General features: G+C 66.5%; 50 protein-coding genes, 1 tRNA gene and 1 pseudogene (1 of these 52 running past the window's edge). 34 read left to right on the top strand and 18 right to left on the bottom strand.

The features are described from left to right. Positions 1 to 211: 211 nt before the first annotated feature. On the bottom strand, positions 212 to 2599 hold the full coding sequence (locus ACEPA4_RS15580) for a TonB-dependent siderophore receptor (protein ID WP_065178907.1): 2388 nt from the start codon (positions 2597 to 2599) through the stop codon (positions 212 to 214). Between the two features lie 334 nt (positions 2600 to 2933). Here ACEPA4_RS15580 and ACEPA4_RS15575 point away from each other — a divergent pair, with 334 nt between their 5' ends. Beyond that, positions 2934 to 4799, top strand: coding sequence for an ABC-F family ATP-binding cassette domain-containing protein (locus tag ACEPA4_RS15575; protein WP_005418533.1), 1866 nt, complete (start codon positions 2934 to 2936; stop codon positions 4797 to 4799). Positions 4800 to 4877: 78 nt separating this feature from the next. On the opposite strand, the gene ampR is transcribed toward ACEPA4_RS15575, so the two are convergent. Beyond that, positions 4878 to 5744, bottom strand: a complete 867-nt coding sequence (ampR, locus tag ACEPA4_RS15570; protein WP_053501019.1) for a LysR family transcriptional regulator AmpR — start codon at positions 5742 to 5744, stop codon at positions 4878 to 4880. A 174-nt stretch (positions 5745 to 5918) separates the two neighbouring features. Between ampR and blaL2 the strand changes: the two genes are divergently transcribed. From blaL2 to ACEPA4_RS15550, 4 genes are all read left to right on the top strand, one after another. Next, complete coding sequence (gene blaL2, locus ACEPA4_RS15565; RefSeq protein WP_262090278.1) at positions 5919 to 6833, top strand: L2 family extended-spectrum class A beta-lactamase; 915 nt, start codon at positions 5919 to 5921, stop codon at positions 6831 to 6833. Positions 6834 to 6917: 84 nt separating this feature from the next. Continuing rightward, entirely contained in the window at positions 6918 to 8147 is a 1230-nt protein-coding gene (locus ACEPA4_RS15560; RefSeq protein WP_065178906.1) for a cation:proton antiporter, read from the top strand. A gap of 104 nt (positions 8148 to 8251) precedes the next feature. Continuing rightward, positions 8252 to 9808 (top strand): glycosyltransferase family 39 protein, encoded by a 1557-nt coding sequence (locus tag ACEPA4_RS15555; protein WP_262090279.1) that lies wholly within the window; start codon positions 8252 to 8254, stop codon positions 9806 to 9808. A gap of 59 nt (positions 9809 to 9867) precedes the next feature. Then, a complete protein-coding gene (locus tag ACEPA4_RS15550; RefSeq protein ID WP_262090280.1) occupies positions 9868 to 10509 on the top strand; it encodes a hypothetical protein in 642 nt (213 codons plus the stop codon). Positions 10510 to 10641: 132 nt separating this feature from the next. Here the strand turns inward: ACEPA4_RS15550 and ACEPA4_RS15545 are convergent, their stop codons facing one another. Beyond that, a complete protein-coding gene (locus ACEPA4_RS15545; RefSeq protein WP_069139338.1) occupies positions 10642 to 11388 on the bottom strand; it encodes a DUF3011 domain-containing protein in 747 nt (248 codons plus the stop codon). Between the two features lie 158 nt (positions 11389 to 11546). Between ACEPA4_RS15545 and aspS the strand changes: the two genes are divergently transcribed. The 18 genes from aspS to queC all read left to right on the top strand — a co-directional run bounded on the left by aspS (position 11547) and on the right by queC (position 27461). Further along, entirely contained in the window at positions 11547 to 13298 is a 1752-nt protein-coding gene (gene aspS, locus ACEPA4_RS15540) for an aspartate--tRNA ligase (protein WP_065196678.1), read from the top strand. Positions 13299 to 13314: 16 nt separating this feature from the next. Continuing rightward, positions 13315 to 13632, top strand: coding sequence for a DNA primase (locus tag ACEPA4_RS15535; protein WP_065178902.1), 318 nt, complete (start codon positions 13315 to 13317; stop codon positions 13630 to 13632). A gap of 31 nt (positions 13633 to 13663) precedes the next feature. Continuing rightward, entirely contained in the window at positions 13664 to 14185 is a 522-nt protein-coding gene (locus ACEPA4_RS15530) for a GNAT family N-acetyltransferase (protein WP_049415346.1), read from the top strand. A gap of 75 nt (positions 14186 to 14260) precedes the next feature. Continuing rightward, complete coding sequence (locus ACEPA4_RS15525) at positions 14261 to 14893, top strand: triacylglycerol lipase (protein WP_032954421.1); 633 nt, start codon at positions 14261 to 14263, stop codon at positions 14891 to 14893. 175 nt (positions 14894 to 15068) lie between these two features. Beyond that, positions 15069 to 15800, top strand: a complete 732-nt coding sequence (locus ACEPA4_RS15520; RefSeq protein WP_005418519.1) for a YebC/PmpR family DNA-binding transcriptional regulator — start codon at positions 15069 to 15071, stop codon at positions 15798 to 15800. Between the two features lie 105 nt (positions 15801 to 15905). Next, positions 15906 to 16427, top strand: coding sequence for a crossover junction endodeoxyribonuclease RuvC (gene ruvC, locus ACEPA4_RS15515; RefSeq protein ID WP_005418518.1), 522 nt, complete (start codon positions 15906 to 15908; stop codon positions 16425 to 16427). 13 nt (positions 16428 to 16440) lie between these two features. Continuing rightward, a complete protein-coding gene (gene ruvA / locus ACEPA4_RS15510; RefSeq protein WP_005418517.1) occupies positions 16441 to 17034 on the top strand; it encodes a Holliday junction branch migration protein RuvA in 594 nt (197 codons plus the stop codon). A 49-nt stretch (positions 17035 to 17083) separates the two neighbouring features. Beyond that, positions 17084 to 19003, top strand: coding sequence for a potassium transporter Kup (locus ACEPA4_RS15505; protein WP_032954420.1), 1920 nt, complete (start codon positions 17084 to 17086; stop codon positions 19001 to 19003). A 126-nt stretch (positions 19004 to 19129) separates the two neighbouring features. Next, a complete protein-coding gene (gene ruvB, locus ACEPA4_RS15500) occupies positions 19130 to 20170 on the top strand; it encodes a Holliday junction branch migration DNA helicase RuvB (protein ID WP_005418515.1) in 1041 nt (346 codons plus the stop codon). Next, complete coding sequence (gene ybgC, locus ACEPA4_RS15495; protein ID WP_005418514.1) at positions 20160 to 20591, top strand: tol-pal system-associated acyl-CoA thioesterase; 432 nt, start codon at positions 20160 to 20162, stop codon at positions 20589 to 20591. Before ruvB ends, ybgC begins: the two co-directional genes overlap by 11 nt. Before the next feature lie 10 nt (positions 20592 to 20601). After that, on the top strand, positions 20602 to 21381 hold the full coding sequence (tolQ, locus tag ACEPA4_RS15490; RefSeq protein ID WP_005410752.1) for a protein TolQ: 780 nt from the start codon (positions 20602 to 20604) through the stop codon (positions 21379 to 21381). Between the two features lie 24 nt (positions 21382 to 21405). After that, positions 21406 to 21834: a protein TolR gene (gene tolR, locus ACEPA4_RS15485; RefSeq protein ID WP_005410751.1), complete on the top strand. Its 429-nt coding sequence runs from the start codon at positions 21406 to 21408 to the stop codon at positions 21832 to 21834. Next, positions 21824 to 22879: a cell envelope integrity protein TolA gene (gene tolA, locus ACEPA4_RS15480; RefSeq protein ID WP_005418512.1), complete on the top strand. Its 1056-nt coding sequence runs from the start codon at positions 21824 to 21826 to the stop codon at positions 22877 to 22879. The genes tolR and tolA overlap by 11 nt, the downstream gene beginning before the upstream one ends. A gap of 282 nt (positions 22880 to 23161) precedes the next feature. Beyond that, positions 23162 to 24481 (top strand): Tol-Pal system beta propeller repeat protein TolB, encoded by a 1320-nt coding sequence (gene tolB, locus ACEPA4_RS15475; RefSeq protein ID WP_005418511.1) that lies wholly within the window; start codon positions 23162 to 23164, stop codon positions 24479 to 24481. Between the two features lie 64 nt (positions 24482 to 24545). Continuing rightward, positions 24546 to 25064, top strand: a complete 519-nt coding sequence (gene pal, locus ACEPA4_RS15470; RefSeq protein WP_005418510.1) for a peptidoglycan-associated lipoprotein Pal — start codon at positions 24546 to 24548, stop codon at positions 25062 to 25064. A 3-nt stretch (positions 25065 to 25067) separates the two neighbouring features. Next, entirely contained in the window at positions 25068 to 25886 is an 819-nt protein-coding gene (gene ybgF / locus ACEPA4_RS15465) for a tol-pal system protein YbgF (RefSeq protein ID WP_005418509.1), read from the top strand. Between the two features lie 130 nt (positions 25887 to 26016). Beyond that, entirely contained in the window at positions 26017 to 26718 is a 702-nt protein-coding gene (gene queE, locus ACEPA4_RS15460) for a 7-carboxy-7-deazaguanine synthase QueE (protein WP_065178898.1), read from the top strand. Between the two features lie 77 nt (positions 26719 to 26795). Next, positions 26796 to 27461: a 7-cyano-7-deazaguanine synthase QueC gene (gene queC / locus ACEPA4_RS15455; RefSeq protein WP_014038216.1), complete on the top strand. Its 666-nt coding sequence runs from the start codon at positions 26796 to 26798 to the stop codon at positions 27459 to 27461. 91 nt (positions 27462 to 27552) lie between these two features. Here the strand turns inward: queC and ACEPA4_RS15450 are convergent, their stop codons facing one another. After that, positions 27553 to 28509 (bottom strand): DUF2268 domain-containing putative Zn-dependent protease, encoded by a 957-nt coding sequence (locus ACEPA4_RS15450; protein WP_139727531.1) that lies wholly within the window; start codon positions 28507 to 28509, stop codon positions 27553 to 27555. A 178-nt stretch (positions 28510 to 28687) separates the two neighbouring features. Between ACEPA4_RS15450 and ACEPA4_RS15445 the strand changes: the two genes are divergently transcribed. The 3 genes and pseudogenes from ACEPA4_RS15445 (at position 28688) to ACEPA4_RS15435 (ending at position 30341) form a co-directional block, all read left to right on the top strand. Next, a tRNA-Lys gene (locus ACEPA4_RS15445) sits at positions 28688 to 28763 on the top strand. A 212-nt stretch (positions 28764 to 28975) separates the two neighbouring features. Further along, positions 28976 to 30077 (top strand): annotated as a pseudogene (locus tag ACEPA4_RS15440) (IS3 family transposase). Between the two features lie 123 nt (positions 30078 to 30200). Next, positions 30201 to 30341 carry a DUF4431 domain-containing protein gene (locus ACEPA4_RS15435; protein ID WP_139727529.1) on the top strand — a complete coding sequence of 47 codons (141 nt, stop codon included), beginning with the start codon at positions 30201 to 30203 and terminating at the stop codon, positions 30339 to 30341. A gap of 689 nt (positions 30342 to 31030) precedes the next feature. Here ACEPA4_RS15435 and ACEPA4_RS15430 read toward each other — a convergent pair. The 3 genes from ACEPA4_RS15430 to ACEPA4_RS15420 form a co-directional block, all read right to left on the bottom strand. Further along, positions 31031 to 31666 (bottom strand): hypothetical protein, encoded by a 636-nt coding sequence (locus tag ACEPA4_RS15430; protein WP_097049977.1) that lies wholly within the window; start codon positions 31664 to 31666, stop codon positions 31031 to 31033. Positions 31667 to 31829: 163 nt separating this feature from the next. Then, positions 31830 to 32426 carry a hypothetical protein gene (locus tag ACEPA4_RS15425; protein WP_065185405.1) on the bottom strand — a complete coding sequence of 199 codons (597 nt, stop codon included), beginning with the start codon at positions 32424 to 32426 and terminating at the stop codon, positions 31830 to 31832. Further along, positions 32423 to 32908, bottom strand: a complete 486-nt coding sequence (locus ACEPA4_RS15420; RefSeq protein ID WP_065185406.1) for a hypothetical protein — start codon at positions 32906 to 32908, stop codon at positions 32423 to 32425. Before ACEPA4_RS15420 ends, ACEPA4_RS15425 begins: the two co-directional genes overlap by 4 nt. A 112-nt stretch (positions 32909 to 33020) precedes the next feature. Here ACEPA4_RS15420 and ACEPA4_RS15415 point away from each other — a divergent pair, with 112 nt between their 5' ends. Further along, positions 33021 to 33539, top strand: coding sequence for a hypothetical protein (locus ACEPA4_RS15415; RefSeq protein WP_065185407.1), 519 nt, complete (start codon positions 33021 to 33023; stop codon positions 33537 to 33539). Between the two features lie 677 nt (positions 33540 to 34216). Here ACEPA4_RS15415 and ACEPA4_RS15410 read toward each other — a convergent pair. After that, the gene (locus tag ACEPA4_RS15410; RefSeq protein ID WP_188239601.1) at positions 34217 to 34555 is read right to left on the bottom strand and encodes a hypothetical protein; all 339 of its coding nucleotides are present in this window, start codon (positions 34553 to 34555) and stop codon (positions 34217 to 34219) included. A 173-nt stretch (positions 34556 to 34728) separates the two neighbouring features. On the opposite strand from ACEPA4_RS15410, the gene ACEPA4_RS15405 reads away from it, so the two are divergent. Beyond that, a complete protein-coding gene (locus ACEPA4_RS15405) occupies positions 34729 to 35568 on the top strand; it encodes an alpha/beta hydrolase (protein WP_164093317.1) in 840 nt (279 codons plus the stop codon). A gap of 82 nt (positions 35569 to 35650) precedes the next feature. Continuing rightward, positions 35651 to 36589: an alpha/beta hydrolase gene (locus ACEPA4_RS15400; protein ID WP_164093318.1), complete on the top strand. Its 939-nt coding sequence runs from the start codon at positions 35651 to 35653 to the stop codon at positions 36587 to 36589. Positions 36590 to 36665: 76 nt separating this feature from the next. On the opposite strand, the gene ACEPA4_RS15395 is transcribed toward ACEPA4_RS15400, so the two are convergent. Next, positions 36666 to 37088 carry a response regulator gene (locus tag ACEPA4_RS15395; protein WP_005418495.1) on the bottom strand — a complete coding sequence of 141 codons (423 nt, stop codon included), beginning with the start codon at positions 37086 to 37088 and terminating at the stop codon, positions 36666 to 36668. A 92-nt stretch (positions 37089 to 37180) separates the two neighbouring features. Next, positions 37181 to 37948, bottom strand: a complete 768-nt coding sequence (locus tag ACEPA4_RS15390) for a type II CAAX prenyl endopeptidase Rce1 family protein (RefSeq protein ID WP_188239602.1) — start codon at positions 37946 to 37948, stop codon at positions 37181 to 37183. 149 nt (positions 37949 to 38097) lie between these two features. Between ACEPA4_RS15390 and ACEPA4_RS15385 the strand changes: the two genes are divergently transcribed. Then, the gene (locus ACEPA4_RS15385; RefSeq protein WP_053499357.1) at positions 38098 to 38400 is read left to right on the top strand and encodes a zf-TFIIB domain-containing protein; all 303 of its coding nucleotides are present in this window, start codon (positions 38098 to 38100) and stop codon (positions 38398 to 38400) included. Positions 38401 to 38476: 76 nt separating this feature from the next. On the opposite strand, the gene ACEPA4_RS15380 is transcribed toward ACEPA4_RS15385, so the two are convergent. The 6 genes from ACEPA4_RS15380 to ACEPA4_RS15355 all read right to left on the bottom strand — a co-directional run bounded on the left by ACEPA4_RS15380 (position 38477) and on the right by ACEPA4_RS15355 (position 45422). Continuing rightward, positions 38477 to 38989: an N-acetyltransferase family protein gene (locus ACEPA4_RS15380; RefSeq protein WP_374082882.1), complete on the bottom strand. Its 513-nt coding sequence runs from the start codon at positions 38987 to 38989 to the stop codon at positions 38477 to 38479. An 81-nt stretch (positions 38990 to 39070) separates the two neighbouring features. Next, positions 39071 to 40096, bottom strand: coding sequence for a copper resistance protein B (locus ACEPA4_RS15375; protein ID WP_188239604.1), 1026 nt, complete (start codon positions 40094 to 40096; stop codon positions 39071 to 39073). After that, positions 40093 to 41892, bottom strand: coding sequence for a copper resistance system multicopper oxidase (locus ACEPA4_RS15370; RefSeq protein WP_164093320.1), 1800 nt, complete (start codon positions 41890 to 41892; stop codon positions 40093 to 40095). Before ACEPA4_RS15370 ends, ACEPA4_RS15375 begins: the two co-directional genes overlap by 4 nt. Before the next feature lie 75 nt (positions 41893 to 41967). Next, a complete protein-coding gene (locus tag ACEPA4_RS15365; protein WP_065178174.1) occupies positions 41968 to 42351 on the bottom strand; it encodes a CopL family metal-binding regulatory protein in 384 nt (127 codons plus the stop codon). Positions 42352 to 42555: 204 nt separating this feature from the next. Further along, positions 42556 to 44361 (bottom strand): DNA helicase RecQ, encoded by a 1806-nt coding sequence (gene recQ / locus ACEPA4_RS15360; RefSeq protein WP_005418471.1) that lies wholly within the window; start codon positions 44359 to 44361, stop codon positions 42556 to 42558. A 512-nt stretch (positions 44362 to 44873) separates the two neighbouring features. Beyond that, positions 44874 to 45422, bottom strand: a complete 549-nt coding sequence (locus ACEPA4_RS15355; protein WP_005418469.1) for a Dps family protein — start codon at positions 45420 to 45422, stop codon at positions 44874 to 44876. Between the two features lie 86 nt (positions 45423 to 45508). Between ACEPA4_RS15355 and hrpA the strand changes: the two genes are divergently transcribed. Further along, positions 45509 to 49591, top strand: a complete 4083-nt coding sequence (gene hrpA / locus ACEPA4_RS15350) for an ATP-dependent RNA helicase HrpA (RefSeq protein WP_065185415.1) — start codon at positions 45509 to 45511, stop codon at positions 49589 to 49591. A 73-nt stretch (positions 49592 to 49664) separates the two neighbouring features. Here hrpA and ACEPA4_RS15345 read toward each other — a convergent pair whose 3' ends face one another. Then, entirely contained in the window at positions 49665 to 50189 is a 525-nt protein-coding gene (locus tag ACEPA4_RS15345; RefSeq protein WP_262090287.1) for a hypothetical protein, read from the bottom strand. Between the two features lie 130 nt (positions 50190 to 50319). Here ACEPA4_RS15345 and ACEPA4_RS15340 point away from each other — a divergent pair, with 130 nt between their 5' ends. Then, a complete protein-coding gene (locus tag ACEPA4_RS15340) occupies positions 50320 to 52476 on the top strand; it encodes a bifunctional (p)ppGpp synthetase/guanosine-3',5'-bis(diphosphate) 3'-pyrophosphohydrolase (protein ID WP_065178177.1) in 2157 nt (718 codons plus the stop codon). Between the two features lie 30 nt (positions 52477 to 52506). Continuing rightward, on the top strand, positions 52507 to 54072 hold the full coding sequence (locus ACEPA4_RS15335) for a hypothetical protein (RefSeq protein ID WP_065185417.1): 1566 nt from the start codon (positions 52507 to 52509) through the stop codon (positions 54070 to 54072). Here the strand turns inward: ACEPA4_RS15335 and ACEPA4_RS15330 are convergent. Then, a complete protein-coding gene (locus ACEPA4_RS15330) occupies positions 54069 to 56168 on the bottom strand; it encodes a glycosyltransferase (RefSeq protein WP_005418463.1) in 2100 nt (699 codons plus the stop codon). The two genes, ACEPA4_RS15335 and ACEPA4_RS15330, sit on opposite strands and share 4 nt — an antisense overlap. Before the next feature lie 96 nt (positions 56169 to 56264). Here ACEPA4_RS15330 and mrcB point away from each other — a divergent pair, with 96 nt between their 5' ends. After that, positions 56265 to 56291, top strand: partial view of a penicillin-binding protein 1B gene (gene mrcB, locus ACEPA4_RS15325; protein ID WP_053500600.1) — the 5' portion only. The gene runs 2400 nt beyond the window's last position; the window shows 27 of its 2427 coding nt (coding positions 1–27); it begins with the start codon at positions 56265 to 56267; its stop codon lies beyond the right edge, outside the window.

The following is a 56291-nucleotide window of genomic DNA, read 5'->3' as shown; positions in this document are numbered from 1 at the left end:
CGGCGAGTGATGCAGGCTCTCCTCACGGAGCGGCTCCTTCGTTGGTCCGCTGATTATGCACGGGACGGCCTATGAGGCGCGTGCAACAGAGCACAGCCTGGAAACCGGGTGCAGGAGCCGGCAACGATATACGGTCAGGACCGCGCCTGCCCCGAGGTCGCCGGCGGTGTGTGGAGCAGCGCCGGGCAGGGCACGGCGCCCCCATTACCGCTTACCAGGTGTACTTGATCCGCCCGTACACATACGCGCCGTTGAAGCCGAACGGCGAGTAGTTGCTGTACGGCAGCATGCCGAAGGTGGAGTTCTGCAGGTCTTCGGTGCGGTCCGGGTACTTGTCCAGCAGGTTGTCGGCGCCCACGGTCAGGGTCCAGTTGCTGCTCGGCTTGTAGCTGGCCGAGGCATCCACCACCCAGGCATCGCCGTAGGTCTGGTCGCGCAGCGCGGTTGCCGAGTTGCGCACGGTGAACTTGCCGTAGCGGGTTGCGGCCAGGCCCAGTTCCCAGTGGTCCGAACGCCAGGTGCCGCTCAGGATCGCCTTGTCGCGCGGGTAGCTGTCCTCGATGCGACCGATCTCATCACGGCCGATCAGCGACTGGGTCAGGCCCAGGGTGCCGAACACCGCCGGAGTGCCGCCGACACGGCGCACTTCGGTGTCGTTGTAGCTGTAGGCGGCGGTCAGCTCCAGGCTGCTGGCGCTGAACGGCACCGTGTAGCTGGACACGAAGTCGACGCCACGGGTGCGCGTATCCAGGCCGTTGGTGAAGTACGAGAACGCAGTCACCTGCGGCAGGCCCAACCCGGCCAGCAGGGCACTGGAGGCCGCGTTGGTAGTGATGCTGGACGACAGCGCGATGCGGTCATCGATGTCGATCTGGTACGCATCGACGGTGATGTACAGGCGGTCGACCGGCTGCAGTACCAGGCCCAGGCTGTAGGAGGTGGAGGTCTCGGCCTTCAGCGGCGAGGCGCCCAGTGCCTGCGCGGCCGGGCTGGTGGTCGGGAAGGTGCCGCGCTCGACGAACACGCCGTTGAGGAACTGGCTGGTGACCGCCTGGTAGCCCTGCTGCGCCAGCGACGGTGCACGGAAGCCGCTGGAGGCAGTGGCACGCAGCGCGACCTTGTCGGTGAACGCATAGCGCGCCGACAGCTTGCCGGAGAAGCGGTCGCCGAAGTCTGAGTAGTCCTCGTAGCGGCCGGTGATGCCGGCCGAGAACTTCTCGGTCAGGTCCGCTTCCAGGCCCGCATAGACCGCGTAGTTGTGGCGGTCGGCATGCACTTCATTGGTCGGGGTGAAGCCGGCGAAGCCCTGCGCGCCGCTGCCGGTGTACGAGTTCAGTTCGCCCGGGTTCTGGTCCCACTTCTCCTTGCGGTACTCACCGCCGAAGGACAGCGTGACCGGGTAGGCAAGGCCCCAGTCCAGCGACTTGGTCAGGTCGGCGTTGAAGATGTCCTGCTGGTACTTCAGCGTGCCGTCGTAGAACGAGCGCGGGCTGGTCGCACCGAGGCTGTAGTTGATGCTGTTGCGGGTGTGGAAATCGAGGGTGTTCTCGCCGTGGTTCAGGCTCAGGTCCCAGGTCCAGCCGCTGTCGGTGTTGCCCTTGACCCCGGCCACCAGCGAGCGGTCCTTGGAATACTGGTTGATCTCCGGCACGTAGCCGTCCGGATAGGTCTGCGCCAGCAGCGCGCTCTGCCCGCTGTGGTTGCGCGAACGGTAGAACGCAAACGAGGTGATGTCGCGATTGCTGAGCAGCGCGCTGGCGTAGCCGGTCACGTGGTCGCTGAAGTCGAAGCTGGCGTTGGCCGACGCAGCAGTGGCATCCACGCGCGGGTCGCCGACGATGAAGGTCTTCTGGCCGATGCTGGGGAAGTTGCCGGTGTTCGGCGTGGTGCCGCGGTACGGGCCGGCGCGGTTGCTTTCATCCTGCTGGCTGATCTGGCCGGCCACGTGCACGCGGCCTCGGCCGTTGCCGAACTCGACGCCGGTATCGCCGGAAAGCTGGTACTTGTTGCCGTCGCCGGCGGAGTACTGGCCGTAGTCCACGGCCAGGCTGCCGCCACTGCCGCTGCCCTTGAGCACGATGTTGATGACGCCGGCAATGGCGTCCGAGCCGTACTGCGCCGACGCGCCGTCGCGCAGCACTTCCACGCGCTCGATCGCGGCGATCGGGATCGCGTTGATGTCCACCGCAGACGAGCCGCGACCGATGCTGCCGTTGACGTTGATCATCGCTGAGGTGTGGCGGCGCTTGCCGTTGACCAGCACCAGCACCTGGTCCGGCGACAGGCCGCGCAGTTGCGCCGGGCGCACGCCGCTGGTGCCGTCGGTCAGTGCCGGGCGCGGGAAGTTCAGTGAGGGCAGGGCGCGTGAAAGGGCGGTGGCCAGTTCGCTGGTGCCGGTGGACTGCAGCGCTTCGGGGGTGATGATGTCGATCGGCGACTGCGATTCGGCGACGGTGCGGTCGGCCACGCGGGTGCCGGTGACGATCACGGTGTCCAGGGTATTGGCGGCGGTGCCGGCCTGCTGGGCGGCGGCGACGAACGGAGAGCCACCGAGTGCGACAGCGACGGCGGCGGCGATCAGGCTGGTCTTGCGGGTCATCGGGATGGGCTCCGGTTGGCGGGGGCGGCACCGGAATCGACATCACGTGGGTGAGGCGGACGGCGGTTGTTGCGGTGCGCAATACAGCAATTAACGGGATATTCAGTGCCTGTCAAATGCCGGTCATCGGAAAAAACGTTGCAGCAGCAACCATTTAGCCCGGACAGGCATCGGCGGGGAGGAGACCCGGGACGCGCGCGGCGAGGACGTGGGAGAGAGGAACGTCGGCCACTGCGCATCCCGGGACGCGTCAAGTATTCGTTAACGCTAGAATTGCGTCGCAGGAACAGTGCTCACCAGCACATTCCATCCGGTTATATGGACCCCTTCCCCGATGATCTCCCTTCGTAATTTCGCCTTGCGCCGCGGCGAGCGGCTGCTGTTGTCCAATGTCGACCTGACCCTGCACGCCGGTTACCGGGTAGGTGTGGTCGGCCGCAACGGTGCTGGCAAATCCAGCCTGTTCGCGGCGGTGAAGGGCGAACTGGAGGCCGACAAGGGTGACGTCGACCTGCCCGGCAAGGTCCGTATCGCCAGCGTGGCCCAGGAAACTCCGTCGCTGCCGGACCCGGCGCTGAGCTTCGTGCTGGGCGGCGATACCGAGGTGGCCGCGGTGCTGGCCGAAGAGGCCGAGGCGACCGCCCGCGAAGACTGGGAGGCGGTGGCCAACGCACACACGAAGATGGCCGAGATGGGCGCCTACGACGCCGAAGCGCGCGCCGGCAAGCTGTTGCACGGCCTTGGTTTCCCGGCCGAGACCCACCACCGCGCGGTGTCCTCGTTCTCCGGTGGCTGGCGCGTGCGCCTGAACCTGGCCCGCGCGCTGATGATGCCCAGCGACCTGCTGCTGCTCGACGAACCGACCAACCACCTCGATCTGGACGCGGTGTACTGGCTGGAACAGTGGCTGCTGAAGTACCCGGGCACCCTGCTGCTGATCTCGCATGACCGCGAGTTCCTCGACAACGTGGCCACCCACACCCTGCACCTGCACGGCGGCGGCGCCAAGCTCTACCCGGGCGGCTACACCGATTTCGAGCGCCAGCGCGCCGAACAGCTGCGCCAGCAGCAGATCGCGCACGAGAAGGAGCAGGCCGAGCGTGCCCACCTGCAGAGTTTCATCGACCGCTTCAAGGCGCAGGCCAGCAAGGCCGCGCAGGCGCAGAGCCGCATGAAGCGCCTGGCCAAGCTGGCCGGCACCGAAGCGGTGCGCGCCGAACGCGAGTTCCGCATCGAGTTTGCGCCGCCGGCCAAGCTGCCGTTCTCGCTGATCCGCCTGAATCACGTCGAGGCCGGCTATGGCCAGGACGCAGTGATCCTGCACAACGTCGGCTTCGGCCTGGAAGCGGGCCAGCGCATTGGCCTGCTCGGCCCGAACGGCGCCGGCAAGACCACCCTGGTGAAGACCCTGGTGGGTGAACTGGCGCCGATCGTCGGTGAGCGCATGGCGCACCCGGACCTGAAGATCGGCTACTTCGCCCAGCACACGGTGGAGTCGCTGCACGAAGGCCAGTCGCCGATGGAGCACTTCCGCGAGATTGCGCCGGATGCGCCGAACCAGTCGTTCCGCGATTTCCTTGGCAAGTGGAATTTCCCCGGCGACCGTGCGTTCGAGCCGGTCGATGGTTTCTCCGGTGGCGAGCGCGCGCGCCTGGCGCTGGCGCTGATCGCCTGGCAGCAGCCGAACGTGCTGCTGCTGGACGAACCGACCAACCACCTTGACCTGGAAATGCGCGAAGCGCTGGCCGAAGCGCTGGCCACCTTCGAAGGCGCGATCGTGATGGTCTCGCATGACCGCCACCTGATCGGCCTGGTCTGCGATACCTACTGGCGCGTGGCCGATGGCGTGGTCGAGCCGTTCGACGGTGACCTGGATGCATACGCCGCGTGGCTGCGCACCCGTCCGCAGGCGCAGGGCACGAAGGCCCGCATGGAGCAGGTGGAAGAGCCGGTGGTGGTCAAGACCGCCCCGGTGGCACAGGTGGTGCAGAAGAAGCCCGTGAACCCGCACAAGCTGGCCGCCGCCGAGGCCAAGGTGGCCGAGCTGGAAGGTGTGCTGGCCGAGCTGGACCGCCAACTCGCCGACCCGGCCAACTATGCCGATGCCAGCCGCATGGCGGTGATCGGCCGTGACCGCGAAACCGCTGCCGCGCAGCTGGAAAAGGCCGAAGCGGCCTGGATGGAACTGCTCGAGTCCTGACCGGTAGTGCCGGCCGCTGGCCGGCAGCGCGATGCGCCCACAACGATCAAGGGATTGCCGGCCAGCGGCCGGCACTGCCTACGCGCCCTGCGCCTGCAGCCACTCGCGGAAGCGCTTGGCCGGCTCGCGCTCGGCGCGCGAGCGTAGCCGCGTCAGCCAATATCGGCCCAGCTCCAGCGTGGTGCCGAACGGCTGCAGCAGGCGGCCTTCGGCCAGTTCCTGCTCGAACATGCGCAGCGGCAGCAAGGCCACGCCGGCACCGCCGGCGGCGGCCATCGCCACCGTCAGCGAGGAATCGAACACCGGCCCACGTGCTTCCACGCCGCTGACGCCGGCCGCCTGCAGCCAGCGCGGCCATTCGTCGCTGCGATAGGAACGCAGCAACGGCAGCGTGGCCAGGTCGCGCGGCTGCTTCAGCCGCCGCGCCAATGCCGGGGCGCACAGCGGCGCGAAGGGCGCATTGAGGATCGCCGTGCAGGCCTGGCCCTGCCAGTCGCCATCACCGAAGCGGATGGCCAGATCCAGCCCCTCGCCGGCCAGGTCGATGCGGTTGTTGTGGGTCTGCAGGCGCAGCTCGATGTCCGGATGCGCGGCCTCGAATGCGGCCAGCCGTGGCAGCAGCCAACCGGTGGCGAAGGTGCCGACCACCCCCAGCGTCAGCACTTCGCGGGCCGGCCCGCCGGTGTAGCGCGCGATGCTGGCCGAGATGCGTTCGAACGATTCGTTGAGCACCGGATACAGTGCTGCGCCTTCATCGGTCAGCGCCACGCCGCGCGGCAGGCGATGGAACAGGCGGATGCCGAGCCGGTCTTCCAGGCCCCGGATCTGGTGGCTCAGCGCGGCCTGGCTGACGCACAACTCGAGCGCGGCACGGGTGAAGTTCTGATGGCGGGCGGCGGCTTCAAAAGCACGCAGCGCGTTGAGCGGCAGGGTCGGGTGCAGCATCGGAAAGCCGTGAGCCAGGGTGATGGCTGATCCTACCGTTCAATAAGGAATTTCGTAAATCTCAACAAGTTGATTACGACAGGCATGAGTTCAACTTATGGCTTGCCATTATTCTTCGCGCTGGTCGGCTGCAGGGGAGGCGCCAATAATTGAGCGGTCACCAGGAGAACCCCTATGCTCGCCCGTCGCCGATTGCTGCAGTTCAGTGGTGCTGCCGTTGCTTCCTCGCTGCTTGCCCCGGCGTTGGCGCGAGCTGTTTCCCCATCGTCCGGCATATCCGCTGCGAACGCCGCCATTGCCGGCGCCGCCGATTTCGCCGCGCTGGAGAAAGCCAGCGGTGGCCGTCTGGGCGTCACCGTCCTGAACACCGGTAACGGCCGTCGCATCGGCGGACATCGTCAGGACGAGCGCTTCCCGATGTGCAGCACGTTCAAGTCGATGCTGGTTGCCCATGTGCTGAGCCTTGCCGATGCAGGCCGCGTTTCGCTCGACACACGTGTGCCCATCGCCGAAAAGGATCTGCTGTCCTACGCCCCGGTGGCGCGCCGCCATGTGGGCAAGGACCTGACGGTGCGCGACCTGTGCCGGGGCACGCTGACCACCAGCGACAACACGGCGGCCAACCTGCTGCTGGAGGTGGTGGGCGGGCCGTCGGCGCTGACGGCATTCCTGCGCGGGCAGGGCGACAGCGTTACCCGCAATGACCGCAACGAGCCGGACGTGAATCTGTTCGCGAAGGGAGACCCGCGCGATACCACTAGCCCGGCCGCGATGGCCACTAGCTTGGCCCGCTTCGCGGTGGGCAATGGCCTGCAGCCGGCATCGCGCCAGCAGTTCACTGATTGGCTCATCGACAACCAGACCGGCGATGCCTGCCTGCGCGCCGGGCTGGGCAAGCGCTGGCGGGTGGGGGACAAGACCGGCAGCAACGGTGATGACACGCGCAACGACATTGCCGTGCTGTGGCCGCATGCGGGCGGCGCAGCGTGGGTGGTCACCGCCTATCTGCAGGGCGCGTCGGTCGATGACGATCAGCGCGCAGCGGTGCTTGCACGGGTGGGGGCGCTGGCCGACGCGATGATCGGATGAGGTAACCGGGGTCATTTGAAAATGGCTTGCCGGATCGGTTCAGCGCGCGCATCCTGCGCGCGTTCCAACCCCACGGAAGACCCCATGAGCCATGAACTGATCTACCTGTTGCTGATCTTCGCGCTGCTGGTGATCCCACGTGCGTTGCAGCGTTTCAGCCTGCCTGCCCCGTTGACCTGCCTGCTGTTCGGCATCATCGGCATGCTCTGGCTGGGGGATCAGGCACATGATGCGGTGATCGGACTGCTGGCCACCCTGGGCATTTCCTCGCTGTTCCTGTTCGCCGGCCTGGAAGTGGATCTGCAGGCGCTGCGCCGGGGTATGTGGCCGCTGCTGGCACATCTGGTCATCCGTACCGGCACGCTGTTCGGCGTCGGCTGGTTGGCCTGGCGTTACGCAGGTTTGCCGTGGCAGGCCGCCGGGCTGCTGGCGTTGGCGCTGCTGACGCCCTCCACCGGTTTCATCATGGACTCGCTGTCGCGGCTGGGCCTGAGTGAGGACGAACGGTTCTGGGTGACCAGCAAGGCCATCGCCGGTGAGCTGCTGGCGCTGGCTGCCTTGTTCATCGTGCTGCAGGCCGGCGATCCGGGCCACATGGCGCTGTCCAGCCTGGCGCTGCTGGCGATGATGGTCGGCCTGCCGCTGCTGTTCATCGCGCTGGGCCGCTGGGTGGCGCCGCACGCGCCGGGCTCGGAGTTCTCGCTGCTGGTGATGGTCGGCATGGTGGCGGCTTACATCACCTACCTGCTGGGTGTGTACTACCTGGTGGGGGCATTCATCGCCGGCCTGGTCGCGCGCCTGCTGCACCAGCGCATGCCGCTGCTGGCCTCGCACGAGAACCTGCACGCGCTGCGTCTGTTCGCCTCGTTCTTCGTGCCGTTCTACTTCTTCAACGCGGGCACCAAGGTGCCCAGCGAAGCGTTGAGCTTCGAGGCGCTGGGGCTGGGCATCGTGATCACCCTGGTGGTGCTGCCGCTGCGCATCGGCGTGGTCTGGCTGCAGCGCCGGGTGATGTTCGGCGAGAGCTTCCGCAGCAGCCTGCGGGTCTCGCTGGCGCTGGCCCCGACCCTGATCTTCACCCTGGTGCTGGCGGCGATCATGCGCGAGCGCTTCCAGATACCCGCAGTGCTGTTCGGCGCGCTGCTGCTGTACGCCGCACTGACCACGCTGCTGCCGTCGCTGGTGTTCCGCACGCCGTTCGACGTCGATCCGGTGGAGCAGGAACCGGCGGGCGAGGGCGAGGCCGCACCGGTCGCGGCCACCGAAGTCAGCCACGCCGAGCCGCCGAAGGCGCCGCTGCCACCGCTGGGCTGAGCCGCAGCCGCGTGCAGCGGCTTGCACTCCCGCGTGCCAACACAGACACTGCGCGCCCGTGAAGCGCGCCCTGCCGTGGGCGGCCACAGCCAGGAGCAACAGGCGTGACCCAGGAAAGCAACCCAGACCGCAGCCTGTTGCCGGGCAAGATCCTGTTGTGGTTTTCGGTAATCGCGCTGCTGGTCCTGCTGGGCTGCAGCTGGTCGATGCCCCCGGTCGATGCCTCCGGTTTCCGGCAGACGCAGACTGCCCTGTCGATCGACTGGTTGCTACGTGGCGGGCCCTGGCTGGACTACGTGACCCCGGTGCTGGGCGCGCCCTGGTCGATCCCCTTCGAGTTCCCGTTCTACCAGTGGCTGGCGGCGTTGCTGTCCAGCGTCACCGGCATGAGTGCCGACAACAGCGGGCGGCTGGTCTCCACCGTCTTCCATGCCGGCTGCATCTGGCTGGTCTATCGCACGCTGCTGGCATGGCGCCCTGACCGCACGCTGGCGCTGTGCGTGGCCGGCGCATTCGCCGTCTCACCGTACGCGCAGTTCTGGGGGCGCTCGGTGATGATGGAGTCCAGCGCGGTGTTCTTCGGCCTGCTCTTTGTCTGGGCGATGGCACGCCTGCGCAGCCAGCCGCGCGTGTGGGTGGGCCTGGTCGCCATCGTCGCGGCGGTGCTGTCGGCGGCCATCAAGGTCACCTCGTTCTTCGGCTTTGCCGCGTTCGTTGCGCTGGCCTTCCTGTGGCTGGCCCTGCACGAGCACGGTTGGCGCCCGCGGTGGCTGCAGCAGCATTGGCAGCTGCTGTTCTGGGGTGGTCTGTCCGCGCTTGCCGCGCTGGCCACGCTCAGCCTGTGGCTGCAGCATGCCGATGCGCTGAAGGCGCAGTCGGCGCTGGGCCGGCAGATCACCTCCGATGCACTGTCCACCTGGAATTACGGCACCCTGCAGCAGCGCCTGGATCCGGCTACCTGGTGGGGCACGGTGTTCAAGAAGCGCTTCTCCGGTGCGATCGGCTCCAACTGGATCTTCCTGGTCTTCGTCATCGCCGGGCTGTGGCAGAAGCGCACGCGCACGGCGGTGGGGATCCTGCTGCTGGCCTACCTGGCGCCGTTCCTGGTCTTCACCAACCTGCACATCGCCCATCCCTACTACCAGGCGGCCAATATCGTGTTCGCCACGTCGATCATCGGCCTGGTGCTGTGGTCGACGGTGCTGACGGCCGAAGCGGCGGGCAAGCCGCGCCGTGGCGTTGCACTGGCGATCTTCCTGTGCGTGCTGTCGGTGGGCTTTGGCCTGGTGAAGTCGCTGAAGGACATCAAGGAAGCGCGCGAGCCGACACCGGTTTCGCAGATCGCCGAGGCCATCCGGACCGGCACCCCGGCGCAGGGCGTGGTGGTCGCGTTCGGTCAGGACTGGTCCTCCGAGCTGCCGTATTTCTCCGGCCGCCGTGCCGTGATGATTCCGGACTGGGCATCGGACGACGTGCTCGCATCGCTGGCTGCAGATGACGCAGCACTGGGGGGACTGCCGCTGGCCGCGCTGGTCAACTGCCCCAACCAGGTGGGCAGCAGCCCCGAGCGCGTGCAATGGCTGGCCGAGATCACCCGCCGCTATGCCGCCGGTGGCCAGAAGCAGGACGTGGGCGGTTGCGAGGTCTGGCTGCACCCCTGACGTGACGTGGCCGGTCAGCGCGGTTTGCGCGCACCGGCCCGGGTCGTTAGGGTTGGGGCATGAGACTGCCTGCCGTTGTTGCCGCTTCCGCCCTCCTGCTCAGCCTCGCTGCCTGCTCGCAGCGTTCCGATACGGTCGCCCATGATCTGGCGACCGCACCGGCCGATGCCTTCATGGCCGCCATCGCCGCGCATTGCGGCCAGGCCTTTGAAGGCCGGGTGGTGGAGGACATGCCGGCGCCGACCGGCAAGGACCCGTTCGCCGGGCAGCGCCTGGTCATGCATGTGCGCGGCTGTGCCGATCCTGCCCATGAATTGCGGATTCCCTTCCATGTGGGGGATGACCACTCGCGCACCTGGGTGCTGACCCGCACCGAAAACGGCCTGCGCCTGAAGCACGATCATCGCCATCAGGATGGCAGCGCGGATGCGATCACCCTCTATGGCGGCGACAGCACGCCACCGGGCACCGCCGAGCGCCAGCAGTTCCCGGCCGACTCCGATTCGGTGGCGATGTTCCGTCGTGCCGACATGCTGGCCTCCACGCACAACACCTGGGCGATGGAGATCGACCCCGACCAGACCTTCGTCTACGAGCTGGGCCGCCCGGACGGCCGCCGCTTCCGCGTGAAGTTCGACCTGAGCAAGCCGGTCGATCTGCCGCCGCCGCCGTGGGGTGACGACAAAGCGCCCGCACCGTGATCGCGGGGTCGGATGCCTCCTGTAAAGCGCTCCGCCCCGGAAAGACCCCCAGTAGATCCGCGCCATGCGTGGAAGCGGGATACCTGGTCGGGTCAGAGCCCCGGCCGCTGGCCAGGGATCCGACGCCGTAACTCAACGCGTACCGAAGCGCGCCCGGCAACCGTTGCTCACCCACACCTGGCCCCGTGCGTAGCCCCAGCTGCGGCCCTCCTGGCAGGCGCTGCCGGACAGCTGCTGCTGCAGCACCGGCCGGCCCTGACGCTCATCCCAGTCACAGTTCTGCGTGCGGTTGTTGTTGCTGCTGCAGGTGATGGAGTAGTTGCTGTTGCCGCCGCCCCAGCCACCGCCCCCGCCGCCACCCCATCCGCGAGCTTCGGCGAATTCGGCGCGGCAGCCGTTGCTGACCCACACCGCGCCGTTGCGCACCCCCCAGGTACGGCCTTCGTCGCAGGGGCTGCCGGACAGCTGGCGGACCAGGCGGGCATTGCGCCAGCCGACCGGGCAGCTGCGTTCGCGATTGTTCTGGCTCTCACAGCGGATGGTTTCGCCGGGCCGGCCGTTGTTGCCGCCCCAGCCACCGCCGTTGCCGCCGCCCCAGCCACCACGGGCCTCGACGAATTCGGCGCGGCAGCCATTGGTGACCCAGATGCTGCCATTGCGGCTGCCCCAGGTGCGGCCCTCGTCGCAGGCGCTGCCGGACAGCTGGCGGACCAGCTGCGCATTGCGCCAGCCTGTGTTGCACACGCGTTCTCGGTTGTTCTGGCTCTCGCAACGGATCACCCCGCTTTGCGCGGCGGCCGGGGCGGAGGGCAGGGCGAGCGTGGCGATGGTGCCCAGGCTCAGGGTCACGGCCAGGCGGGCCAGGGACAGCGGATTCATGGCGGCATCCCATACGGTGGCAGGTGCCTGACTATAGGGAGGGGGATGATCAAGCCGGTGTGACTGGCCGGATTTGCCCCGGCCGGGGCCTCGGCCGCAGAATACGAGGCTTTCCGGCCCCCATCCGGTGCCGGCGTTCTCCAGCGGAGCTTCCCCCAATGCGTACCCACTTCTGCGGCCTGGTCGACGAGACCCTGATTGGCCAGACTGTCACCCTCGCCGGTTGGACCGACGTGGCCCGTAACCAGGGCGGCGTCTGCTTCATCGATCTCCGCGATCATGAAGGCATCGTGCAGGTGACCGTGGAGGTCGACAACGCCGAAGTGTTCGCCGTGGCGGCTTCGCTGGGCTACGAGGACGTGCTGCAGGTGGAGGGCGTCGTGCGCGCCCGCCACGCGGTGAACGACAAGATGCGCACCGGCAAGGTGGAAGTGATCGCCACTGCCATCACTGTGCTGAACAAGGCTGCGCCCCTGCCGTTCCACGCCCACGAGAACCCGGGCGAGGAAACCCGCCTGAAGTACCGCTACCTGGACCTGCGCCGTCCGGAAATGCAGCGCATGCAGCGCACCCGCATCAAGCTGGTGCAGGCCCTGCGCCGCCACCTGGACGAGAAGGGCTTCCAGGACATCGAGACCCCGATCCTGACCAAGGCCACCCCGGAAGGCGCGCGCGACTTCCTGGTGCCGGCGCGCATGCACCCGGGCGAGTTCTACGCCCTGCCGCAGAGCCCGCAGCTGTTCAAGCAGATCCTGATGGTGGCCGGCTTCGACCGTTACTACCAGATCGCGCGCTGCTTCCGCGACGAAGCGCTGCGTGCCGACCGCCAGCTGGAATTCACCCAGCTGGACATGGAATTCGCCTTCGTGCGCGAGCGCGACGTGCAGGACTTCGTCGAAGACATGATCCGCGCCATCTTCAAGGAAGTGGTCGACATCCAGCTGGATGCCAGCTTCCCGCGCATGACCTGGGCCGAGGCGATGCGTCGCTACGGTTCGGACAAGCCGGACCTGCGCATCGCGCTGGAGCTGGTCGACGTGGCTGAACTGGTCAAGGACAGCGAGTTTGCAGTGTTCACCGGCCCAGCCAACGATGCCGAAGGCCGCGTCGCCGCGCTGCGCATCCCGGGCGGTGCAGCGCTGAGCCGCAAGCAGATCGACGAGTACGCCGCGCACGCTGCCAAGTACGGCGCCAAGGGCCTGGCCTACATCAAGATCGCCGACAACGGCGAGGTCAGCTCGCCGATCCAGAAGTTCTTCAGCGAGGCCTCCTTCGCTGCGCTGGTCGCCCATGTTGGCGCCGGCAACGGCGACATCGTGTTCTTCGGTGCCGGTGGCTACAACAAGGTCTCCGACTTCATGGGCGCGCTGCGCCTGAAGGCCGGCAAGGACTTCGGCCTGGTCGCCGATGGCTGGGCGCCGCTGTGGGTCACCGACTTCCCGATGTTCGAATGGGACGAGGAAGAACAGCGCTACGTCGCGCTGCATCACCCCTTCACCGCACCGGCCGTGGATGACATCGCCGATCTGCGCGCCAACGCCCGTACCGCCGTCTCGCGCGGTTACGACATGGTGCTCAACGGCAATGAAATCGGCGGCGGTTCGATCCGTATCCACCGTCCGGACATGCAGAGCGCAGTGTTCGAGCTGCTCGGCATCGGCGCCGAAGAGGCCCGTGCCAAGTTCGGATTCCTGCTCGACGCGCTGAACTACGGCGCGCCGCCGCACGGTGGCATCGCCTTCGGCATCGACCGCATCGCCGCGCTGATGGCCGGCACCGAGTCGATCCGCGACGTCATCCCGTTCCCGAAGACCACCGGTGCACAGGATCTGATGACCGACGCGCCGTCGCCGATCGTCGACGCGCAGCTGGCCGAAGTGCACATCCAGGTTCGCCCCAAGACCAACTGATCAGGAGATCCAGGCAATGACCGAGTTTGCGTTTTCGCTGGAGTGGGAAAAGCTGGGCAATGAAGGCTCCGAGGCCAACCTGGTCACCGAGCGTGCACGCGTGTTCGGTGGTTGGCTGGTCCGCGTTGGTACCAGCCCGGCGGCGATGGCCCTGACCTTCGTCGCCGACGGCGAAGGCCGTTGGGACGGTGAAGACTTCGGCGTCGAGGATTACGAGGACGACGAAGAGGAAGAGTACGAAGAGGACGAGGAAGGCGAGGAAGAAGAGGACGAGGACGAAGAGGAGTACGAGGAAGAGGACGAGGAAGAAGAGGAGTCGCCTGAAAAGGCTTGACCCCCGCTTCGCCCTGGCGTCAACTTCCTGCATGTATTCGATCCGCCGCGCCACTGTGGACGATGCGCCGACCCTGTCGGCGCTGGCCGCCCGCACATTCACCGAAACCTTCGGCCATCTGTACCCGCCGCAGGACCTGCAGGCCTTCCTGGAGGAGGCCTACACGGTCGAGCGCCAGCGCGTGATCCTGGCCCACCCCGATTACGCGGTGTGGCTGCTGGAACTGGATGGGGAAGCGGTCGGCCATGCCGCCGCCGGCCCCTGTGGCCTGCCGCATCCGGATGTGAAACCCGGTGACGGCGAACTCAAGCGCTTGTACCTGATCAAGACGCAGCAGAGCTGCGGCTGGGGCAGCCGCCTGCTGGAAACCGCGCTGGCCTGGCTGGAGCGCGAAGGCCCACGCACGCTGTGGCTGGGCGTGTGGTCGGAGAACTTCGGCGCGCAACGCTTCTACGCCCGCTATGGTTTCGAGAAGGCCGGCGAGTACCTGTTCCCGGTTGGCGATACCAACGATCTTGAATTCATCCTGCGCCGCGCACCGCGCGCGGCCTGACATTCACCGCCGCTTGCTGCGCGCGCGTGTTCAATCACCTCACGTTCCTGCCCCGCTGACCGCCAGGCTGTTTGCATGACTCCCCCCGTATTGCTGCTGCATGGCATCTGGAATGCCCGCGCCTGGGTCGGGCCGCTGGCCTGGCGCCTGCGCGCGCGTGGTTTCCAGGTGCATGCGTTCGGTTACTCCTCGGTGTTCGGTGGTCCCGACGTGGCGGTGCCCCAGCTGCTGGAACGGTTGGCCGACGCCGGGCCGTTGTCGCTGGTCGGCCACAGCCTGGGCGGGTTGCTGGCGCTGGAAGCGCTGCGGCGCAATCCGCAGCTGCCGGTGCAGCGGGTGGTCTGCCTGGGTTCACCGCTGCGCGGCAGTGGCACCGCACGCTCGTTGTCCGAGCACGGCTGGGGCCTGGCGCTGGGACGCAGCAGCGAGCTGCTGCTCGATGGCCTGCCGGACTGGCAGGGCAGGGCCGAGGTTGGCCTGATTGCCGGCTCGGTGCCGCACGGGCTGGGCAGCCTGCTGGGTGCCATCGACGATGCCTCCGATGGCACCGTGGCACTGGCCGAGACCCGGCTGCCGGGCCTGGCCGACCATTGCGTGGTCCGCACCAGCCACAGCGGCCTGGTGGTGTCGCCCGACGCCGCGCGGCAGACCGCGCATTTCCTGCGTCATGGCAAGTTCGACCACAGCCGCGACGCGGCGGCAGCATAGGGGCGGGAAGGCAGGGCCGCCCTGTAGAGCCGAGCCCATGCTCGGCTGCATTCCGTCGGGCCCATTGAGCCGAGCATTGGCTCGGCTCTACAACAATACGGGCCTAGACACGGTTGCAGCGCCCGATCAGGTAGAATCCGCGCCTTGATCCTGAAGCAGCCAGACGGTAGCACCCATGGGTAGAGGCCCCTCCATCGAAGCCCGCAAGAACGCGTCCGACGCGAAGCGCGGCAAGATTTTCACCAAGATCATCCGCGAGATCGGCGTTGCCGCGCGCGGCGGTGGAGGCGACCCCAACAACAATCCGCGCCTGCGCGTGGCCGTGGACAAAGGCCTGGCCGTGAACATGTCCAAGGACGTGATCGAGCGTGCCATCAAGAAGGCGACCGGTGAGCTGGAAGGCGTCGACTACGAGGAAGTCCGCTACGAGGGCTACGCCCCGGGTGGCGTGGCCGTGATCGTCGACTGCCTGACCGACAATCGCGTGCGCACTGTGGCCGACGTCCGCCATGCGTTCAGCAAGTGCGGTGGCAACATGGGCACCGAGGGCTCGGTGGCCTTCATGTTCAAGCGCCTGGGCGTGCTCAGCTTCGCCGCAGGGGCCGACGAGGAAGCCATCACCGAAGCGGCCATTGAGGCCGGTGCCGATGACATCGTGGTCTACCCCGATGACGGCTCGATCGATGTGGTCACCAGCCCTGACGCGTTCAACGCGGTGAAGGATGCGATGGCCGCCGCCGGCCATGTCGCCGACCACGCCGAGATCACCTTCCGCGCGGACAACGACATCAAGGTTGAAGGCGACGTCGCCCTGCAGGTCAAGAAGCTGCTGGACATGCTCGAAGACCTGGACGACGTGCAGGACGTGTATTCCAACGCCGAACTCGGCGCCGACGCCTACGCCTGAGCCGTCTTCGACGGCCTGGGCGCGGGCCGTTGAACGGTCACCGCGGACAGTCATGAGCCCCTACGCCTGCCAGCGCATCCCGTTCCGCCCCGCCAGGAGTGCAGCATGACCCGCATCCTCGGCATCGACCCCGGTTCGCAGCGGACCGGGGTCGGCATCATCGATGTCGATGCCGCCGGCCGCGTCACCTACGTGCACCACCAGCCATTGGTGCTGCTGGGCGCCGACGACTTCCCGCAGCGCATGAAGCTGCTGGTGCTGGGCCTGGCCGACCTGTGCCGCGAGTACCAGCCGCAGGAAGTGGCCATTGAAAAGGTGTTCATGGCCCGTAATCCCGATTCGGCGCTGAAGCTGGGCCAGGCCCGGGGCGCGGCGATCTCGGCCGTGGTGCTGCGCGACCTGCCGGTGCACGAATACGCCGCCAGCGAGATCAAGCTCGCCGTGGTTGGCCGTGGTGGCGCCGAAAAGCAACAGGTTCAACACATGGTCGGGCTCATGCTCAACCTGAAAACCAAGCTGCAGGCCGACGCGGCCGACGCGTTGGCGGTGGCGATCACCCATGCCCACGTACGGGCAACGGCCAACCGCCTGGGGCTCAGTGCCCGCCAGGCGTGGGGCCGCAAATGAGGAGCTGCACGCAATGATCGGTCGACTGCGCGGCATCGTCGCCTACAAGGCGCCGCCGTGGCTGGTGGTGGACGTGAACGGGGTGGGCTACGAACTGGAGGCGCCGATGAGCACCTTCTACGACCTGCCCGAGCTCGGCCGCGAGGTCACGCTGTACACCCACTACGCGCAGAAGGAAGACAGCGTTTCGCTGTACGGCTTCCTGCGCGAGGGGGAGCGGCGCCTGTTCCGCGACGTGCAGAAGGTCAGTGGCATTGGCGCGAAGATCGCGCTGGCGGTGCTGTCCGGCGTTTCCGTCGAGGAGTTCGCGCGCATGGTCCAGGCCGGTGACATCACCGCGCTGACCCGCATTCCCGGCATCGGCAAGAAGACTGCCGAGCGCATGGTGCTGGAACTGCGTGACCGTGCCGCCCAGTTCGGTGCCGGCGGCGCGCTGCCCACCGGCAGCGGCCCGGCCCCGGCCGACCCGCTGTCCGATGCCACCGTGGCCCTGCAGCAGCTGGGCTACAAGCCGGCCGAAGCGGCACGCATGGCCCGCGACGCCTTCAACGAAGGCGACGAAGTGGCCACCGTGATCCGCAAGGCGCTGCAGTCGGCGCTGCGCTGAGCCGCGTCCCTTTCCTTCAACGAACCGCCTGAGCGTCGCCAGGAGTCCCATGTCCAGCAGTCAAACCCCGCACGCAGCTGCCCCCGGCAGCCACGGTCACGCCCCTCCAGCAGGAGGCATGGCGCTGATCATCGGTGCGATCGGCGTGGTGTTCGGCGATATCGGTACCAGCCCGCTGTACACGCTGAAGGAGGCGTTCTCGCCACACTACGGGCTCAACAGCGACCACGACACCGTGCTGGGCGTGCTGTCGCTGGCGTTCTGGGCGCTGAACATCGTGGTCACGCTGAAGTACGTGACCATCATCATGCGCGCCGACAACGACGGCGAGGGCGGCATCATGGCGCTGATGGCGTTGACCCAGCGCACGCTGCGCAACGGCTCGCGCTCGGCCTACGTGGTCGGCATCCTCGGCATTTTCGGTGCCTCGCTGTTCTTCGGCGACGGCGTGATCACCCCGGCGATATCGGTGCTGGGTGCGGTGGAGGGCCTGGAGGTGGCCGCGCCGGGCCTGCATGCCTTCATCGTGCCGATCACGGTGGTGGTGCTGTTGATGGTGTTTGCGGCGCAGCGCTTCGGTACCGAGAAGATCGGCAAGGCCTTCGGCCCCATCACCTCGGTCTGGTTCATCTCGCTGGCGGCGATCGGCATCTACAACATCGTCGATGCGCCGGAAGTGCTCAAGGCGTTCAACCCCTGGTGGGCGATCCGCTTCTTCATGGAGCACAGCTGGCATGGGATCTTCATCCTCGGCGCAGTGGTGCTGGCGGTGACCGGTGGCGAGGCGCTTTACGCCGACATGGGCCACTTCGGCGCCAAACCGATCCGCCACGCCTGGTATTTCTTCGTGCTGCCGTGCCTGGTGCTGAACTACCTGGGGCAGGGCGCACTGGTGCTCAACCACCCCGAGGCGCTGAAAAACCCGTTCTTCGAGGCGGTGCCGCCGTGGGCGCTGTACCCGATGATCATCCTGGCCACCATGGCGGCGGTGATTGCCTCGCAGTCGGTCATCACCGGTGCGTTCTCGGTCTCGCGCCAGGCGATGCAGCTGGGCTACATCCCGCGCATGCGCATCAAGCACACCTCGCACGACACCATCGGCCAGATCTACATCCCAGGCATCAACTGGGGCATCGCGGTAATGGTGATCGGCCTGGTGCTGGCCTTCCGCAGCTCGTCCAACCTGGCAGTGGCCTACGGCATCTCGGTGTCGGCCACCATGCTGATCGACACCCTGCTGCTGGCCCTGGTGGCCCGGTCGCTGTGGCCGAAGGCGCGCAAGTGGATCCTGCCGCTGTGCGTGGTGTTCTTCATCATCGACCTCGGCTTCGTCATCGCCAATGGTGCCAAGCTGCTTCAGGGCGCCTGGTTCCCGGTGGTACTGGGCATCTTCCTGTTCACCATGATGCGGACCTGGCGCCGTGGCCGCGAGCTGCTGCGCGATGAGATCCGCAAGGACGGCATCCGCCTCGATACCTTCCTGCCTGGGCTGATGCTGGCACCGCCGGTGCGCGTGCCGGGCACTGCAGTGTTCCTCACCGCCGACCCGACCGTGGCCCCGCATGCGCTGATGCACAACCTCAAGCACAACAAGGTGCTGCACGAGCGCAACGTGTTCCTGCACGTGGAGACCCTGCCGATCCCGTATGCGATGGAAGGGCAGCGGCTGAAGATCGAATCGGTGGGCGACGAGTTCTACCGCGTCTACGTGCGCTTCGGCTTCATGGAGACCCCGGACGTGCCACTGGCGCTGATGCGCTCGTGCGACCACGGTGGCATCTACTTCGACCCGATGGACACCACCTTCTTCGCCAGCCGCGAAACCATCGTGGCCACCGCCAACCGCGGCATGCCGATCTGGCGCGACAAGCTGTTCGCGCTGATGCACCGGAACGCCGCGCCGGCCACGGGCTTCTTCCGCATTCCCGGCAACCGCCTGGTCGAACTCGGGGCCCAGGTCGAGATCTGAGGTCTGGTAGTGCCGGCCGCTGGCCGGCATCCGCCGCACCACCGGTGTTCATGGGGTTGCCGGCCAGCGGCCGGCACTACCGTGCTTCCGGCCCCGGAATGCAACCATTTACCGCATAATCACGGTATGACCGACGACCGCATCATCGGCGCCGGCGCCACCCGCGAGGATGACGCCGCCGACGCCAGCATCCGCCCCAAGCGCCTGGCCGACTATCTCGGCCAGGCCCCGGTGCGCGAGCAGATGGAGATCTACATCGAAGCGGCCAAGGGGCGTGGCGACGCGCTCGACCACGTGCTGATCTTCGGGCCGCCCGGCCTGGGCAAGACCACGCTCAGCCACGTCATCGCCAACGAACTGGGCGTGGCCCTGCGGGTGACCTCCGGCCCGGTGATCGAGAAGGCCGGCGACCTCGCCGCACTGCTGACCAACCTGCAGCCGCACGACGTGCTGTTCGTGGACGAGATCCACCGCCTGTCGCCAGTGGTCGAGGAAGTGCTGTACCCGGCGATGGAAGACTTCCAGATCGACATCATGATCGGTGAGGGCCCCGCGGCCCGTTCGATCAAGATCGACCTGCCGCCGTTCACCCTGATCGGTGCCACCACCCGCGCCGGCCTGCTGACCGCGCCGCTGCGCGACCGCTTCGGCATCGTCCAGCGGCTGGAGTTCTACAGCGTCGAAGAGCTGACCCGGATCGTGCGCCGCTCGGCCACCATCCTCGGCATCGACTGCACCGCCGATGGCGCCGGCGAGATCGCGCGCCGCGCGCGCGGCACCCCGCGTATCGCCAACCGCCTGCTGCGCCGCGTGCGCGATTATGCGCAGGTGAAGGCGGGCGGCCACATCGACGAGGCCGTGGCACAGGCCGCGATGAAAATGCTCAAGGTTGATCCGGAGGGCTTCGACGAGCTCGACCGGCGCCTGCTCAAGACCCTGGTCGACTACTTCGACGGCGGCCCGGTCGGCATCGAATCGCTGGCCGCGGCGCTGTCCGAAGAGCGCGGCACGCTGGAAGACGTGGTCGAGCCGTACCTGATCCAGCAGGGCTTCCTGGTGCGCACCGCGCGCGGCCGCATGGCCACCCACAAGGCCTACCGGCACATGGGCCTGAAGCCGAAGAACCCGCCGCAGGACCTGTTCGCGGAGGTTCCCGATGTCGGTTGAGCCACTATTCAGTTGGCCGACACGCATTTACTGGGAAGATACCGACGCAGGCGGCGTGGTCTACCACGCCCGCTACGTCGCCTTCATGGAACGGGCACGGACCGAATGGATGCGTGCGCTCGGCTACGGCCAGGAGCGCATGCGCGCCGAGCACGGGATGGTCTTCGCAGTGCGTTCGATGCAGATGGATTTCATCAGGCCGGCACGGCTGGATGACACCCTGCAGGTGAGCGCCCGCTTGGTCCAGCTGAAGAAGGCCAGCATGGTCTTCGACCAGCAGATCCTGCGCGACGGCGAGCTGCTGCTGTCGGCCCAGGTCCGCATCGCCGCACTGGAAGCGGCCAGTTTCCGCCCGCGTGGCATGGACGAGGCCGTCCTTGCCATGCTGCAACCCCACCTCCACCCCGAATCCGAACACTGAGGAACAACGGATGATCGCAACGCTCCTGGCCCTGCAGGCCACGGTCACCGAGGCACTGCCGGCCGACGTCAGCAACGCCGCGACACAGACCCTTGCCCAGGCCACCACCGGCGGCGGCATCAACTACCTCGAGCTGATGGCCAAGGCCAGCCTGCCGGTGAAGATCATCGTGCTGCTGCTGCTGGTCGGCTCGTTCGTCAGCTGGGTGATCATTTTCCGCAAGGCCCGCGTGTTCAAGCAGGCCACCCGCGAAGCCGACGAGTTCGAGAACCGCTTCTGGTCCGGCGCCGACCTGGGCAAGCTGTACAGCGCCGCCACCGACCGCAGCCGCAGCGTGACCGGCCTGGAAGCCATCTTCGAAGCCGGTTTCCGCGAGTACACCCGCCTGCGCGACAAGCGCCGCCTGGATGGCCGTGCGCAGCTGGAAGGCGCGCAGCGTGCCATGCGCACCACCTACACCCGCGAAGTGGACCAGCTTGAGCGCAACCTGGAACTGCTGGCCAACATCGGTTCGACTGCCCCGTACGTGGGCCTGGTCGGTACCGTGTTCGGCATCATGGTGACCATGCACGACATGATCAGCAGCGGTGCGCAGGCCGGTATCGCCGCCGTCGCGCCAGGTATCTCCGAAGCCCTGTTCGCCACCGCCATCGGCCTGTTCGTGGCGATCCCGGCGGTGTGGGCCTACAACCGCTTCACCACCCGCGTGGAGCGCATGTCGGTGCGGTTCGAGACCTTCGCCGAAGAGTTCAGCTCCATCCTGCAGCGCCAGAGCGCTGGCGACGAGTAAGCGCCTGACCCGGGAGTCCAAGCCATGTCCGCTGCCATCGGTCGCCGCAAGCGCCGCAAGCTGAAATCGGAAATCAACGTCGTTCCCTACATCGACGTCATGCTGGTGCTGCTGATCATCTTCATGGTCACCGCGCCGCTGCTCACCCTGAGCTTCGACGTCGACCTGCCGCAATCCAACGCCAAGGCGCTGGAAAGCAAGCAGGACCCGGTGATCGTCTCGGTGCGCCAGGACGGCCAGCTCAGCCTGAAGCTGCCCGATGCCAAGGAACCGACCGCCGTGTCGGCCGAGGAACTGGAAGGCCGCCTGGCAGGCATCGCCGCCCAGGACAAGGGCGTGCGCGTGATCGTCGCCGCCGACCGCGCCGTGGCCTATGAAAAGGTCATCGCCGCGATGGATGTGATCAAGCGCGCCAAGGTAGACAAGGTAGGCCTGGCCACCGATGCACGCTGACGCCCTGCCACCTCCACAGCAGCGCGAACCCGGCTGGGGCCTGCCCCTGGCGCTGGCGTTGCTGGTGCACCTGCTGGTCGCGCTGGTCTTCATCGTGGCCTGGTTCTGGTCGCCCGAGCGCAACACCGACGCCGCCGCCGGTGATCCGTCGGTGGAGGCCAGCCTGGCCCTGTCCGCGTCCGAGGCGTCCGCCGCCCGCCAGGCCCTGCGCCAGTCCGAAAAGCTGGAGGACCTGCCGCCGCCGGTGGCCGAGCCGATCCCGGTGCCGGAAGACACCGTTCCGCCGCCGCAGCCGATTCCCGAGCCGCGCCCACAGGACGCCCCCACGCCGCAGCAGCAACAGGCGCAGGAGCGCGTCGCGCAGCCGGATACCAAGGACCAGGAAGCAGTGAGCGCGCTGGCCATCTCGCAGGAGAAGGCGAAACAGGAACAGGAAGCCAAGCGCCGCCAGGAACAGATCGACCTGACCGAACGCAAGCGCCAGGAAGAAGCGGAACAGAAGCTGCGCCTGGCCAAGCAGCAGGAAGAAGACGCGAAGAAGAAGCTGGCCGATCAGGCGCGCCAGGCCGCGGACAAGGCCGAGGCCGAGAAGCAGAAGAAGATCGCCGAGATCCGTGCCCGCCGTGAACAGGCCGAAAAGGAAGCCAAGCTGGCCGAGCAGAAGCTGCGCCAGGTCGCCGCCGCGCGCAATGCCGCGGGCAGTGCCGCCGCCGGAGCCAGCGGTGCGTCCCAGCCGGCCGCCGGTGGCGGTGGCAACAGCGATGATCTTTCGGCCAAGTACGCCGCGGCGATCCAGGCCAAGGTGCTGTCGCAGTGGGTGCGCCCGGATACGGTGCCGCTGGGCCAGCGCTGCCAGATCACCATCACCCAGATTCCGGGTGGCACGGTGATGCAGGCCAAGGTCAGCCCGAACTGCCCCTACGACGAGGCCGGCAAGCGTTCGATCGAGGCCGCCGTGCTCAACGCGCAGCCCCTGCCGTACCGTGGCTTCGAGTCCGTGTTCGCACGCACGCTCAACTTCACCTTTACCGCCCAGGATCGCTGAGGCGGGCAGGGCAGGGGGGCTCGGGCCACTCCTGCCCACGGTTGTCGCGCTTGCCTCTGGTGTGCTCGGTTTCGACCGGGCAGGCTGTGGGCTGCTGTCGAACGCCGTCCTCCGGGGCGGCGTGACCAGGGCAGACGGTGCGATGTTAGCCACGACGTTAACGGTGCGTGAGAAGACGGGCTGGAACTGACCCGGAATTCACGTACCCTTGGTTCATGATTGCGAAGCGGTTCACTCCCGCTTTGTTATCCCTCGTTCCGGTTTCCCCTTATTGAGCGCTCCATGAAAAAGATGCCTCGCTGGCTTGCCGTGTTTGCGGCCCTGTTGCTGCCCTTTGCTGCCGTCGCGCAGCAGAAGGGGCTGGATATCGACATCATCGGCGGCAATGCCTCCGCGCTGCCGATCACCATCGTGCCGATGCCCTATCAGGGTTCGTCGGCCGCTCCGCAGACCGACGTCGCCGGCGTGGTCCGTGCCGACCTGGAGCGTTCGGGCCAGTTCCGCACGCTGCCGGAAGCGCAGATCGTCGAGAAGCCCGTGCGGGGAGGGGATATCCAGTTCGCGACCTGGCGCGCGCTGAAGCAGAACTACATCGTGGTCGGCCGCGTGCTTGATGCCGGTGCCGGTGCCTACCGCGTCGAGTACGAACTGTTCGACGTGCCCAAGGGCGAGCGCCTGCTGGGCCTGGCGATGACCGCCCGTGGCAATGCCATGCGCGACGTTGCCCACCAGATGGCCGACGCCATCTACGAAAAGATCACCGGCGTGCGCGGCGCCTTCTGGACCCGCATCGCCTACGTGACCGCCAGTGGCAAGGGCGACGCCATGCGCTACGCGCTGATGGTGGCCGATTCCGATGGCTTCAACCCGCAGACCATCGTGCGCTCGGCCGAGCCGCTGCTGTCGCCGTCGTGGAGTCCGGATGGCAGCAAGCTGGCCTACGTCAGCTTCGAGCGTGGCAATTCGGCCATCTACATCCAGAACATCGGTACCGGTGCGCGCGAGCTGGTCACCAGCTTCCGCGGCATCAACAGCGCCCCGGCGTTCTCGCCGGACGGCCGCAAGCTGGCCCTGACCCTGTCGCGCTCCGGTAACCCGGAAATCTACGTGATGGACCTGGGCAGCAAGCAGCTGACCCAGCTGACCAACCACTTCGCCATTGATACCGAGCCGACCTGGGCACCGGACGGCAGCGCGGTGTACTTCACCTCCGATCGCGGCGGCCGTCCGCAGGTCTACAAGGTCGGTGCCGGCGGCGGCAGCGCCGAGCGCGTGACCTTCCAGGGCAACTACAATGCCAAGCCGTCGGTGTCCTACGATGGCAAGAAGATCGCCGTCGCCCAGGGCTCGGGCAACAGCTACAAGATCGCGATGATGGACAGCTCGCTGGGCTCGCCGCGCTGGAGCACGCTGTCCCCGGGTTCGCTGGATGAATCGCCGAGCTTTGCGCCCAACGCAAGCATGGTGCTGTACGCCGCCCGCGAAGGTGGCCGTGGTGTGTTGTATGCCGTTTCGGCCGATGCGCGGGTTCGCCAGCGCCTGGTCCTGGCTGACGGTGATGTGCGCGAACCGGCATGGTCCCCATACCGTACCCAGCGCTAAAAGAGTGTTAATATTTTCGTTGTCTTGAACCCCTCATCGGCTTAGGAGCCACAAAGGTATCGCCATGAACAAGTCCACCCGCGTTCTGCTTGTTTCCCTGCTGTCTGTGGCCGTCCTGGCCGGTTGCTCGAAGAAGGTGAAGGAAGAGCCGGCAGCCCCGGTCGACACCGGCACCTCGACCACCACCCCGACCGGTCCGTCGACCTCCGGCCTGTACGGCCCGGGCGACCTGGACACCGACGCCTGCCTGCGCCAGCGCGTTGTCTACTTCGACCTGGACAAGGAAGACGTGAAGCCGGAATTCCAGGCCATCATGGCGTGCCACGCCAAGTACCTGCGTGACCGTCCGTCCTCGCGCATCACCCTGCAGGGCCACACCGACGAGCGCGGTTCGCGCGCGTACAACCAGGCCCTGGGCGAGCGTCGTGGCAACGGCGTCAGCTCGGCCCTGCAGGCCAACGGTGGTTCGGCTTCGCAGCTGACCGTCGTGTCCTACGGTGAAGAGCGTCCGGTCTGCACCGAGTCGAACGAGTCGTGCTGGTCGCAGAACCGTCGCGTCGAAATCGTCTACACCGCGCAGTAATCCATGCGCATTGGCATCAAACTGATGCTGGTCGTTGCGGCAGCCCTCGTGGCTGCCGCACCGGCGCACGCACAGCGACAGAGCCTGGCTGACCGTGTCGGCGCGCTCGAGCAGCAGATGTACAACAACAGTGCCAACCAGGACCTGTTGAACCAGATCAATCAGCTGCGGCAGCAGGTCACCAGCCTGCAGGCCTCGATCGAGCAGTTGCAGCATGACAACGCCCAGCTCAAGCAGTCCGCCCAGGACCAGTACCTGGATCTGGACAGCCGCCTGAACCGGTTGGAAGGGGGCAACGCCGCCCCGGCCCTGCCGCCCGTTCCGGCGAGCGCGCCGAAGGCCGCACCTGCCCCGGCAAAACCCGCAGCGGCGGCCACTTCCGAGCGGCCGCCTTCCGTCCATGGTGATGCTGGCAGCCTTGCCGCCACCGGCGACGAGCGCACCTCCTACAACGTTGCCTTCGATGCGTTGAAGGCCGGCAGGTACGACGATTCGGCGCAGCTGTTCCTGAGCTTCCTGGAGTTGTACCCGAACGGCGTCTACGCGCCGAACGCGCTGTACTGGCTGGGCGAGAGCTACTACGCCACCCGCAATTTCCCGATGGCCGAGGCCCAGTTCCGAGAGCTGCTCTCGCGCTATCCGACCCACGACAAGGCCGCGGGCGGCCTGCTCAAGATCGGCCTGTCGCAGTACGGCGAGGGAAAGGTCGACCAGGCCCAGCAGACGCTGGAGACCGTCGTGGCGCAGTACCCCGGCTCGGACGCCGCGCGCACCGCGCAGGACCGTCTGCAGTCCATCCGCCTGGGCAAGCAGATCCGCTGACCGGGCGTACAATACGCACCGTGGCGCTGGGCTGATGCCCGGCAGCCTCCTGTAGAGCCGAGCCCATGCTCGGCTGCTTTCGTTTCCGGCGCCGTGAATCGGCTGCCCGTCCCATGAAGAACTTTCCGCCATGACCGCCGTTACCCCGTCCAACGCCGTCGCCACCCCCAGCGACATCGTGCAGTCGCCGCTGCCGCGCCTGAAGATCACCGAGATCTTCACCTCGCTGCAGGGCGAAGCCGATACCGCCGGCTGGCCGACCGTGTTCGTGCGCCTGACCGGCTGCCCGCTGCGCTGCCAGTACTGCGACACCGCCTATGCCTTCCACGGCGGCACCTGGTGGGACATCGACGACATCGTGGCCGAGGTGCTGGCCCAGGGCGTCCGCCACGTCTGCGTGACCGGCGGCGAGCCGCTGGCGCAGAAGCGCTGCCTGGTGCTGCTGCAGAAGCTGTGCGATGCGGGCATGGATGTCTCGCTGGAAACCTCCGGCGCGCTGGATGTCAGTGCAGTGGACCCGCGCGTGTCGCGCGTGGTCGACATCAAGACGCCGGGCTCGGCCGAAGCCGTCCGCAATCGCCTGGAAAACCTGCCGCTGCTGACCGTCCGCGACCAGATCAAGTTCGTCATCTGCAACCGCGAGGACTACGACTGGGCCAAGGCCATGGTCGCCGAGCACGGCCTGGTGAAGCGTTGCACCGTGTTCTTCTCGCCGAGCAAGGGCGAGATCAGCGCGCGGCAGTTGGCCGACTGGATCGTCGAAGACCGGCTGCCGGTGCGCTTCCAGATGCAGTTGCATAAAATCCTGTGGAACGACGAGCCGGGCCGATGAGCCGGCGCAGCGTTCCCTGATGTAGCTCCGGCGCGGGACAGCGTGCTGGCTTTCCCCTCCCAACCGGAAGATTTTCCATGAAGAAGGCAGTCGTTCTTCTCTCCGGCGGCATGGATTCAGCCGCCGTCATCGCCATGGCCCAGGAACAGGGCTTTGCCGTGCATGCCCTGAGCGTGCGCTACGGCCAGCGCCATACCTCCGAACTGGATGCCGCCGCCCGCGTGGCCAAGGCCCAGGGCGTGGTCGCGCACAAGACCGTGGACGTGGACCTGCGCAGCATCGGTGGCTCGGCGCTGACCGATGACATCGACGTACCGGAGGCGGGCGGTGCCGGCATTCCGGTCACCTACGTGCCGGCGCGCAATACCATCATGCTGTCGCTGGCCCTGGGCTGGGCCGAAGTGCTCGGCGCCAACGACATCTTCTGCGGCGTCAACGCCGTCGACTACTCCGGCTACCCGGACTGCCGCCCCGAGTTCGTGGCCGCGTTCCAGGCGCTGGCCAACCTCGCCACCAAGTCGGGTGTGGAGGGCGCGGGCATCAAGGTGCACGCGCCGCTGCAGTTCCTCAGCAAGGGCCAGATCGTCAGCGAAGGCGTGCGCCTGGGCGTGGACTTCGGCCTGACGGTGTCCTGCTACAACGCCGACGCCAACGGCGCCGCCTGCGGTCATTGCGATGCCTGCCGCCTGCGCGCGCAGGGCTTTGCCGAGGCCGGCGTCGCCGACCCGACGCTGTACGCCTGACCGCTTCCGGTAGAGCCGGCCGCTGGCCGGCTTCACCGGTGGGGCAATCACTCCCTCGGTGGGTGCCAAGCGCTTGTCCGCACTCCCTGATCTACCGGGGCTGCAACCATCCCGATGCCTCGATGAAGGCCCGCACCGCAGCCGGATCGGCATAGTCCAACTCGATCATCCGCGCGACAGCAGTCCTCTCGTCGGTCTGCCGGCGCATGTACTCCTGCGCAATGCGGTAGCCGGCGTAGTAGCCCAGGTCACTCACCCCGAACGGATTGCGCGCGCTGTTGTACAGCCAATTGTCCAGGTTGTCCCCGTGCATCTCCGTGCGGAAGCGCGCGCGGATTTCCGCTTCGTGCGCTGGCCCATAGGTGTACAGCGGCAACGCCGGGCGGCGCCCGCTGATGCGCTCTGCCACGTATTCGGCCACGCCTTCGCGTACCGCGTACTGGGCCAGGCTGCCGGTGGTCTCGCGCTGCTGGGTGTGCACGTATTCGTGCAGGTTGTTCTGCGCGTTGTTCGCACCCGGCCGGCTGTCGTAGAAGATCCGCAGGCGGTCGCGCATCTTCGCCGGCAGCTCGCTCACGTCCACGCGCTCATCGCCCAGCGCCATCTCCGCGCCGATCAGTACCTTGTCATCCAGCGTGGTGCCACCGGTGCGCAGCACGCCCACCGCATAGGTGATGGTGGCCGGGCGCAGGGCAGGGTAGAGCGCACGGAAGGCGACAAGATCGCGCTCCAGCGTGGCACTGGCCTGCTGCGCGTTGGCGGTGAGCGGTCGTACTGAGGTCCAGAAGCGCGGCCAGGCCTGCATGGCCTCGGCGTATTCGCGGGCGGTGTAGTTGCGCACCTGCATCAGCGCATGCAGGCCGGGGCTGCCCGGATCGATGTAGCGTTGCTGGACCAGCGCCACCCGGCGTTCGGCATCAGGCTCGGCGCGCACCGCATCATAGGTGGCCCAGAAGCGGGCGATGTCGTCAGTGACGACCTGGGATGGGGTCGCCAGTGCCGTACAGGGCAGCAGCAGGGCGGCAACGAGGCAGAGGGGCAGGCGCATCCGTGGCTCCGGGCAGGACTCACAGCTTGGATGCGCGTGAGGCCCGGAAGGTTTAAGCGGGTTCGCCAGATCGGGTAGTGCCGGCCGCTGGCCGGCAACCTCGACACGCTGGGGTTTCACCCGGCCCGCCAAAGTAGGGTAGAATGCCCACCCCGCCGAAAGGCTGGGGCAGTGCAATGGGCCGTTAGCTCAGTCGGTAGAGCAGAAGACTTTTAATCTTTTGGTCGAAGGTTCGAATCCTTCACGGCCCACCAATTGCATCAACGACTTAGGCGCCCTTTTGGGCGCCTTTTTCTTTTGCTCCTGAAAACCCTACCGAACACTTCGGGAGAGATGCAGGTTTCACGACAGGCAAGCGATGATCGTATCTATCGCGCATGGCGGCGCTCTTGTGCCCCCGACGTCCCTCAGGTTTTGAGTAGCACGGCGATTTGGAGTTCAATCCCCGACAAGCCGGAGATTGGACATGAAGAAGCGCTTTTCCGAAGAACAGATCATCGGCTTCCCACGCGAGGCAGAGGCCGGCATGGCGGTGAAGGACCTGTGCCGTCGACATGGCTTCAGCGAGGCCTCGTACCAACTGTGGCGCAGCAAGTTCGGTGGCATGAGCGTGCCCGACGCCAAGCGGTTGAAGGACCTGGAAGCCGAGAACGTCCGGCTGAAGAAGTTGCTGGCCGAGCAGCTGTTCGAGAACGATCTGATCAAGGACGCGCTGCGAAAAAAGTAGCGGACCCGCCGGTGCGGCGTGCGCTGGTGCGGCGGTGGGTGCAGCGCGGGGCAAGCGAGCGCCGTGCCCTGGCGATCATCGGGATGAGTGCCAGCGCGCTGCGCTATGTCCGGCGCGAGGATCGCAACGTTGAATTGAGCGAGCGCATCCTGGCCTTGGCGTATCGGCACAAGCGCTACGGCGTCGGAATGATCTACCTGAAGCTGCCGCAGGAAGGACGCATCGTGAACTACAAGCGCATGGAATGGCTGTATCAGGCGCAGCAGCTGCAGGTCAGGCGGCGCAAGCGCAAAAAGGTGGCGGTCGGCGAGCGGCAGCCACTGCTGCGCCCGGCCCGGCCCAACCATGTGTGGTCGATGAACTTCGTGTTCGACCGTACGGCCGAAGGCCGGGTCATCAAGTGCTTGGTGATCGTCGATGACGCCACATACCAAGTCGTGGCAATCGAGGTGGAACGTGCGATTTCCGGGCACGGCGTCTCGCGTGTGCTGGACCAGCTGGCCTCGCTGCGCGGCTTGCCGCAGGTGATCGGTACCGACAACGGCAAGGAATTCTGCGGCAGGTGATAGTGAGCTGGGCCCACGCACGTGGCGTGAAGCTTCGCCTGATCCAGCCCTGCAAGCCGAACCAGAACGCCTATGTGAAATCGTTCAACGGTCGCCTGCACGACGAATGCCTCAACGAGCACTGGTTCCCAACGCTGCTACACGCCCGCACCGAGATCGAGCGATGGCGTCGAGAATACAACGAGGAACGCCCCAAGGACGCCATCGGCGGCATGATACCGGCCGCCTACGCCAAACATCTGGCCAACATCGATATCATCAACCCCGGACTCTAAACCCGACCACTACTCACGGCGGGGGGGCGTCGCCCGGCGATCAAATTATTCACGCCAATTTCGGTACAGGCCCAGGACGAATACCCGCCTTACGCCGGAGGCGTCTTACTCATCCAACTGAACTTGAGCGGCGATCTGATGCGCGAGTACCAACTTCTTAAAGGTAAGCGCGTCAGTATGACTGGAACGCTTTACCATTCGCATACTGGGCGGCACCAGACGCCTGTATTGATCACTGCCACTGGTATTGCTGAGTCGGAATAAGGGCTGGTGGACCGGGCGCGTTCACTCAAGCAATTAAAAATCGATCTCAGATTTCCGGCTGAGCATGCTGGCTTTGCATCCTCAGCCGGACGTTTCGTTGGAGCGACTAACCGCCTGCCTCCAGCCCTAATGCGCTGACTGCGCCCCAGGGCATCGCGGAGACTCCCTTGCAGCTTCCGTCTTTCAGGCTTGCCTTAGCGACAATGACGTATCCATTGTCTCCGAAGAAGATAGCGGCACCGCTATCTCCAAATCCGCACGCCAGTGACGATCCTTCGATGCGTATCCAAGCGTCCGCGCATGGAAGGTTTCCGGTTGGACCGCATGCGAGCTCGGGGCTGTGCTTGATGCTCACGACAGTTCCGCAGGTGTATTGGCTGGTGACGCCTCTGAAGCACATGCTCTGGCCTTGAGTAGCGTTGGTCCACATGTACATGATGCGGCGCCTACTGTAATCCGAAGTTGAGGTGGAATACACCTCCCGGAGCGGTGTGTGTGACCCCACCGTATGCCACTGAACGTCGTGGCTCGCATCATTGATCTGGTCCACGAACGTCAGCGGCACGGTGTACTTCCCTGCGCCGGTTGCGTAGTTTCCATAGATCAGATTGTCGGGGCAATGCGCCGCAGTGGTGATACCCCTTCGTCCAGTGGCCTTATGAATAACCGGAAATCCTGAGGTGCAGTAGCTATTGTTGGATTGGAGGGGGGGCGCCGCCAACAACATACTCCGCGTTGACTGACTTCGGCATGTTGGGGCGGACTTCAATCTTGAGACCGGTGACTCTTTCAAGCTTCTTGATTGTATCCTTCAACTCTTCTGCTTGGCGGCTGTCGCCGTTTATGTCAATCAGCACCCGTTCTTCGCCTGGGAACCCAGTCGTCCCCGTGATGCCTGGTATGGCGCTGTGAAGAAGAGGTCTGTGCTTAGCAAGGAGCGCGTAAAACTCGTCCTGGGTGTACTTGTGACCAACCTCGAACACCACGCGGGTCGTCCCGCTCTCGGTGTTGATCGTTCGATCCGCGACTGGATCTGGCCCCTTGAGCTGCACCAGGATGTGTTGATCTGGCGCGTCTTTGATCGACAGTTCCGTTAGACGATCTGCGAACTCGATACGCAACGCTTCAATATCCGACATCACCTCACCTTGAACCGCTAGGCGCGTGATTGCTTCGTCTATCGAGACCGTAGGGTGTTCACTCATGTAGCTGTGAATTTGAATCTGCATCTCCTTGCCTTCCTGCGTGTCAGCGTCAGGCACCTGCGCCAAAGCACAGGTGGATACAAGAAGTGCTGCGGAGCATCCTAGAACCTTCCGTTTCATGCGACATCTCCAGAGTCTGTAACAAATCATCGAGGCGTTGACATGCCTCGATGCGCGAGCCTGGCACTGTCTCCCCTCGGGCACTGAGACGTAACTCACAAGCTTCATTGGAATGATTGTGCACCCTGATGTCTGTACTGTGGGGGTGTTCGTATACGCGTCTTTAGATGTGCTGAAGCACTTCATAGATTAGGCGATCGGTCCCTTGCCTAAGAATTTCGTACACACCCAGCCGCTCCTGCTGCTCGCGAAACAAGTCAATCATTCGCTCCACTTCATTCCGGCTGTATGAGTTGTACTTCCTCATAGTGTCCAGCTGCATGAAGTCGTCGGCGTGCAGGTTGTCGATAGTGGCGACTTCGATGACGGCATCCTTGCCGCCGAAGATTATATCCACGGTCTTTCTTGCCATTGGCTGGCTACCAATGTGGATTTGATAGTTGCGAAGCATCCGCATGAAATGAAGAAGTGGACTTGCGCTGCTCGTAATCCTATAGGCGTGTCCTGCGTTCTTCATTGCTTCTTCTATGCCCACGAATTCGGTCAGCGCGGCCCGCACATGCATTGCTACGTGGAGGGCGGCTGGCACCCCGTCGCGAATTGGGATATCTGAGCCGCCCGAAACAAAGAGCATATAAAGGGCGGATGTCGCCCTCTCGTAGAGCTGAGGCACTTGTTGCAGTGCGCTTGGCGGTGGTCGCCAAAATATGTCGCCCTCAGTAATGTCCGGATAGTCGTTGAAATCCAATTGAGCCTTCATGCGTCCATTGCCTTGACGATTTGCATGGTGATATCGACCACTCCCGGTTCGTTCAATAGCGAGCGGCGAACGTGAAGCGTGTGAGCGTTTGTGTGCGAGTTGTAGCGGCTAACCCTTTTCACTACGTCCAATGGAATAAGGGCGGCGTATTCAACTTTCAAAGAGCTGTTGTAGACCACGGCTGCGAGGTGGTCGAATGGATCAGACGCCAAGTTCCGCAACGCGCTCAACTGTGTGCTGCGGTTGGTTGCGGTTAGTCGCCTGCCTTTGATCTGATACCGCGTCCCGTCCTGGCCAACTGCATCAAAACCGGCCTGGGAGCCCACGGCCAATTTTGCGTTGAGGGCACGCGCCACCAATGTTTCCGTGTAGTCCGCCACGGGATTGTTTGATGAGCGCACGACGCCTCTTTGTCGAAGCGCTTCCATGACCAGACAGTGGAGGTCCAGCAGCTGCCTATCCGTAAATTCATCCGTATCCATCGCGCACTCCGTGTCCACCACGCCCGCCCTGTTGGGATTGTCATCATATCCGCCTGAGCGTGGCTTCCACCCATTGACCCGCTAGACTGGGCTACTAACGAAAGGGGGTTCTATGGCTGGTATCGTGGGGGTGCTCGTTCTGCTGCTTGTGCTCGCAGTTTTGTTCAACATTGCGTCATCCAGAGAGAAAGTGATCCGTGAGCTGGGTGAGCAGTCGGCCCAGCAGGGCAGGGACATTGCAGCGCTGCGTCAGGTGATGGACGCGGTTGCGGATCGCGTGCTATTGAGCCGAGAGCAGCGACGGGTGAAGTGGTTTGATGAACTGCCGCCATTCGTCCTGGATGACTTCAAAGCCCTCAGCGCCGGTTCCGAGCGCGAGTTGATCATGGCTTGTGGTGGCGGTGACGACGCCGAGGTCATGGGTTTGCACTATCGGCACGAGCGGCTTGAGTTTTGCACCGATGGCGAAAAGGACGCGGTTGCCTACGGCGTTGCTCGCCCTTGGGCAACGATCGAGGATCGTCCGGTGAAGATCTATCTCAATCAGTACGCGCTCACATCAAAAATTGTCGGCTTGGATCAGGACGGTTTCGTCAAGCTCGCCCCCTATAAGGCACGGTTGCCCGAGTGAGAGGATTTGCTTCCGCATCGCCTTGAAAGGGCTCTTCCATGCAGCGGGCAGTAGCCGCGCCAGTCAACACCGATTTTGGGTTGCAACAGGCCCTGCATTGCAGGGCTTTTTGCTTTCTTACGCGGCCTGTTCAAACGTGTGTTCGTAGTAGGGGCGCTGCGTACCGTCCATCGCCATTTGCAGTTCATCCATATGTTTAGGGTCGGGAGTTGAGCCAGGTGTCCAACCATTCGCTCTTGAGGTTGATGACGCTGCGATCGTGGCCCACCTCAGCCACTTCCGGCATTGGGTCATCGGTCACGGCGGGGGGCGTCGGGACGTCGCCAAGATTCTGGAATGGCAGGAGAGGGTCCGGGGCAACCGGCTGGCCAAGGCCGACCAGGATCCGTCATTCGGGGGGATGGGGTAGGCTTTGTTGAGGCAACTGGAGGGGGAGGAAATCCGTTCCGCAAAATTCCTGCGCCCGTTGTGGCTCAAGGCTTACAAGCGCCCGCTTTAAAGATTGAAGTGGAACGAGTGGCGGCGTAACCCATTGAAAGTAATGAAATTACCCAGTTACTCTTAATCTTTTGGTCGAAGGTTCGAATCCTTCGCGGCCCACCATTGCATCCCATGACCCAGGTCATTCAGAAAGGCATCGCAATGCGGTGCCTTCTTTGTTGCCTGGTCCAGGGCCTCTACTTCGTCCGCATTCCCTTGGCTTTCGCGGCCGCCGCGTCGGCAGCTTCTTGTGCAGCCGTCGCTGCCGCATTCGCGGAACGCACGGCTTCCGCTTGAGCCGCGTCAAAGTCAGCCCGGCGCTGCGCGCTGATCCGGCGTTCCAGTTCTGAATATGCGACGTAGCTCTCCGGATGCTTCGCGACGCAGGCCTGCTGCAGCAGCGGGATCGCGTGGTCGGACAATCCCGGTTGGAGGTGGGCGAACAGGCAGTCCGCATATGCTGCGGATGCTGGCGGAGTGCTGCTGGCCTGAGGTGATGCGGCGGCAAGGGCGGTGGCGGTCAATACACTCAACATGGGAACCTCCTTGTGGATATGAGCGTGGCGGTGACCAGTCCGTGAGCCATGGTGCGCGTTGCATGACCATCACCGACTCCATGGTGCTCCAGTTCCGGTCGATCGGCAAAGTGCCGCGAACGACAGTGCCTCCGGCGGTCTATGCTCAGCGCTTTCCCAATATGGACCGCCCCATGCGTCTGATCGTGCTGTCGCTGTTGTTGTCCGCTGTCTCCGCCGCGCCGCTGATGGCTGCAGAAACCGCGCCGCCCGCTGCCGCCTCGCCTTTGGTCATCGGCGAGACCTTCACCATCGAGTCGAAGGCGCTGGGCGAAACCCGCCGCATCAATGTCTACCGCCCGCAGCCCTGGGGCCTGGACCCGAAGGCGCCGCTGCCGGTGATCTACATGCCCGACGGCGGCATCGGTGAGGATTTCCTGCACGTGGCAGGGCTGGTGCAGGTGCTGAGCGGCAACGGCAGCATGCGCCCGTTCCTGCTGGTCGGCATCGAGAACACCGAGCGCCGTCGTGACATGACCGGCCCGAGCAGCGATCCGCAGGACCAGAAGATCGCGCCGCGCATTGGTGGATCGGCGGCCTATCGCAGCTTCCTGCGCGATGAACTGATGCCGCAGGTGCGCCAGCGCTACCCGACTACCGACGAGCGCGCGTTGATCGGCGAGTCGCTGGCTGGCCTGTTCGTGGTCGAGACGCTGCTGCAGGAGCCGACGCTGTTCAACAGCTACATCGCGCTGGACCCCAGCCTGTGGTGGAACCGTGGCGCAATGCTGGCCGGCGCAGCCAAACAGCTGCCGGCGGTGACGCGTGCGCAGCCGCGCGTATTCCTGGCCAGCAGTGGGCAGCCGGAGCTGGCCGCATCCACTGCACGACTGGCCGAGTTGCTGCAGCAGGCTTCGCCGTCGCCGCTGGTGAAGTACCTGCCGTTGCCGGAAGAAACCCACGCTACGATCTATCATCCGGCCGCATTGCAGGCGCTGCGCACACTGTTCCCGGCGCCGCCGGCCTCGCCCTGACCGCACTGGCACCGGGCTGCACGCCATGCAAGGATGCGGCAGCGGTGCCATGCGGTGCGCCGCCCGCAACGGGAGCGTGTGGATGCAGCGTGTGCGTGGATGGAGTGTGGCGGCCTGCCTGGCCGTGAGTGGCTGTGCGATGTCGGTGGCGCCACCGGCAACGCAGAATGAAGCGAAGGAAAGCGCGGCCACCGCTGCGCCGGGCGTGGTGCTGCCGGATACCGAAGCGCTGCGCGTGCACGATCCGGTGGGCCGCGATTACCCGATCTGGGTAGCGCTGCCGGCTGACTACGCTGCGCATCCGGAGAAACGCTACCCGGTGCTGTATGTGACCGACGCGCTGTACAGCTTCCCGCTGGTGCGCAGCGTGCGCAACATGGTGGGGCAGAAGGGCGTCAACATCGAGGATTTCATCCTGGTCGGGCTGCCGCCGCAGGAAGGCCTGACGTCCAAGCAGAGCCGCTCGCGCGATTACACGCCCAGCGATCCGATGCGCACCGATCCGCGTGACTACAGCGACGACGTCAGCTACGGCGGCGCGGCACATTACCGCGATTTCCTCGCCGAGCGCGTACTGCCGATGATCGATGCACGCTACCGCACCGATCCGTCGCGGCGCGCCTATGCCGGTCATTCCTATGGCGGCCTGTTTGGCGCCTACGTGCTGACCACGCGCCCGGACATGTTCCACAGCTACATCCTGTCAAGCCCGTCGCTGTGGTTCGACAACCATCGGGTGCCGCGCATGCAGGCCGAGGCCAAGGCGCCCACGCAGCCGACCACGGTGGTGCTGTCGATCGGCAGCTTCGAAACGGTGAAGCCGGAGCCGCGCTATTTCACCCGCAACGACATGCTGCGCCACAACGCCGAGTTCGCCGAGCAGCTGCGCGCCAGCGGGCATTCGTTGAAGGTGGAGAACATGGTGATCGACGACGAGGACCACTTCACCGTGTATCCGGACATGATCACCCGCGCGCTGCTGAAGGTGTTCCCGGGTACCGGACCGTACAGCAGCGGTTGAAGGTGGGCGCCATCCACGCATGGCGTCGATCTACTGCAAGAACCCGGTAGATCCACGCCATGTGTGGATCAACGCCTCACGCTGCCTGCGCATCCGGCCCGATCAATACGCCCACATCGGCGTGCCGGAAGCACAGGCGGATGGCGTCGAGCAGCTCGCTCATGTTGTAGGGCTTGGGCAGGAAATGAATGCCGTCGCGCAGCTGCGGCAGCACCTGGTGCTGGTCCATGCCCGACGTCACCAGGATCGGCAGCTGGGGATACAGGCCGCGGACCCGGTTGGCAGCTTCAATGCCGCTGATCGGGCCCAGGTTGACGTCGGTGAACAGCAGGTCGAAACGCTCACCTGCGGCCAGCAGGCCCAATGCTGCTTCGGCAGAGCTCACGCCCACCACGTGGCAGGCCTGGCTTTCCAGCGCAAGACGGCTCAGCTCGCGGGTTTCCTCTGCGTCCTCGATCAGCAGGACGCGGGGTTCAACGTGGCGCTTGGACAGCAACATGGCGCTACAGCTCCGGAAAGCAGCAATGAAAAGGCGCGCAATTATGCGCAAGCCGGGGGTGATCCCGGCGTGCACGGCAGGCTAAGTGAGCGTTACAGCAGGCGCGGGCGTCGCTGGCGTACCCGCCAGGCCAGCACCGCCACCGCCAGCAGCGCGGCGCCGATACGCAGGCTGGTGGCCTGCCAGCCCAGCGCGACGGCGTCGTCGAGGTTGAACACGTTCCACGCCATGTTCATCGATACATGCAGCACCAGGCCGCACCACAGGGTGTCGCCGTCCAGATGGTCAAGCCAAGCGAAGATGAAGCCGCCCAGTGCGATGACCGCGCCGACGAACAGGGCAGTGCCGCCGCCGTCGAAGCCGCCGAAGCCCAGCCAGTGCACCCAACCGAACAGCAGCGCCTGCGGCAGCGCAAGCAGGGACCATGGGCCACGCATGAGCTTCACCAGCAGCACGAAGCCGAGGCCACGGAACAGCACTTCTTCGGCCAGTGGGAACAGCACGGCGAGCATCGTCGCATCGAGTGCGGTCAGTGCGGTGTTGGCCGTGCCCAGCACCGCCAGGCCCAGCCAGCAGGGCAGGCTGGCCAGCAGCACCCAAAACGGGCCGCGCCAGCCGTTCCCGTGCAGCCCCAGGCTGGCCATCAGGCCCACCCCATGCGGGCGCAGCAGTGCGGCCAGGAGCAGCGCCAGCAGGACGGCCAGTGCGTTGTCCAGCAGGCTGCCGCCGTAGGGCATAGGCAAGGCGGGAATCGGCGCGCCTGCGGCCGCAGCGACATCGCGCAGATTCAGGCCAACGCCGACGCCGAGCAGCACCAGCAGCAGGCGCGCGGCGTTGGGCAGGCGGGACAGGACGGTCATGCACGCACTCCCTGCGGAACCAGCGTGGAGTGTGGAAGGCGGCCGGGACGCTGGCACGCGCCGGAAGTCTGTGTGCCATCGGTCATGTGTTGCCGCACAGTCATCGGTGGGCAGGTAGAGTCGTTGCCAGACCTTCAGGAGCCATGCCCATGCTGTGCCCCGTGTGCAAGACCCAGACCCTGCAGATGGCCGAGCGCCATGGCATCGAGATCGATTACTGCCCCGGCTGCCGTGGCGTGTGGCTGGACCGTGGCGAGCTGGACAAGATCATCGAACGCGCCGGCGCTGCGCTGCCGCCGCCGGCACCTGTGCAGGCGCAGCCGGCGACCACGCCGCCGCCGGTGATGCATCGTGATACCCGCCACTTGGGCCAGCGCTACGAGGACAACCGGGGCCACGGATACAAGAAAAAGAAAAAGGACAGCTTCCTGTCTGAGTTGTTCGATTTCTAGTTGTAGCGTCGAGCCATGCTCGACTGGATGTTGCCGCCTATAGTCGAGCAAGCTCGACTCTACATGGAGCGCGTGATCACGTCCGCCGCAGGATGAACTCGCGGTCGCGCGTATCCCCGACGATGAAGTCGTACTCGCCGACCTTGCTGCAGCCATAGCGCGCGTAGAAGCGCTGCGCGCCGAAGTTCTCCTCCCAGACGCCCACCCACAGGGTGCGGCGGTGCGGTTGGTCCAGCCAGGCCATGAACGCGTCCATCAGGCGTGCACCATGGCCGCCGTTCTGGTGTGCGGCCAGGATGTAGAACCGCTTCAGTTCGATGTCGCCTTCGCGGGCCTCGGCATGCGGCAGGGTGTTGGCATCAGCAGCCAGGTAGCCGACCACGTTGTTGCCGTCCACCAGCAGCCAGATCGCGCCGCGCGGGTCGGACAGTTCGGCGCGCTGCGGTTCGCTGCTGTAGCGCGCCTGCAGGAAATCCTGCAGCTCCTGCGCCGGGTACGAGTCGCCCCAGGTTTCGTTGTAGGTTGCAATCGCGATGGCCGACAGGGCGTCGATATCGGCAAGGGTGGCGCGGCGGATCTGCAGCGACATGGCGGAGCCTGCATTGGAACGTGGCGCAGTGTAGCCGGCCCCGGCGGCTGCCGGGGCTGGCCAATGCTCACGAACCGCTGCTCAGAACCACATGCGCACGCCCGCCACCCAGCGAGTGTCGCGTGCGTGGTCGCCAGCATGATCGGCGGTGTCGCCAAACGTGCGCTCGTGGCTGATGCCGATGTACGGCGCGAAACGACGGCTGAACTCATAACGCAGGCGCAGCCCGGCTTCAACCTTGTTCAGTCCGCGACCGATGCCGTACTCCGGCTCATCCTTGGCTGCGACGGTGGCTTCCAGCAGCGGCTGCAGGATCAGGCGGTTGGTCAGCAGCACGTCGTACTCGACCTCGGCCTTGGCCAGCACCTGACCACCGGAACCCATGTACAGCGTCGCCGAGCTTTCGAACTTGTACGGCGCCAGGCCCTGGATGCCGATGGCCGCCCAGGTGCGCGAGTCGGCCGGCCGGAAGTCCTGGCGCACGCCGATCAGCACGTCCCACCACGGCGATACGCTGCGACCATACAGTGCTTCCAGTGACGACGATTCCGTGCTGCCGCGGCTGCGTTCGCCATCGGTGCGCAACCACAGGCGGTTGATGTTGCCACCGATCCAGCCGGTGGCCTCCCAGGCCTGGCCGGTGCTGTTCTTGCCGTCCCAGTGTTCGAGGCGATCGATCAGCAGCAGGCTGTTGATCTGTGGTGCATGCTCCATCGCACCATGCGCGATCGGAGGGAAGGCGGCAGCGCGGTCGGCATCGGTGGGAACCGGGATCGGCTCGCGCGGTTCGATCGGTGCGGGCGTGCCGTGACCCATGGCGGCGTGATCCATCGTGGAATGGTCCATCGCCGCTGGCTGCATCGCGCCATGGTCCATCTTCGAGTGGTCCATCGTGGAGTGGTCCATGCCGGCCTGACCCGCCGCACCCATGTTCATCTTCGAATGATCCACCTTCGAGTGATCGACCGGTTCGGCCGGGGTCTTCGCGGTCTTCGGCGGCGGGTCCATCGTGCCCATGTCATGCCCGGCATGCGACTGCGCGAACACCGGCAATGCGGTGGCCAGGCCCAGGGCCAGCAGGCTGGGGGAAAGCAGTGAGCGGCTCATTCTTCGATCCTCACTTCGCGCATCATGCCCGCTTCCATGTGGTACAGCAGATGGCAGTGGTAGGCCCAGCGACCGAGCGCATCGGCACGCACGCGGTAACTGCGGCGGGTGCCGGGTGGCATGTCGATGGTGTGCTTGCGCAGCTGGAATTCGCCCTGCGCGTTCTCCAGATCACTCCACACGCCGTGCAGGTGGATCGGGTGCTGCATCATGGTGTCGTTGACCAATACGATGCGCATGCGCTCGCCGTAGTTCAGTCGCAGCGGCTCGGCGCTGGCGAACGGAATGCCATCGAATGACCAGGAGAACTTCTCCATGTGGCCGGTCAGGTGCAGCTCGATCTCGCGGCTCGGCTCGCGGCCATCGGGGTCCTCGAACAGGCTGCGCATCGCGCCGTAGGTGAGTACCTGGCGACCGTTGTCGCGCAGGCCGATGCCGGGATCGTCCAGCTTCGGTTCGGTGGCCGAGCTCTGCATGTCCACCAGCGGGTTGTTGCGCTCACTGGCCGGGTGCTTCGGTGCCCTGCTGGCGGTATCGCCGTCGTGGCCCATGCTGGCGCCGCAGCCGCCTTCCATGCCCTTCATCGCGGCCATGTCATGGCCACCATGGCCACCACTACCCATGTCGTGCCCCATGTCGCTCATCGTCAGCAACGGGCGTGGGTCGGGCGCGGGAATCGGTGCCTGCAGGCCATGGCGGACTGCCAGCGTTCCGGCGGCAAAGCCGGTACGGCCCATGTCCTGGCAGAAGATGGTGAACGCGTCCTGCCCGGTCGGTTCCACCAGCACGTCGTAGGTTTCGGCCGGCGCGATGCGGAACTCGTCGATGCTGACCGGATGGATGTACTGGCCGTCGGCGGCGACCACGGTCATTTTCAGGCCGGGAATGCGCACGTCGAAGTAGGTCATCGAGGCGCCGTTGATGAAGCGCAGCAGCACTTTCTCGCCACTGCGGAACAGCCCGGTCCAGTTGCCGGCCGGCGCGGTGCCATTCATCAGGTAGGTGTAGGTGTGCGCATTGATGTCGGAGATGTCGGTGGGCGTCATCCGCATCCGCCCCCACATGCCACGGTCGGACAACGCGGCCGACCAACCGTCGCGCTTCACGTCACGCAGGAAGTCGGGCAGGGTGCGCTTGTAGTAGTTGTCATGCTCGGCGAGCTTCTTCATGCGCCGGAACAGCGCGCCGGGGGCCATGTCGGTCCAGTCGGACAGCAGGATCACGTGCTCGCGGTCGTGGTGGTAGGGCGCCGGCTCGGCCGGGTCGATGATCAGCGCTCCGTACAGGCCGGCCTGCTCCTGGAACATCGAGTGGCTGTGGTACCAGTAGGTACCCGACTGCTTCAGTTCGAAGTGGTAGTGGTAGGTCTCACCGGGGCCGATGCCATTGAAGCTCAGTCCCGGCACACCGTCCATGTTCGCAGGCAGCAGGATGCCGTGCCAATGGATCGAGGTCGGGTGGCGTTCCAGGGTGTTGCGCACGAACAGGTCCACGGTCTGGCCTTCGCGCCAGCGCAGGATCGGTGCCGGCAGCGATCCATTGACGGTGATCGCCGGACGGGTGCGGCCAGTGAAGTTGGCCAGCGATTCGCCGATGGCCAGTTCGATGCGGGTGTCGCTGAGCACGGCGGGGGCGCCGGCCAGGCGTGGGGCGGCAGTGGCGGCGGCGAGCGCGCGCTGCGGCACGCCGACAGCGGCGATGCCGGCAACCACGCCACCGGCGGCCAGGCCCTGCACGAACAGGCGGCGCGACGGCATGGGCACAGGGCCCGGACCGCGGGGGATACGGGTATTCATGGTGGTGACTCCAGACACGTAAAGACGCCGGCAGGCGGCCGGCTGCGGTGCGCAGGGCGCACGGTGCGTGTGGAATCAGCCGATGGGAGGGCGTGAGATCGGCGGCAGCGGCGGCGCCGGCCGGCCGGTGGCCGGCATCGGCTGCGGGGCCAGCGACAGCGCCGGTCCGGCCATGAACGGCAACGGCTGCACCACCAGCAGCGGGTGCTGGGCGCAGCTGCGCACGCAGTCCTTGATCTGGCAGTGGGCGTCGTGGGCCGGGGCCTTGGCCTGCGGGGCCGCGTCGGCCTGCATGCCCGCGTGGTGGTGGCAATCGGCAGTGCCGCCATCAACAGCCGCGGCTGCGGCGTGAGCCATTCGCCCCATTTCTTCGTGACCACGGGCCAGGGCCGCGTTCAGCCCGTTGAGCAACAGGCTGAGCATGAGCACGACGCGGAGCAGGGTCGAGGCCAGGGACATGACGCTAATCTAGCCGCAAGCGGACGCGGATGCACTTCCGGCTGAATGGCCGGTTCAAGATTGGACCTGCACCAGCGTAGAGCCGAGCCCACGCTCGGCTGCTGTTCGCGCAGAGGCAGCCGAGCGTGGGCTCGGCTCTACAGGGGCGCCCGCGCGCCGTTGGGGCCATGCCCGGCGGCCGCGCAGCGCGGCAACGCGATACCGTCAGCCCTCTTCACGCACGATCTCGACCAGGCGCGGGCCGTAGCGGCTCAGTTTGGTGCCGCCGATGCCGCCGACCCGGGCCAGTTCATCCAGGCTGGTCGGGCGCTGCTCGGCGATGTTGCGCAGGGTGCTGTCGTGGAAGATCACGAACGCCGGTACGTTCTGTTCCCGGGCCAGTTCGGCGCGCAGGCCGCGCAGCGCGTTGAACAGGGCCAGGTCCTGCGGCAGCACCGACAGGCCGGTGCGCTGCGCGCTGCGCTCGCGTCCGCTGGTGCTGCTGGCCGGGTCGCGGCGCATGCTGATCTGGCGGCGGCCGGTCAACACGTCGCGGCTGGCATCGGTCAGGCGCAGGCCACCGTGACCCTCGCTGTCCACTTCCAGCAGGCTGGCCGCGACCAGCTGGCGGAACACGCTGCGCCAGGTGCGTGCATCGAGGTCGCGGCCGATGGCATAAGTGCTCAGCTTGTCGTGGCCCTGCTGCCTCACCTTCTCGTTCTCGCTGCCGCGTAGGATGTCGATCAGGTGGCCGACACCGAAGCGCTGGCCGCTTCGATAGACGCAGCTCAGCGCCTTCTGTGCCGGTATGGTCGCGTCCCACGAGGCCGGTGGCGTCAGGCAGTTGTCGCAGTTGCCGCAAGGCTGGGGGTAGGTCTCGCCGAAGCCGGCCAGCAGCACCTGGCGGCGGCACTGCATCGATTCGCAGTAGCCCAGCAGATGGTCGAGCTTGGCCCGCTCCAGCTGCTTGCGCTCTTCGCCCGCCTCGGACTGCTCGATCATCTGCTTGAGCAGTACCACATCACCCAGGCCGTAGCACAGCCAGGCCTCGGCGGCTTCGCCATCGCGGCCTGCGCGTCCGGTTTCCTGGTAGTAGCCCTCCATCGACTTGGGCAGGTCGGTATGCGCGACGAAGCGCACGTCCGGCTTGTCGATGCCCATGCCGAAGGCGATGGTGGCACACATCACGATGCCGTCCTCGCGCAGGAAGCGGCGCTGGTTGCCGGCGCGCACTTCCGGCGGCAGGCCGGCGTGGTAAGGCAGAGCGTTGAAGCCCTGGCCGCAGAGGAATTCAGCGGTCTCCTCGACCTTGCGCCGCGACATGCAGTAGACGATGCCGGCCTCGCCACGGTGGCCGCGCAGGAAGTCGGTCAGCTGCTTGCGGGCGTTGTCCTTCTGCACCACGGTGTAGCGGATGTTGGGACGGTCGAAGGAACTGACAAAATGGCGCGCTTCCTGCAGATCGAGGCGCTCGGCGATCTCGCGCTGGGTCGGCGGATCGGCGGTGGCGGTCAGCGCGATCCGCGGGATCTGCGGCCAACGCTCGTGCAGCACGGTCAACTGGCGATATTCGGGGCGGAAGTCATGGCCCCACTGCGACACGCAGTGTGCTTCGTCGATGGCGAACAGGGCGATCTGGCTGCGCGACAGCAGCGACAGGAAACGCCCGGTCAGCAGCCGCTCAGGGGCGACATACAGCATGTCCAGTTCGCCGGCGAGCAGCTCGCGCTCGACGCGGCCGGCGGTCTCGGCATCCAGGGTTGAATTCAGGTACTCGGCGCGCACGCCGAGCTGGCGCAGGGCTTCGACCTGGTCCTGCATCAGTGCGATCAGCGGCGAGATGACGATGCCGCAACCGTCACGCAGCAGGGCCGGGACCTGATAGCACAGCGATTTGCCGCCGCCGGTGGGCATCAGCACCAGGGCGTCGTGACCGGCAGCCACATGCTCCACGATGTCCTGCTGCGGACCACGGAAATCGTCGTAACCAAAGACGCGTTGAAGCAGGTCGTGCGCGGGACGGGAAGCCATCGCGCTAGTTTACCTCCCGGAGGCGGCGGCAGGGCTGCGCCTTGGGAACGCGCCATTGCATGCGCGCTGCCGCTCCCACGCTTCGCTGCGCGAAACGCGGGCCCCACTTACCAGCTCCCAGACCCCCGCCGCTTCGCGTCTGCCCCCTGACTCAGGGGGCTCTCCCCCAGACTTGGCCCGGTGGCGGGTAGATCCACGCCATGCGTGGATGAAATCTGTCAGATATCGACAATCAAAATGGGGTCAGATCCGTTTTCCTGCGGAAAACGGATCTGACCCCAAGCAATGCCCTGGCAGATCACGGAAATCTGTCGAAGGCGGGGTGGGTCCGGTTGAGGGGGTGTGAGCGGCATGGATGCCGCGACCAAGCCCCCATGGACGGGTTTACGGCGCCCCCTCAACCGGACCCACCCCGCCAACCTTCAGGAAACTGGCTTTTGCTCTGGCTCTGGCTCTGGCTTGAAGGCTTCGGCGGGTGCAGGGCTGCAAGCCCTGCCGAACACCCCCAACCCTTACTGCAACAGCGAGCGCAGCATCCAGGCGTACTTCTCGTGCGTCTGCAGCCGCTGGGTCATCAGATCCTCGGTCGGGGCATCGTCACCCTTGGCCGCCACATCCAGCACTTCACGCGCCGTACGGCATACCGCTTCGTTGGCGACCACCAACTGGCGTACCATTTCACGCCAGTCCGCACTGTCGGTCAGGCCCGGTTCCTCGACGATCGAGGTCAGCGCAGCGAATTCCCGGTAGGAGCCCGGGGCATTGAAGCCCAGCGCGCGGATGCGCTCGGCCACGTCGTCCAGTGCCGCCCACTGCTCGGTGTACTGCGTCTCGAACATGGTGTGCAGCGAGTTGAACATCGACCCGGTCACGTTCCAGTGGAAGTTGTGCGTCTTCAGGTAGAGCGTGAACGCATCGGCCTGGAAGCGCGACAGACCGTCGGCGATCTTCTTGCGGTCGCCCTGGGTGATCCCGATATCGATGTTCGGCGCCGACGGTGCCGCCGCTGCAAGCTTCTGCTTGCCGGTCTTGGCCTTGGTCGTGCTTTTGGTCTTCGCCATGAGGTTCCTCCTTATGGAATCGTTGGCCTTCACAATAAACCGGTCGTGATGACTGGTCGCTTTCAAAGTTTTGAACGAACCGATTGATGAACTCTATCGATAAAAATCCATCGCCCCGCCTGCGCCAACAGCGCGCCGCCATCGACGGCGCCATGAGCCGCGACCGGGGCCGTTTGCTGGGAATGCTCTCGCGTTGCCAGGCCAAGCCGCAGGATGCGGCACTGGCCGCTACTTTCGAGCAGGCCTTGCAGGCGTCGGTGCAGCGTCGGCAGGTACGGGCGCAACAGCAGCCGTCCATTACTCTGGACCCGCAGCTGCCGATTGCGCGTGAAGCCGACGCGATCATCAAACTGATCCGCGACCACCAGGTGGTGGTGATCGCCGGTGAAACCGGTTCGGGCAAGACCACCCAGCTGCCGAAACTGTGCCTGGCCGCAGGCCGTGGCCAGGCCGGCATGATCGGCTGCACCCAGCCGCGACGGATCGCCGCACGTGCGGTCGCCAGCCGCGTGGCGCAGGAACTGCAGAGCGAACTGGGCCAGCTGGTGGGCTACCAGGTACGCTTCAATGACAAGGTCAGCGACGACAGCCGCATTAAGTTCATGACCGACGGCATCCTGCTGGCGGAGATCGCCAGCGACCGCTGGTTGTCGAACTACGACACGATCATCGTCGACGAGGCACACGAACGCAGCCTCAACATCGACTTCCTGCTGGGCTACCTGAAGCAGCTGCTGCGCAAGCGCCCGGACCTGAAGCTGATCGTCACGTCGGCCACCATCGACACCGAACGCTTCGCCCAGCATTTCGACAACGCACCGGTGATCAGCGTCGAAGGCCGCACCTACCCGGTGGAAGTGCGCTACCGCGCGCTGGAAGGCGAGGGCGAAGACCAGGGCGAACGCACCGTCAACGATGCCATCGTGTCGGCTGTCGACGAGATCACCCGCCTGGACGCACGCGGCGACGTGCTGATCTTCCTGCCGGGCGAGCGCGAGATCCGCGATGCGCACCAGTCGCTGGAACGGCGCAAGTACCGCAATACCGAGGTGCTGCCGCTGTACGCGCGCCTGTCCAACCAGGACCAGGACCGGGTGTTCAACCCCGGGCCGAACCGGCGCATCGTGCTGGCCACCAACGTGGCCGAGACCTCGCTGACGGTGCCACGCATCCGCTACGTGGTCGATCCGGGCTTCGCCCGCGTCAAGCGCTACAGCCCGCGCAACAAGCTGGATCGCCTGCACATCGAGCCGATCTCGCAGGCCAGCGCCAACCAGCGCAAGGGTCGCTGCGGCCGTATCGCCGAAGGCATCTGCTACCGCCTGTACGCCGAGGCGGATTTCCAGGCGCGGCCGGAGTTCACCGATCCGGAAATCCGCCGTTCCAGCCTGGCCGGCGTGATCCTGCGCATGCTGCAGCTGGGCCTGGGCCGCATCGAGGAGTTCCCGTTCCTGGAGGCGCCGGACGAGCGTGCCGTTGCCGATGGCTGGCAGCAGCTGACCGAGCTGGGCGCGATCGATGCCGAGCGGCGCATGACCACCATCGGCAAGCAGATGGCGCGCCTGCCGGTGGACGTGAAGCTGGCGCGCATGCTGGTCGCCGCACAGGCTGCAGGCTGCCTGCGGCCGATGCTGGTGATTGCCTCGTTCCTGGGCATCCAGGACCCGCGCGAACGCCCGCCGGAAGCGCGCGGTGCCGCCGACAACGCGCATGCGCAGTTCGCCGATGGCCGCTCCGAGTTCGTCGGCGTGCTGCGCCTGTGGGATGCCTACCGGCAGGCCCACGAAGACCTGACCCAGTCCAAGCTGCGCGACTGGTGCGGACGTCATTTCCTCGGCTTCCTGCGCATGCGCGAGTGGCGCGAGCTGCATCGCCAGCTGCGGCTGCTGTGCGAGGAACTGGGCTGGAAGGAAGAGGCCAGCGAGGCATCGATGGCACCGCTGCTGGCCGGCAGCAGTGCGCCGGCACCGGCACGTGATGACGCGGCCTCAGTAAAGGCCACCCGCGGCCAGTTGCATCGTGCCGCGCGCCTGGCCCGCGAGGGCAAGGCCGAGGCCGCACCGGCACCGGTGGCCGTGCGCGCGCAGAAGGAACAGGCGCCCGCCGGTGGCGGCTTCAGCGAACGCGTGCGTGCCGCTGCCTACCAGACCCTGCACCGGGCGCTGGTGGCGGGCCTGCCGACGCAGATCGGCCACCGCACCGAGAAGGGCGATTTCCAGGCACCACGCCAGCGCCGCTTCCTGCCGTTCCCCGGCTCGGCGCTGGCCAAGCGGCCACCGCCGTGGCTGCTGGTGGCCAACCTGCTGGATACGCAGAAGGTATGGGGCATGACCCTGGCCGCGATCGAGCCGGACTGGGTGATCGCCGAACTGCCGCACCTGCTGCTGCGCAAGCACTTCGACCCGCACTGGTCGCGCGCGCAGGGCCAGGTGCTGGCGTCCGAGCAGATCAGCCTGTTCGGCCTGGTGCTGGCACCGAAGAAACCGGTCCATTACGGCCGCATCGCGCCGGGCGAGGCGCATGACATCTTCGTGCGCCAGGCGCTGGTGACCGGCGAGATCAATACCCGTGCCAGTTTCGTCGCCGACAACCAGAAGGTGCTGGAGGTCGCGCGCGAGGAAGAAGCCAAGCTGCGCCGCGCCGGCATCGTTGCCGACGAAGACTGGCAGGCACGCTGGTACCTGGACCGGGTGCCGCCGCAGATCCACTCGGCGGCGGGACTGGATAGCTGGTGGAAAGGGCTGGCGCCGGAGCAGCGCAAGGCGCTGCACTGGTCGTTGGCAGACCTGTTGCCCGGTGAGGGCAGCGAACAGGAACGCTATCCGAAGTACCTGGCGCTGGGCCAGGCGCGCTTGCCGCTGCACTACCGCTTCGAACCGGGGGCCGACGACGATGGCGTGACCCTGGACGTGCCGCTGCACCTGCTCAACGCATTGGATCCGGTGCAGCTGGGCTGGCTGGCGCCGGGCTTTGTCGCCGACAAGGCCTCGGCACTGATCCGCAGCCTGCCAAAGGCGATGCGCCGCAACTACGTGCCGGCGCCGGACTTCGGTCGCGCGTTCTACGAGGCCTTCCCGCAGCCCAGCGCTGATGCCATCACTGGCGAGCTGGCGCGTTTCCTGTCACGTGCGACCGGCGCGACGGTGACCGCACTGGATTTCGAGCCGGGTTCGATCGAGCCGCACCTGCACATGAACCTGCGGCTGCGCGACGAACAGGGCAAGGTGCTTGCCACCTCGCGTGATCTGGAAGCGCTGCGCGCGAAATTCGGTGGCCGTGCTGGCGATGCCTTCGCCGCGCGTGCCGGGCGCGAGATGGCGGCTGACGGCCTGCGCACGTTCCCGGCCACGCCGATTCCGCTGCAGGTACCCGGTGAAGCCGGCGTGCCGGCCTATCCGGCGCTGCTGGACGAGGGCGACAGCGTGGCGCTGCGCATCTTCGCTGATCGCCAGCAGGCGCAGGACGCCCATCCGCTGGGCGTGCGCCGCCTGCTGGAGATCGCCCTGGCCGAGAAGGTGAAGCAGGCACGCAAGCAGTTGCCGGTCGGTGCCAAGACCGGCCTGTTGTATGCCGCGATCGAATCGCAGGAGCGGCTGCGTGGTGACCTGGTCGATGCGGCGATGAACGCGGTGCTGGCCGAGGGCCTGGAGGAAATCCGCGATGCGACGGCGTTCGAGCAGCGTCGCGAACACGCCGCCAAGGCCCTGTTTGGCGAGGCGATGTCGCGGCTGAAGCTGGCCGAGACCATTCTGGCGCTGGTGGCGGAGCTGAAGCCGATGCTGGAAGCGCCGTTGATGGGCTGGGCGCGCGGCAACCTGGACGACATGGAAGCGCAGCTGGCCGGGCTGATCCACCCCGGCTTCCTGCGCGACACGCCGGCCGACGCGCTGGCGCAGTACCCGCGCTATCTGAAGGCGATGATCCTGCGCACCGAACGTGCCAAGCGTGATCCGCCGCGTGACCAGGCGCGCATGCTGGAACTGCATCCGTTCCTGGAAGCGCTGGAGGCGGGCGAGCAGCAGGGCCTGCGTGATCGCCCGCAATGGCAGGCGCTGCGCTGGGATCTGGAAGAACTGCGGGTATCGCTGTTCGCGCAGGAGCTGGGTGCACGCACCGGTATCTCGGCGAAGAAGCTGGCGCAGCGCGTGGCTGCATTGCGCCAGGCCTGAGCGCGCCACGGTCGCCCGTCGGGCGACCGTGGCCGGCCGGGCAGGGAGCCGGCATGGCCGGAATGCCCGGGCGTTACTTGGTGCGGCGAACCTTCGGCTGCACGTTCACCCCGTCCACCTTCATATACCAGGCGCCCATCACCCCTGGGCGCATGCTGACGCCCGGGGCGTCCTTGCGGCCACCGGAATAGTGCGTGGCGTCTATCTGCTCCCACTCCTGGCCGTTCTGCAGCACGTAGCGGCGGCCCTGGCCGAATCCACGGAATTCGCCCTGCAGGTTGCTTTCGATCGGTTCGCTGTTGCCGAAGTCCAGGAAGCCGCGGTTCTTCTTGATCACTTCCTGGCGGCCTTCTTCGCGCGCTGCGGCGACGGCCTGGGTGGTGGCCGCCTCGACCTTGCCCTGCAGCCAGCGGTTGAGCGTGGCCAGTTCACCGGCACTGAGCTTGTCCAGGCCGGCGGCCTTGAACTCGGAGGGCGACATCTGCTGCTGCAGGTCGTCCTCCACCACGCGCTGGGCCAGCGCAGGCGCGGACAGGGACAGCAGCACGGCGGCACAGGCCAGCAGCCGTGGACGGACGCGCGGGGCAATCGAAGGCATGGCGGGTCTCTCCTGGGTGTGTGGGCGAGTGTAGCGGCATGTCTTCATGCCGGGTGATGGTGGGTGCAGTGATTGTCCCTGAACGGCGCCGGCGCTAGTGTAGGGGCCTCTGTCTTGCCTGCTCGATGCTGTGAACCGCGCTTCCGTCCCTGGCCTGGATGCCTTGTTGAACCGTCCCTCGGCAGCGGTGCTGCCTGCTCCGCTGCGCCAGGCCCTGCGTGAGCATTGGGAAGCGCCGGATTGCGAGCACCAGATGCGTGCCACCTGGTCGGTGCTGGGCGATACTCTCGATGCGCTGGCGATGCTCTCGGCCGATGAAGGCGCAGTGGTGGCCGCATTGCTGTTCGACCTGCCGGGCCTGCGCGCCAGCCTGGACCAGCTGCCGCTGGGCAACCACAAGGCGGCGGTGATCGGCCTGCTGGATGGCCAGGATGCGGCCGACCCGGTGTGGGCGCTGCACGCCGGCCGTGAGGCGGGGCGCAACAGCGAAGGCCTGCGCCGGCTGCTGCTGGCGATCATCCGCGACCTGCGCGTGGTGCCGATCCTGCTGGCACGGCAGCTGGCGCGGATGCGCGCGGCCGACAAGCTGGACGAGGAGCAGCGCCGCGCGCTGGCCCAGCTGACCCGCGACATCCACGCGCCCCTGGCCAATCGGCTGGGCATCTGGCAGCTGAAGTGGGAGCTGGAGGACCTGGCGTTCCGCCACCTGGAACCGGAAACCTACCGCCGCATCGCCCGCGAGGTGGATGAAACCCGCATCGCCCGCGAGCGTTACGTCGAGAACGTCAAGAAGGTGCTGTCGCGCGAGCTGGTCGCCCAGGGCATCAAGGCCGAAGTCAGCGGCCGCCCGAAGCACATCTACAGCATCTGGCGGAAGATGCAGAAGAAGCGGCTGGCCTTCGACCAGCTGTATGACATCCGTGCGGTGCGCGTGATGGTCGACGACGTCGCCGCCTGTTATGCCGCGTTGGGCGTGGTGCACGCGCTGTGGGCACCGGTACCCAGCGAGTTCGATGATTACATCGCCAGGCCCAAGGCCAATGACTATCGCTCGCTGCACACCGCCGTGGTCGGCCCGGAAGGGCGCACCATCGAAGTGCAGATCCGTACCCACGAGATGCACTCGCAGGCCGAGCTGGGCGTGGCCGCGCACTGGAAGTACAAGGAAGGTGGCAAGGGTGCGGAGAAGTCCTTCGACCGCAAGATCACCTGGATGCGCCAGTTGCTGGAACAGGCGCAGGACGGGCAGGGCAATGAACTGGCCGGGGCGCTTGATGCCGAGCTGACCGAGGACCGGGTCTATGCGCTGAGCCCGAAGGACGAGGTGCTGGACCTGCCGCAGGGCGCCACGCCGCTCGATTTCGCCTACCAGGTGCATACCATGGTCGGGCACCGCTGCCGCGGCGCAAAGGTCAACGGCCGCATCGTGCCGCTGACCTACCGCCTGCGCAGCGGCGACCGCGTCGAGATCCTGACCGGCAAGGAGGCCGATCCGCGCCGCGACTGGCTGATGCCGGCCAACGGCTTCCTGGCCAGCAACCGCTCGCGCGAAAAGGTGCGCAGCTGGTTCCACAAGCTGGACCGCGCGCGCAACGTGCAGGCCGGTCGCGAGCTGCTCGAGCGCGAGCTGAAGCGGCTGGGCCTGCAGCACGCGGACCTGGCCGTGGCGGCGAAGAAGTTCCATGCCGACAGCGTCGATGACCTGTACATCCAGGTGGCTCTGGGCGATACCGGCCCGAACCAGGTCAGCCGTGCGCTGCTGGAGGCGGAGCGTGCCGCCAGCCAGCCCGCGCCCGCACCGGCCCTGCCGCGGCCGACCGCGCGCCGCGGGAACCTGGGCAAGTCCAAGTTCACCGTGCAGGGCGTGGGCAACCTGCTGGTGCAGCTGGCACGCTGCTGCCAGCCGGTGGCCGGCGAGCCGATCATCGGCTACCTGACCCGTAGCCGGGGTGTCACCGTGCATCGTGCAGACTGCGCCGCGCTGGCCCGGCTGGCGGCCAGCAGCCCGCAGCGCATCCTGCCGGTGGAGTGGGGCCAGGCCGGGGGCGGCTACGAGGTGGACGTGGTGGTCGATGCGGTCGATCGCCGCTGGCTGCTGAAGGACATCACCAACCTGATCGCCCAGGAAGACGCCTACGTGCTCGACATCCACAGTGACAACGTGCGCAACAGTGGCCGTGCCCACCTTCGGCTGCGCCTGAAGGTCAGTGACTACGGGCAGTTGTCGACGCTGCTGGGCAAGCTCGATGCGCTGCCGGGCGTGAGCGAGGCGCGTCGCCTCGGCTGAGCTTCACGCTGCCCCGGCTACCCTGCACGCATGGAACGCGAGCCCCCGCATCGCCCGCATGGCGCTGAACATCCTGCGCTGGACCGCGTCCGTCGCGAGGGGCGTTGGTGGTGGCTGCAGGCGCGCCATGCGCGCCGGATCTGGCGCTGGGCGCTGCTCACAGCGCTGGCCGTGTTCGTGCTGCTGGTCCTGCTGCGCAAGCCGTTGGCAGACTGGTTCTGGGATGAGCCGCAGATCGAACAGCTGCTGGCCGAGGGGGATCGTGCATTGGCGGCTGGGCGCCTGAGCGATGCCGATGGCAGTGGTGCGCGCGAGCGCTACCAGGCGGCGCTGGCGCTGGACGGTGATCGCCCGCAGGCGCGCCAGGGCCTGGCCAATACCGGCGCGGCAGCGCTGCAACAGGCGCGCGATCGCCTGCAGGCGGATGACCTGGACGGCAGCGCGCAGGCTCTGGCACTGGCCCGTGAGCTGCAGGTGCCGCAGGGCGACGCCGATGCGGTTGCCCGCCAGTTGCAGGCGCGACGCAGCGCCGGAGCCGGTATTGGTGCGTTGTTGGCACAGGCGCGTAACGCGTTCGCGGCCGGACGCCTGGATGACGGCGACAGCAGTGCGTTACCCTTGTTCCAGCGCATCCTGGCCCTGCAGCCGGACAACCTGCCGGCGCTGGAAGGGCGCGAAGATGCGCTGAGCGACCTGCTGCTGCAGGCACGCACGCTGGCGGAGCGAGGGGAGTTGGCCGAGGCGGCCGCGCTCCTGCGTCGTGCCCGTCAGTTCGATGCTGGTCATGCCGATCTACCGGCGAGCGAGGAGGCCCTCGCGCGCGCCGCCGACCGGCGCCTGCGGCAGGCGCAGCGTGCGTTGCGACGGCAGCAGCTGGAAGCTGCGGCCAAGGGCTTCCAGGCGGTGCTGGTGGTGGCCGCCGATGATTCCAATGCCCAGCGCGGGCGTGAGCAGACCCTGCAGGCAGTGGTTGCACGCAGCCAGAAGTCCGCCGACGACTTCCAGTTCGATGCGGCGCAACGTGATGCGGCCCTGGCGGCGGAGCTGGGGGCTTCGCAGGCAGTCCGGCAACAACTGGCGCAGCGCCTGCAGCGCGCGCAGCAGGCGCAGCGGGCCCTGCAGCAGCCCGCGGTCAGCACGGCGCAGCGCGAACGCCAGCTGCGCGACCACCTGCGGAAGATCGAACGTGCCGAGCGCGCGGGGCAGTGGATCAGCCCACCCGGGCACAGCGCGTTCGACGCGTTGCGCGAAGCCCAGTCGCTGGCTCCCCGCGATGCGCGGGTGAAGGCAGCCGCCGCACGCTTGCTGCCCGCCAGCCGACGCTGCTTCGACGACAATCTGCGGCAGAACCGCGTGCAGGCGGCAGGCGCCTGCCTGCAGGCCTGGCAGACCCTGTCACCGACCGCATCCGGACTGCCCTCGGCGCGGCTGCGGTTGGCCCAGCGCTGGCTGGCGATCGGCAGCGAGCGGCTCGGCAACGGTGACCTGGCCTTCGCCGCGCATGCCGCCGAACAGGCGCGGTTGCTGCAGCCGGATCTGGCCGAACTGCCGGCGTTTGAAGATCGCCTGCGCCGCGCCGGTGGACGGGCGGACTAGGCGAAGAACACCCGCTGCACGGTCGCACGGGCGGCTTCGAGTGAGAAATGTTCGGCGACGTTGGCCAGGCCAGCATCGGACAACTGCTGCCACAGCTGCGGGTCCTGGTACAGGCGGACCACCGCATCGGCGAAACCGGTAGCGTCATCGGCTACCAGTACGTCCTGGCCGGGATGCAGGTGCATGCCTTCCACGGCGCAGGTGGTACCGACTACCGGTTGGCCATGGGCCATGCTCAGGTTGATCTTGCCTTTTACGCCGGCACCGAACCGCAGCGGTGCGATGGCAATGCGCGCGCCGTCCATGTAGGGCGTGATGTCCTCGACGAAGCCGTGCATCTGCACGCCGGGGTGGCGTGCGGCCAGTGCCAGCAACGATTCCGGCGCCGCGGCGCCGATGCAGTGCAGGCGTACCTCCGGCAGCCGGGCGCGGATGTGGGCGAAGACCTCGCCGATGAACCACTCCATCCCGTCCAGGTTCGGCGGATGGCGGAAGCCACCGACAAACACCAGATCGTGTCGTTGCTCGTAGACGGCGCCGGCGCCGGCAACCTCGTGCAGGTTGGAAATCAGTTCCACCCGTACCCGCGGCGCATCGGCCTGCAGCTGCTCCCGTTCGGCCGCACTGACCAGCACGGTGATGTCGCACTGCTCCATCACTGCCAATTCACTGCTGCGGGTGCGTTCTGCTGCGCGCAGCAGCGCCGTATCACCGGCCACTTCGGCACCGCGGCGTTCGCGCAGGTAGTGCAGGTCGACCGTGTCGAACACGGTTCGTGCCTGCGGCGCATAGCGCTTGAGCAGGGGCAGGCACTCGTGGGCGACGTGGTGGCGCACCAGCATCGCCACGTCGAAACGCGACCCATGGCTGCGCAGCCAGCCGGCCACGCCGTCCAGGAAGGGGGCGTACCAGACTTCCACGCCCATCCGCTGCAGCGCCTCGGTCGCCGCGCCGGCATGCTCGCGCCGGGTCGGGACGAATACCACGTGGGCACCGCCCTGCAGCAGCAGGCGGATCAGATTGACCTGGCGCAGCGACCCGGAATCGCGATCGGGCTGCGGTACTTCCTCGTCCAGGATCAGCACCTGGCGCCGGCCGCGCAGCAGCAGCGCTGGCGACGGCACTGCGCCGACCGCCGGATGGCGGGCCAGCTCGGTGGCCCAGCGAGCGGCAAAGATGGCCTGGTTGCGCACCTGGTAGGCCTTAACCCCGCTGCCGGTGTCGGTGCCGTTGCTGGTGCCTTCGTCGTGGATCACCCGGCTGGCCGGCTGCACCAGCACGCGCAGGCCCTGTGCACGCACGCGGAAGGCCAGGTCGGTGTCCTCGTAGTACGCCGGCTTGTAGCGGGTATCGAAGCCGTCCAGCTGCTGCCAGAGGGTACGCGGCAGCATCAGCGCCGCACCGGAGCAGTAGTCGACGTCGCGCAGGCTGGCAAAGCGCGGGTCGTCAGCGGCCTCGAAGCGGCCATAGCTCCAGCCACTGCCATCGGCGAAGATCACTCCGCCCGATTCCTGAAGGCGGCCATCGGGATACAGCAGCTGGCTGCCGACCAGGCCGGCGTCGGGGACGCTGCCGAAGGTGTCCAGCAGGGCGTCGAGCCAGCCCGGCTGCGGCACCGTATCGTTGTTGAGCAGCACCACGTAGCGGCCGCGTGCGCGCGATACACCCTCGTTGCAGGCTTCGATGAAGCCGCCGTTGTGCGCACGCACCTCATAGCGCAACCCCGCCACCTGCGGCATCCACTGTGCGGTGGCGTCGCTGCTGCCGTCATCCACCACCAGGATCTCGCACGCGGCTGCGGGCGGGTGTGCCGCCAGGGCGCGGAGGCAGGCCAGGGTGTGGCCGACATGGTTGTAGACCGGGATGACGATGCTCACCTCCGGCGACTCGCTGAACGGCACCGTGAAGGGGGCGAAAGCCTGTGCTGGCGGCAGGAACAGGGGCGTGCGCGGCGCGGGAACGGCGCGCTGGGTGTGCACGCGGATGCGTTGCCAGGTGGCCCGCCACCCGCGGGTGCGCAGGCTTGCCAGGCTCCGGCGGGCCAGGCCCGACAGGCGGTTGATCAGGTATCGGATCTCGGCCAGGGACATCGCCATCCGGTTGCAACTCCAGCTTAAGCAGGGGAACCCGGGAGAATTCGCCAGCCGCAGTGGCTGGGGTAGACTCGCCAGACCCTACATTCTCGCATTCCCGTGCCCCGACGCTACGATTCCGACGAC

Source organism: Stenotrophomonas sp. P2112 (assembly GCF_041897515.1).
Classification (GTDB): domain Bacteria; phylum Pseudomonadota; class Gammaproteobacteria; order Xanthomonadales; family Xanthomonadaceae; genus Stenotrophomonas; species Stenotrophomonas sepilia.
This window is presented reverse-complemented; position numbering and strand designations above follow the sequence as displayed.

Excerpts from the sequence above, each read along its gene's own strand:
- ACEPA4_RS15580 (WP_065178907.1), bottom strand. The coding sequence starts at position 2,599 with ATGACCCGCAAGACCAGCCTGATCGCCGCCGCCGTCGCTGTCGCACTC.
- ACEPA4_RS15575 (WP_005418533.1), top strand. The coding sequence starts at position 2,934 with ATGATCTCCCTTCGTAATTTCGCCTTGCGCCGCGGCGAGCGGCTGCTG.
- ampR (WP_053501019.1), bottom strand. The coding sequence starts at position 5,744 with ATGCTGCACCCGACCCTGCCGCTCAACGCGCTGCGTGCTTTTGAAGCC.
- blaL2 (WP_262090278.1), top strand. The coding sequence starts at position 5,919 with ATGCTCGCCCGTCGCCGATTGCTGCAGTTCAGTGGTGCTGCCGTTGCT.
- ACEPA4_RS15560 (WP_065178906.1), top strand. The coding sequence starts at position 6,918 with ATGAGCCATGAACTGATCTACCTGTTGCTGATCTTCGCGCTGCTGGTG.
- ACEPA4_RS15550 (WP_262090280.1), top strand. The coding sequence starts at position 9,868 with ATGAGACTGCCTGCCGTTGTTGCCGCTTCCGCCCTCCTGCTCAGCCTC.
- ACEPA4_RS15545 (WP_069139338.1), bottom strand. The coding sequence starts at position 11,388 with ATGAATCCGCTGTCCCTGGCCCGCCTGGCCGTGACCCTGAGCCTGGGC.
- aspS (WP_065196678.1), top strand. The coding sequence starts at position 11,547 with ATGCGTACCCACTTCTGCGGCCTGGTCGACGAGACCCTGATTGGCCAG.
- ACEPA4_RS15535 (WP_065178902.1), top strand. The coding sequence starts at position 13,315 with ATGACCGAGTTTGCGTTTTCGCTGGAGTGGGAAAAGCTGGGCAATGAA.
- ACEPA4_RS15530 (WP_049415346.1), top strand. The coding sequence starts at position 13,664 with ATGTATTCGATCCGCCGCGCCACTGTGGACGATGCGCCGACCCTGTCG.
- ACEPA4_RS15525 (WP_032954421.1), top strand. The coding sequence starts at position 14,261 with ATGACTCCCCCCGTATTGCTGCTGCATGGCATCTGGAATGCCCGCGCC.
- ACEPA4_RS15520 (WP_005418519.1), top strand. The coding sequence starts at position 15,069 with ATGGGTAGAGGCCCCTCCATCGAAGCCCGCAAGAACGCGTCCGACGCG.
- ruvC (WP_005418518.1), top strand. The coding sequence starts at position 15,906 with ATGACCCGCATCCTCGGCATCGACCCCGGTTCGCAGCGGACCGGGGTC.
- ruvA (WP_005418517.1), top strand. The coding sequence starts at position 16,441 with ATGATCGGTCGACTGCGCGGCATCGTCGCCTACAAGGCGCCGCCGTGG.
- ACEPA4_RS15505 (WP_032954420.1), top strand. The coding sequence starts at position 17,084 with ATGTCCAGCAGTCAAACCCCGCACGCAGCTGCCCCCGGCAGCCACGGT.
- ruvB (WP_005418515.1), top strand. The coding sequence starts at position 19,130 with ATGACCGACGACCGCATCATCGGCGCCGGCGCCACCCGCGAGGATGAC.
- ybgC (WP_005418514.1), top strand. The coding sequence starts at position 20,160 with ATGTCGGTTGAGCCACTATTCAGTTGGCCGACACGCATTTACTGGGAA.
- tolQ (WP_005410752.1), top strand. The coding sequence starts at position 20,602 with ATGATCGCAACGCTCCTGGCCCTGCAGGCCACGGTCACCGAGGCACTG.
- tolR (WP_005410751.1), top strand. The coding sequence starts at position 21,406 with ATGTCCGCTGCCATCGGTCGCCGCAAGCGCCGCAAGCTGAAATCGGAA.
- tolA (WP_005418512.1), top strand. The coding sequence starts at position 21,824 with ATGCACGCTGACGCCCTGCCACCTCCACAGCAGCGCGAACCCGGCTGG.
- tolB (WP_005418511.1), top strand. The coding sequence starts at position 23,162 with ATGAAAAAGATGCCTCGCTGGCTTGCCGTGTTTGCGGCCCTGTTGCTG.
- pal (WP_005418510.1), top strand. The coding sequence starts at position 24,546 with ATGAACAAGTCCACCCGCGTTCTGCTTGTTTCCCTGCTGTCTGTGGCC.
- ybgF (WP_005418509.1), top strand. The coding sequence starts at position 25,068 with ATGCGCATTGGCATCAAACTGATGCTGGTCGTTGCGGCAGCCCTCGTG.
- queE (WP_065178898.1), top strand. The coding sequence starts at position 26,017 with ATGACCGCCGTTACCCCGTCCAACGCCGTCGCCACCCCCAGCGACATC.
- queC (WP_014038216.1), top strand. The coding sequence starts at position 26,796 with ATGAAGAAGGCAGTCGTTCTTCTCTCCGGCGGCATGGATTCAGCCGCC.
- ACEPA4_RS15450 (WP_139727531.1), bottom strand. The coding sequence starts at position 28,509 with ATGCGCCTGCCCCTCTGCCTCGTTGCCGCCCTGCTGCTGCCCTGTACG.
- ACEPA4_RS15430 (WP_097049977.1), bottom strand. The coding sequence starts at position 31,666 with ATGAAACGGAAGGTTCTAGGATGCTCCGCAGCACTTCTTGTATCCACC.
- ACEPA4_RS15425 (WP_065185405.1), bottom strand. The coding sequence starts at position 32,426 with ATGAAGGCTCAATTGGATTTCAACGACTATCCGGACATTACTGAGGGC.
- ACEPA4_RS15420 (WP_065185406.1), bottom strand. The coding sequence starts at position 32,908 with ATGGATACGGATGAATTTACGGATAGGCAGCTGCTGGACCTCCACTGT.
- ACEPA4_RS15415 (WP_065185407.1), top strand. The coding sequence starts at position 33,021 with ATGGCTGGTATCGTGGGGGTGCTCGTTCTGCTGCTTGTGCTCGCAGTT.
- ACEPA4_RS15410 (WP_188239601.1), bottom strand. The coding sequence starts at position 34,555 with ATGTTGAGTGTATTGACCGCCACCGCCCTTGCCGCCGCATCACCTCAG.
- ACEPA4_RS15405 (WP_164093317.1), top strand. The coding sequence starts at position 34,729 with ATGCGTCTGATCGTGCTGTCGCTGTTGTTGTCCGCTGTCTCCGCCGCG.
- ACEPA4_RS15400 (WP_164093318.1), top strand. The coding sequence starts at position 35,651 with ATGCAGCGTGTGCGTGGATGGAGTGTGGCGGCCTGCCTGGCCGTGAGT.
- ACEPA4_RS15395 (WP_005418495.1), bottom strand. The coding sequence starts at position 37,088 with ATGTTGCTGTCCAAGCGCCACGTTGAACCCCGCGTCCTGCTGATCGAG.
- ACEPA4_RS15390 (WP_188239602.1), bottom strand. The coding sequence starts at position 37,948 with ATGACCGTCCTGTCCCGCCTGCCCAACGCCGCGCGCCTGCTGCTGGTG.
- ACEPA4_RS15385 (WP_053499357.1), top strand. The coding sequence starts at position 38,098 with ATGCTGTGCCCCGTGTGCAAGACCCAGACCCTGCAGATGGCCGAGCGC.
- ACEPA4_RS15380 (WP_374082882.1), bottom strand. The coding sequence starts at position 38,989 with ATGTCGCTGCAGATCCGCCGCGCCACCCTTGCCGATATCGACGCCCTG.
- ACEPA4_RS15375 (WP_188239604.1), bottom strand. The coding sequence starts at position 40,096 with ATGAGCCGCTCACTGCTTTCCCCCAGCCTGCTGGCCCTGGGCCTGGCC.
- ACEPA4_RS15370 (WP_164093320.1), bottom strand. The coding sequence starts at position 41,892 with ATGAATACCCGTATCCCCCGCGGTCCGGGCCCTGTGCCCATGCCGTCG.
- ACEPA4_RS15365 (WP_065178174.1), bottom strand. The coding sequence starts at position 42,351 with ATGTCCCTGGCCTCGACCCTGCTCCGCGTCGTGCTCATGCTCAGCCTG.
- recQ (WP_005418471.1), bottom strand. The coding sequence starts at position 44,361 with ATGGCTTCCCGTCCCGCGCACGACCTGCTTCAACGCGTCTTTGGTTAC.
- ACEPA4_RS15355 (WP_005418469.1), bottom strand. The coding sequence starts at position 45,422 with ATGGCGAAGACCAAAAGCACGACCAAGGCCAAGACCGGCAAGCAGAAG.
- hrpA (WP_065185415.1), top strand. The coding sequence starts at position 45,509 with ATGAACTCTATCGATAAAAATCCATCGCCCCGCCTGCGCCAACAGCGC.
- ACEPA4_RS15345 (WP_262090287.1), bottom strand. The coding sequence starts at position 50,189 with ATGCCTTCGATTGCCCCGCGCGTCCGTCCACGGCTGCTGGCCTGTGCC.
- ACEPA4_RS15335 (WP_065185417.1), top strand. The coding sequence starts at position 52,507 with ATGGAACGCGAGCCCCCGCATCGCCCGCATGGCGCTGAACATCCTGCG.
- ACEPA4_RS15330 (WP_005418463.1), bottom strand. The coding sequence starts at position 56,168 with ATGGCGATGTCCCTGGCCGAGATCCGATACCTGATCAACCGCCTGTCG.